The organism is Marinomonas ostreistagni, from assembly GCF_016461785.1.
Lineage (GTDB): Bacteria > Pseudomonadota > Gammaproteobacteria > Pseudomonadales > Marinomonadaceae > Marinomonas > Marinomonas ostreistagni_A.
Window position 1 is genome coordinate 57,672 of sequence record NZ_JAEMUH010000007.1, and the last position, 55,448, is coordinate 113,119.

General features: G+C 46.2%; 68 protein-coding genes and 1 tRNA gene (2 of these 69 cut by a window edge). 20 read left to right on the forward strand and 49 right to left on the reverse strand.

Annotation, left to right across the window (positions count from 1 at the left end):
- From JHD44_RS08585 to JHD44_RS08695, 23 genes are all read right to left on the reverse strand, one after another.
- On the reverse strand, positions 1-465 hold the 5' portion of the coding sequence (locus tag JHD44_RS08585; protein ID WP_199462350.1) for a DUF4376 domain-containing protein. Its footprint begins 108 nt before the window's first position; only the first 465 of its 573 coding nucleotides appear in the window; the start codon lies at positions 463-465; its stop codon lies beyond the left edge, outside the window.
- A 2-nt stretch (positions 466-467) separates the two neighbouring features.
- Positions 468-2,489: a phage tail protein gene (locus JHD44_RS08590; RefSeq protein ID WP_199462351.1), complete on the reverse strand. Its 2,022-nt coding sequence runs from the start codon at positions 2,487-2,489 to the stop codon at positions 468-470.
- Positions 2,482-3,096: a phage tail protein I gene (locus tag JHD44_RS08595; RefSeq protein WP_199462352.1), complete on the reverse strand. Its 615-nt coding sequence runs from the start codon at positions 3,094-3,096 to the stop codon at positions 2,482-2,484. Before JHD44_RS08595 ends, JHD44_RS08590 begins: the two co-directional genes overlap by 8 nt.
- The gene (locus JHD44_RS08600) at positions 3,093-4,079 is read right to left on the reverse strand and encodes a baseplate assembly protein (protein ID WP_199462353.1); all 987 of its coding nucleotides are present in this window, start codon (positions 4,077-4,079) and stop codon (positions 3,093-3,095) included. Before JHD44_RS08600 ends, JHD44_RS08595 begins: the two co-directional genes overlap by 4 nt.
- A gap of 1 nt (position 4,080) precedes the next feature.
- Positions 4,081-4,413, reverse strand: coding sequence for a GPW/gp25 family protein (locus JHD44_RS08605; RefSeq protein ID WP_199462354.1), 333 nt, complete (start codon positions 4,411-4,413; stop codon positions 4,081-4,083).
- A 2-nt stretch (positions 4,414-4,415) separates the two neighbouring features.
- On the reverse strand, positions 4,416-4,703 hold the full coding sequence (locus JHD44_RS08610) for a PAAR domain-containing protein (RefSeq protein ID WP_199462355.1): 288 nt from the start codon (positions 4,701-4,703) through the stop codon (positions 4,416-4,418).
- Positions 4,678-5,193, reverse strand: coding sequence for a hypothetical protein (locus JHD44_RS08615; protein WP_199462356.1), 516 nt, complete (start codon positions 5,191-5,193; stop codon positions 4,678-4,680). The genes JHD44_RS08610 and JHD44_RS08615 overlap by 26 nt, the downstream gene beginning before the upstream one ends.
- A 2-nt stretch (positions 5,194-5,195) precedes the next feature.
- Entirely contained in the window at positions 5,196-5,771 is a 576-nt protein-coding gene (locus JHD44_RS08620) for a phage baseplate assembly protein V (protein ID WP_199462357.1), read from the reverse strand.
- Entirely contained in the window at positions 5,768-6,292 is a 525-nt protein-coding gene (locus JHD44_RS08625) for a hypothetical protein (RefSeq protein WP_199462358.1), read from the reverse strand. The genes JHD44_RS08620 and JHD44_RS08625 overlap by 4 nt, the downstream gene beginning before the upstream one ends.
- Positions 6,289-6,822 (reverse strand): hypothetical protein, encoded by a 534-nt coding sequence (locus tag JHD44_RS08630; protein ID WP_199462359.1) that lies wholly within the window; start codon positions 6,820-6,822, stop codon positions 6,289-6,291. The genes JHD44_RS08625 and JHD44_RS08630 overlap by 4 nt, the downstream gene beginning before the upstream one ends.
- Complete coding sequence (locus tag JHD44_RS08635) at positions 6,809-7,120, reverse strand: hypothetical protein (protein ID WP_199462360.1); 312 nt, start codon at positions 7,118-7,120, stop codon at positions 6,809-6,811. The genes JHD44_RS08630 and JHD44_RS08635 overlap by 14 nt, the downstream gene beginning before the upstream one ends.
- Positions 7,113-7,340 carry a hypothetical protein gene (locus tag JHD44_RS08640; RefSeq protein ID WP_199462361.1) on the reverse strand — a complete coding sequence of 76 codons (228 nt, stop codon included), beginning with the start codon at positions 7,338-7,340 and terminating at the stop codon, positions 7,113-7,115. Before JHD44_RS08640 ends, JHD44_RS08635 begins: the two co-directional genes overlap by 8 nt.
- Before the next feature lie 84 nt (positions 7,341-7,424).
- Entirely contained in the window at positions 7,425-8,459 is a 1,035-nt protein-coding gene (locus JHD44_RS08645) for a major capsid protein (protein ID WP_199462362.1), read from the reverse strand.
- A gap of 64 nt (positions 8,460-8,523) precedes the next feature.
- Entirely contained in the window at positions 8,524-8,877 is a 354-nt protein-coding gene (locus JHD44_RS08650; RefSeq protein WP_199462363.1) for a head decoration protein, read from the reverse strand.
- 36 nt (positions 8,878-8,913) lie between these two features.
- Entirely contained in the window at positions 8,914-10,206 is a 1,293-nt protein-coding gene (locus tag JHD44_RS08655; protein ID WP_199462364.1) for a S49 family peptidase, read from the reverse strand.
- Between the two features lie 2 nt (positions 10,207-10,208).
- Positions 10,209-11,768: a phage portal protein gene (locus tag JHD44_RS08660; RefSeq protein WP_233401932.1), complete on the reverse strand. Its 1,560-nt coding sequence runs from the start codon at positions 11,766-11,768 to the stop codon at positions 10,209-10,211.
- Positions 11,765-11,965 (reverse strand): gpW family head-tail joining protein, encoded by a 201-nt coding sequence (gene gpW, locus JHD44_RS08665; RefSeq protein ID WP_199462365.1) that lies wholly within the window; start codon positions 11,963-11,965, stop codon positions 11,765-11,767. The genes JHD44_RS08660 and gpW overlap by 4 nt, the downstream gene beginning before the upstream one ends.
- A 2-nt stretch (positions 11,966-11,967) precedes the next feature.
- The gene (locus JHD44_RS08670; protein WP_199462366.1) at positions 11,968-13,950 is read right to left on the reverse strand and encodes a phage terminase large subunit family protein; all 1,983 of its coding nucleotides are present in this window, start codon (positions 13,948-13,950) and stop codon (positions 11,968-11,970) included.
- On the reverse strand, positions 13,901-14,452 hold the full coding sequence (locus tag JHD44_RS08675) for a terminase small subunit (protein WP_199462367.1): 552 nt from the start codon (positions 14,450-14,452) through the stop codon (positions 13,901-13,903). The genes JHD44_RS08670 and JHD44_RS08675 overlap by 50 nt, the downstream gene beginning before the upstream one ends.
- Positions 14,453-14,591: 139 nt before the next feature.
- The gene (locus tag JHD44_RS08680; RefSeq protein ID WP_199462368.1) at positions 14,592-14,753 is read right to left on the reverse strand and encodes a hypothetical protein; all 162 of its coding nucleotides are present in this window, start codon (positions 14,751-14,753) and stop codon (positions 14,592-14,594) included.
- On the reverse strand, positions 14,750-15,262 hold the full coding sequence (locus JHD44_RS08685; RefSeq protein WP_199462369.1) for a hypothetical protein: 513 nt from the start codon (positions 15,260-15,262) through the stop codon (positions 14,750-14,752). Before JHD44_RS08685 ends, JHD44_RS08680 begins: the two co-directional genes overlap by 4 nt.
- Entirely contained in the window at positions 15,259-15,549 is a 291-nt protein-coding gene (locus tag JHD44_RS08690; RefSeq protein WP_199462370.1) for a phage holin family protein, read from the reverse strand. Before JHD44_RS08690 ends, JHD44_RS08685 begins: the two co-directional genes overlap by 4 nt.
- Before the next feature lie 145 nt (positions 15,550-15,694).
- A tRNA-Tyr gene (locus tag JHD44_RS08695) sits at positions 15,695-15,780 on the reverse strand.
- 250 nt (positions 15,781-16,030) lie between these two features.
- Between JHD44_RS08695 and JHD44_RS08700 the strand changes: the two genes are divergently transcribed.
- Positions 16,031-16,831, forward strand: a complete 801-nt coding sequence (locus JHD44_RS08700; protein WP_199462371.1) for a hypothetical protein — start codon at positions 16,031-16,033, stop codon at positions 16,829-16,831.
- A 45-nt stretch (positions 16,832-16,876) separates the two neighbouring features.
- Here the strand turns inward: JHD44_RS08700 and JHD44_RS08705 are convergent, their stop codons facing one another.
- Positions 16,877-17,113 (reverse strand): hypothetical protein, encoded by a 237-nt coding sequence (locus JHD44_RS08705; RefSeq protein ID WP_199462372.1) that lies wholly within the window; start codon positions 17,111-17,113, stop codon positions 16,877-16,879.
- A 466-nt stretch (positions 17,114-17,579) separates the two neighbouring features.
- Here JHD44_RS08705 and JHD44_RS08710 point away from each other — a divergent pair, with 466 nt between their 5' ends.
- Complete coding sequence (locus JHD44_RS08710) at positions 17,580-18,047, forward strand: hypothetical protein (protein ID WP_199462373.1); 468 nt, start codon at positions 17,580-17,582, stop codon at positions 18,045-18,047.
- Here JHD44_RS08710 and JHD44_RS19095 read toward each other — a convergent pair.
- From JHD44_RS19095 to JHD44_RS08770, 12 genes are all read right to left on the reverse strand, one after another.
- Positions 18,044-19,030 carry a tyrosine-type recombinase/integrase gene (locus JHD44_RS19095; protein WP_199462374.1) on the reverse strand — a complete coding sequence of 329 codons (987 nt, stop codon included), beginning with the start codon at positions 19,028-19,030 and terminating at the stop codon, positions 18,044-18,046. The two genes, JHD44_RS08710 and JHD44_RS19095, sit on opposite strands and share 4 nt — an antisense overlap.
- 154 nt (positions 19,031-19,184) lie before the next feature.
- Entirely contained in the window at positions 19,185-19,700 is a 516-nt protein-coding gene (locus JHD44_RS08720; RefSeq protein ID WP_199462375.1) for a hypothetical protein, read from the reverse strand.
- A gap of 74 nt (positions 19,701-19,774) precedes the next feature.
- On the reverse strand, positions 19,775-20,179 hold the full coding sequence (locus JHD44_RS08725) for a hypothetical protein (RefSeq protein ID WP_199462376.1): 405 nt from the start codon (positions 20,177-20,179) through the stop codon (positions 19,775-19,777).
- Between the two features lie 56 nt (positions 20,180-20,235).
- Positions 20,236-21,105, reverse strand: coding sequence for an exonuclease domain-containing protein (locus JHD44_RS08730; RefSeq protein WP_199462377.1), 870 nt, complete (start codon positions 21,103-21,105; stop codon positions 20,236-20,238).
- Between the two features lie 10 nt (positions 21,106-21,115).
- Complete coding sequence (locus JHD44_RS08735) at positions 21,116-21,481, reverse strand: hypothetical protein (RefSeq protein ID WP_199462378.1); 366 nt, start codon at positions 21,479-21,481, stop codon at positions 21,116-21,118.
- Positions 21,482-21,493: 12 nt separating this feature from the next.
- Positions 21,494-21,802, reverse strand: a complete 309-nt coding sequence (locus JHD44_RS08740) for a hypothetical protein (protein WP_199462379.1) — start codon at positions 21,800-21,802, stop codon at positions 21,494-21,496.
- A complete protein-coding gene (locus tag JHD44_RS08745) occupies positions 21,795-22,130 on the reverse strand; it encodes a hypothetical protein (protein WP_199462380.1) in 336 nt (111 codons plus the stop codon). Before JHD44_RS08745 ends, JHD44_RS08740 begins: the two co-directional genes overlap by 8 nt.
- A gap of 3 nt (positions 22,131-22,133) precedes the next feature.
- Complete coding sequence (locus JHD44_RS08750) at positions 22,134-22,820, reverse strand: replication protein P (protein ID WP_199462381.1); 687 nt, start codon at positions 22,818-22,820, stop codon at positions 22,134-22,136.
- Complete coding sequence (locus JHD44_RS08755) at positions 22,820-23,683, reverse strand: helix-turn-helix domain-containing protein (RefSeq protein WP_199462382.1); 864 nt, start codon at positions 23,681-23,683, stop codon at positions 22,820-22,822. Before JHD44_RS08755 ends, JHD44_RS08750 begins: the two co-directional genes overlap by 1 nt.
- Positions 23,680-25,338 (reverse strand): DNA cytosine methyltransferase, encoded by a 1,659-nt coding sequence (locus JHD44_RS08760; RefSeq protein WP_325097068.1) that lies wholly within the window; start codon positions 25,336-25,338, stop codon positions 23,680-23,682. The genes JHD44_RS08755 and JHD44_RS08760 overlap by 4 nt, the downstream gene beginning before the upstream one ends.
- Entirely contained in the window at positions 25,335-25,628 is a 294-nt protein-coding gene (locus JHD44_RS08765; RefSeq protein ID WP_115467924.1) for a hypothetical protein, read from the reverse strand. Before JHD44_RS08765 ends, JHD44_RS08760 begins: the two co-directional genes overlap by 4 nt.
- A gap of 327 nt (positions 25,629-25,955) precedes the next feature.
- On the reverse strand, positions 25,956-26,198 hold the full coding sequence (locus JHD44_RS08770) for a hypothetical protein (RefSeq protein ID WP_199462383.1): 243 nt from the start codon (positions 26,196-26,198) through the stop codon (positions 25,956-25,958).
- Between the two features lie 299 nt (positions 26,199-26,497).
- Between JHD44_RS08770 and JHD44_RS08775 the strand changes: the two genes are divergently transcribed.
- The 3 genes from JHD44_RS08775 to JHD44_RS08785 are packed head-to-tail and all read left to right on the forward strand — an operon-like array spanning position 26,498 to position 28,634.
- Positions 26,498-27,250, forward strand: a complete 753-nt coding sequence (locus JHD44_RS08775; protein ID WP_199462384.1) for a helix-turn-helix domain-containing protein — start codon at positions 26,498-26,500, stop codon at positions 27,248-27,250.
- Positions 27,251-27,276: 26 nt separating this feature from the next.
- Positions 27,277-27,744 carry a DUF6932 family protein gene (locus JHD44_RS08780; protein ID WP_199462385.1) on the forward strand — a complete coding sequence of 156 codons (468 nt, stop codon included), beginning with the start codon at positions 27,277-27,279 and terminating at the stop codon, positions 27,742-27,744.
- A complete protein-coding gene (locus JHD44_RS08785) occupies positions 27,741-28,634 on the forward strand; it encodes a hypothetical protein (protein WP_199462386.1) in 894 nt (297 codons plus the stop codon). Before JHD44_RS08780 ends, JHD44_RS08785 begins: the two co-directional genes overlap by 4 nt.
- A 1-nt stretch (position 28,635) precedes the next feature.
- Here JHD44_RS08785 and JHD44_RS08790 read toward each other — a convergent pair whose 3' ends face one another.
- Positions 28,636-28,782: a hypothetical protein gene (locus JHD44_RS08790; protein ID WP_199462387.1), complete on the reverse strand. Its 147-nt coding sequence runs from the start codon at positions 28,780-28,782 to the stop codon at positions 28,636-28,638.
- Positions 28,783-29,016: 234 nt separating this feature from the next.
- Between JHD44_RS08790 and JHD44_RS19215 the strand changes: the two genes are divergently transcribed.
- The 10 genes from JHD44_RS19215 to JHD44_RS08840 all read left to right on the forward strand — a co-directional run bounded on the left by JHD44_RS19215 (position 29,017) and on the right by JHD44_RS08840 (position 33,951).
- On the forward strand, positions 29,017-29,325 hold the full coding sequence (locus JHD44_RS19215; RefSeq protein WP_199462388.1) for a helix-turn-helix domain-containing protein: 309 nt from the start codon (positions 29,017-29,019) through the stop codon (positions 29,323-29,325).
- Positions 29,326-29,558: 233 nt separating this feature from the next.
- A complete protein-coding gene (locus tag JHD44_RS08800; protein ID WP_199462389.1) occupies positions 29,559-29,927 on the forward strand; it encodes a hypothetical protein in 369 nt (122 codons plus the stop codon).
- 10 nt (positions 29,928-29,937) lie between these two features.
- Positions 29,938-30,141, forward strand: a complete 204-nt coding sequence (locus JHD44_RS19220) for a carbon storage regulator (RefSeq protein ID WP_199462390.1) — start codon at positions 29,938-29,940, stop codon at positions 30,139-30,141.
- Positions 30,138-30,470, forward strand: a complete 333-nt coding sequence (locus tag JHD44_RS08810; RefSeq protein ID WP_199462391.1) for a hypothetical protein — start codon at positions 30,138-30,140, stop codon at positions 30,468-30,470. The genes JHD44_RS19220 and JHD44_RS08810 overlap by 4 nt, the downstream gene beginning before the upstream one ends.
- An 11-nt stretch (positions 30,471-30,481) precedes the next feature.
- The gene (locus tag JHD44_RS08815; RefSeq protein WP_199462392.1) at positions 30,482-31,234 is read left to right on the forward strand and encodes a hypothetical protein; all 753 of its coding nucleotides are present in this window, start codon (positions 30,482-30,484) and stop codon (positions 31,232-31,234) included.
- On the forward strand, positions 31,234-32,388 hold the full coding sequence (rdgC, locus tag JHD44_RS08820; protein ID WP_325097069.1) for a recombination-associated protein RdgC: 1,155 nt from the start codon (positions 31,234-31,236) through the stop codon (positions 32,386-32,388). Before JHD44_RS08815 ends, rdgC begins: the two co-directional genes overlap by 1 nt.
- On the forward strand, positions 32,385-32,615 hold the full coding sequence (locus JHD44_RS08825; RefSeq protein ID WP_199462393.1) for a hypothetical protein: 231 nt from the start codon (positions 32,385-32,387) through the stop codon (positions 32,613-32,615). The genes rdgC and JHD44_RS08825 overlap by 4 nt, the downstream gene beginning before the upstream one ends.
- 10 nt (positions 32,616-32,625) lie before the next feature.
- Positions 32,626-33,108 (forward strand): hypothetical protein, encoded by a 483-nt coding sequence (locus tag JHD44_RS08830; RefSeq protein WP_199462394.1) that lies wholly within the window; start codon positions 32,626-32,628, stop codon positions 33,106-33,108.
- A gap of 43 nt (positions 33,109-33,151) precedes the next feature.
- A complete protein-coding gene (locus JHD44_RS08835; RefSeq protein WP_199462395.1) occupies positions 33,152-33,697 on the forward strand; it encodes a hypothetical protein in 546 nt (181 codons plus the stop codon).
- Positions 33,694-33,951 carry a helix-turn-helix transcriptional regulator gene (locus JHD44_RS08840; protein WP_199462396.1) on the forward strand — a complete coding sequence of 86 codons (258 nt, stop codon included), beginning with the start codon at positions 33,694-33,696 and terminating at the stop codon, positions 33,949-33,951. Before JHD44_RS08835 ends, JHD44_RS08840 begins: the two co-directional genes overlap by 4 nt.
- Here the strand turns inward: JHD44_RS08840 and JHD44_RS08845 are convergent.
- Positions 33,926-35,134 carry a tyrosine-type recombinase/integrase gene (locus JHD44_RS08845; protein ID WP_199462397.1) on the reverse strand — a complete coding sequence of 403 codons (1,209 nt, stop codon included), beginning with the start codon at positions 35,132-35,134 and terminating at the stop codon, positions 33,926-33,928. The genes JHD44_RS08840 and JHD44_RS08845 overlap by 26 nt on opposite strands.
- A 466-nt stretch (positions 35,135-35,600) precedes the next feature.
- On the reverse strand, positions 35,601-36,236 hold the full coding sequence (locus tag JHD44_RS08850; RefSeq protein ID WP_199462398.1) for a riboflavin synthase subunit alpha: 636 nt from the start codon (positions 36,234-36,236) through the stop codon (positions 35,601-35,603).
- A gap of 203 nt (positions 36,237-36,439) precedes the next feature.
- On the opposite strand from JHD44_RS08850, the gene JHD44_RS08855 reads away from it, so the two are divergent.
- A complete protein-coding gene (locus JHD44_RS08855; RefSeq protein ID WP_199462399.1) occupies positions 36,440-37,354 on the forward strand; it encodes a TraB/GumN family protein in 915 nt (304 codons plus the stop codon).
- Positions 37,355-37,417: 63 nt separating this feature from the next.
- Here JHD44_RS08855 and glgC read toward each other — a convergent pair whose 3' ends face one another.
- Positions 37,418-38,671 carry a glucose-1-phosphate adenylyltransferase gene (gene glgC / locus JHD44_RS08860; protein ID WP_199462400.1) on the reverse strand — a complete coding sequence of 418 codons (1,254 nt, stop codon included), beginning with the start codon at positions 38,669-38,671 and terminating at the stop codon, positions 37,418-37,420.
- Between the two features lie 98 nt (positions 38,672-38,769).
- Here glgC and glgA point away from each other — a divergent pair, with 98 nt between their 5' ends.
- The gene (gene glgA / locus JHD44_RS08865; protein ID WP_199462401.1) at positions 38,770-40,203 is read left to right on the forward strand and encodes a glycogen synthase GlgA; all 1,434 of its coding nucleotides are present in this window, start codon (positions 38,770-38,772) and stop codon (positions 40,201-40,203) included.
- A 73-nt stretch (positions 40,204-40,276) separates the two neighbouring features.
- On the opposite strand, the gene JHD44_RS08870 is transcribed toward glgA, so the two are convergent.
- Together JHD44_RS08870 and mrcB are read right to left on the reverse strand one after the other, a co-directional pair.
- A complete protein-coding gene (locus JHD44_RS08870) occupies positions 40,277-41,083 on the reverse strand; it encodes a substrate-binding periplasmic protein (RefSeq protein ID WP_199462402.1) in 807 nt (268 codons plus the stop codon).
- Positions 41,084-41,250: 167 nt separating this feature from the next.
- Positions 41,251-43,440, reverse strand: a complete 2,190-nt coding sequence (mrcB, locus tag JHD44_RS08875; protein WP_325097070.1) for a penicillin-binding protein 1B — start codon at positions 43,438-43,440, stop codon at positions 41,251-41,253.
- Positions 43,441-43,659: 219 nt separating this feature from the next.
- Here mrcB and JHD44_RS08880 point away from each other — a divergent pair, with 219 nt between their 5' ends.
- Both JHD44_RS08880 and JHD44_RS08885 read left to right on the forward strand, forming a co-directional pair.
- On the forward strand, positions 43,660-44,001 hold the full coding sequence (locus JHD44_RS08880) for a Rieske (2Fe-2S) protein (protein WP_199462404.1): 342 nt from the start codon (positions 43,660-43,662) through the stop codon (positions 43,999-44,001).
- A 43-nt stretch (positions 44,002-44,044) separates the two neighbouring features.
- Positions 44,045-44,494, forward strand: coding sequence for a MarR family winged helix-turn-helix transcriptional regulator (locus JHD44_RS08885; protein ID WP_199462405.1), 450 nt, complete (start codon positions 44,045-44,047; stop codon positions 44,492-44,494).
- Here the strand turns inward: JHD44_RS08885 and JHD44_RS08890 are convergent.
- Together JHD44_RS08890 and JHD44_RS08895 are read right to left on the reverse strand one after the other, a co-directional pair.
- On the reverse strand, positions 44,484-45,119 hold the full coding sequence (locus tag JHD44_RS08890) for an HD domain-containing protein (protein WP_325097073.1): 636 nt from the start codon (positions 45,117-45,119) through the stop codon (positions 44,484-44,486). The two genes, JHD44_RS08885 and JHD44_RS08890, sit on opposite strands and share 11 nt — an antisense overlap.
- 10 nt (positions 45,120-45,129) lie before the next feature.
- On the reverse strand, positions 45,130-48,237 hold the full coding sequence (locus JHD44_RS08895; protein WP_199462406.1) for an EAL domain-containing protein: 3,108 nt from the start codon (positions 48,235-48,237) through the stop codon (positions 45,130-45,132).
- Between the two features lie 446 nt (positions 48,238-48,683).
- Between JHD44_RS08895 and JHD44_RS08900 the strand changes: the two genes are divergently transcribed.
- On the forward strand, positions 48,684-50,849 hold the full coding sequence (locus tag JHD44_RS08900) for an EAL domain-containing protein (RefSeq protein ID WP_199462407.1): 2,166 nt from the start codon (positions 48,684-48,686) through the stop codon (positions 50,847-50,849).
- Between the two features lie 53 nt (positions 50,850-50,902).
- Here JHD44_RS08900 and JHD44_RS08905 read toward each other — a convergent pair whose 3' ends face one another.
- The 5 genes from JHD44_RS08905 to ectA form a co-directional block, all read right to left on the reverse strand.
- Positions 50,903-52,345, reverse strand: a complete 1,443-nt coding sequence (locus JHD44_RS08905) for an aspartate kinase (RefSeq protein ID WP_199462408.1) — start codon at positions 52,343-52,345, stop codon at positions 50,903-50,905.
- A 108-nt stretch (positions 52,346-52,453) separates the two neighbouring features.
- Positions 52,454-53,383 (reverse strand): ectoine hydroxylase, encoded by a 930-nt coding sequence (thpD, locus tag JHD44_RS08910; protein ID WP_199462409.1) that lies wholly within the window; start codon positions 53,381-53,383, stop codon positions 52,454-52,456.
- 25 nt (positions 53,384-53,408) lie between these two features.
- Positions 53,409-53,798 carry an ectoine synthase gene (locus tag JHD44_RS08915; protein WP_133563026.1) on the reverse strand — a complete coding sequence of 130 codons (390 nt, stop codon included), beginning with the start codon at positions 53,796-53,798 and terminating at the stop codon, positions 53,409-53,411.
- Between the two features lie 66 nt (positions 53,799-53,864).
- Positions 53,865-55,175 carry a diaminobutyrate--2-oxoglutarate transaminase gene (gene ectB / locus JHD44_RS08920; protein ID WP_199462410.1) on the reverse strand — a complete coding sequence of 437 codons (1,311 nt, stop codon included), beginning with the start codon at positions 55,173-55,175 and terminating at the stop codon, positions 53,865-53,867.
- A 59-nt stretch (positions 55,176-55,234) separates the two neighbouring features.
- Positions 55,235-55,448, reverse strand: partial view of a diaminobutyrate acetyltransferase gene (gene ectA, locus JHD44_RS08925; RefSeq protein ID WP_199462411.1) — the 3' end only. 275 nt of this gene lie beyond the right edge of the window; only the last 214 of its 489 coding nucleotides appear in the window; its start codon lies off the right edge, out of view; the stop codon is at positions 55,235-55,237.

Genomic DNA, 55,448 nt, shown 5'->3' on the forward strand with positions numbered 1-55,448 from the left:
ACCCTCAGCATTGAAAAGTTTATCAACATGCTGGGCAACAGCCGTGGCGATCGGGGCAAACGTTTCAGCCGTGACAGTTTGCCACCCATTCGCCCCTTTGAATCGAGTTGAGCTAATCAGGCCATTGAGTAACGATGAATAGGCATTACTGATTCGGTTCTGATCATTGATCGCGGTATTGATTGGTACACCTGCCAACTCAATACCCGCTGTTTCTTTGCGGTAGCGGATGAGGGCAAGCTTTTCAAGCAATGCGGCACGCAATGAGTTGGCATTTGTTGCCGATTTTACTGCAGAGTCGGCAATAGCCAACTCTTCATCTAGAACCAGTTCACCGACAATTTTTGCAGATCGAACCAGTACATATAAATCACCGTAAGCAACTATATCCAACCCATCGATGTTGTGCTCATACTCAATATCACCGTTTGTTAAATGGCTTATTTTCACTTTGTACAACAGCATATCTAGTCCGTCCCATATTTAGCAAACTTATCGTCGGATCTACCAAGCGACCAAAGGTTTTGACCATCAAAACAAACACCAATTACACCTTGCGTATGCCCTGACGAAAATGTTCTTTGAATTGATTCACCCAAGCCATTGTGAACATAAATAGTTCCGAATCCGGCTGCACAACTGAAGAGGTTTTTACCATCCCAAGCAATACCTCCCCCACCGCTATGAGCCGTAAATGGCGTACTTAATGAGAATCTTAGATTGCTTGAAAACCCTTGATATACCCTGATTTTGTATTCATTAAGCGACAGTACGGCGATATCACCGTTAATAACTTCAATCGAGTAAATAGTTGTTCCAGAAATATTAAGATCAACAGAATCCACAAGCGTAAGACTATAGCCAGAAACAGTATATTTCCTCACCATCCCACTAGTTGTACACGTGTAAACAAACTCTCCATCAAAGCAACAAGCATAGGAAGCGGGCACACTTGCAACGTCAAGATATTGACCTGTTGAACTAAAAAACTTCATTCCATTATTTGCGTCCGCTGCGATAAAGAGGTCACTACTTAACCACGCCATTTCCTCCAAGCCGCTGGCCCCTGTTATTGTTCTTAGAGAAAGAACAGTACCATTTGGCAAATAGTAAAATGAGTCTTTGGTAGTAAGGCTTATTGAATCACTCCACGCACTTACACCAAGTAATACGCCACGGTATCGAATACGCACATAGTATGTAGTAGATATTTGTAGGAATCCTTTAGGAACATTAATCCCCACTAAACTCGATGAGTTATTTAGGCTTTCCCAGACAACGTTTGTAAAATCTGCGTCTGTGGCAATTTGATAATCAGTATCTTGGTGAGTGTCCGCATTCGCTGGATAAGTCGTAAATGATGAGGCTGCTAAGCTAGGGTTCTCAGCCACGTCGATTGCTAAATTTTGAGGCGACGTAATTTGCGGCTTTGCAACAACTTGAGCCCCCATTGCAATTTGAAATGAATTTGAGCCGTCATTGCGCTCAACCGTTAATATCACACCATCGTCAGTCGATGCTTCAGATGGGATATCTAGTGTAATGACATTCCCCGACACCGTCGCAGTACCGACGCTTGCCGACACGGCGTAATTTGAAAACGCATCGTAGTCTGTGATCGTGTAATTGTTGGATGTCCCAACGTAAACCAGGTCTGGGCCATCCAACGACACACGAGCCAGTGAGACGGTTCCAACTTCTTCATTATTCACGAATTGCACTTTGTCCCCTTCATTTAACGGGGCATTGAATTGCATGTTTGATCCGCCCACCGGGGACCATTCGTCATCGGGAATGCGAAGCCCGTTTACATAGACAGCCAGACCATTTGTGATGGTTTTCGTCAATGCAAATATTGTCTGATTCGCAACGGCTACACGTTGCTCGGTCACTGAGTTAATACGAAACTGAACACCTTCGGTCGCATCAAATAGCTCGTAATCTCCCTCTTCATTACTTGCCTTGCGTACCAGCTGACCAACAACACCACCTGGTGGCAGTATGTAAGGACGCAGTTCGTCAACATCAGCCTTCGTAGCATGAACGAGATAATCGTAGATCGTTGCAGTCACATTTGTAGCATTACCAATAACTGTGATGAGATTGAACTTCATCTCAACAATTGTTGCAGCTCCAAATGCTGGCAAATAATCGCTGTAAGCCTCTGCGTTGGCATAGCTATATAGGATTTCTGTTTCAGTATCTGGATCAATGGCAAATACACCGATTTCACGAATAAAGAAGCCTTCCACTAAGTTTTCATTAGTTAGTAGCACTTCTAATTGTGATGTCCCGTCACCCAAAAGCTCGAAATCAGTTATATCAAGTGATTTTTTCTCTGAAACCATGGCTGTTAGTGGATCGATATCAGCTGGCATTTCACCATCACCAAGACCCACTCGTGAGAAGTCTAATTTCACACCCGTTTGGGCTTTTGCTTGCAGGTCACGCCCTGCTGCGGTCATTTGTAATCCGGGGAAGTTAGCCATCTAACATCGCTCCAATTGAGTAACTTGTGCTGCAGTGCACAGCAGTTAAGAAAAGAGGTTGTTGCGGGTCAACGATCGCACGGACTTCATGCCGCACGTTTGTTTCCGTTAATGCGTGGATCGCGGTACCAAATAATGGTGTTTGCTCACCCTTCTTTTTGACCTGCAGTGAGAAAAAGTTTGAGCGCGCGGCCTTGGCACTGTTGACCATTCGCACCAGTCGATCAAAGTGTGCTTTGCTTTTGATACGGCCATCGCCTTCGACTCTCAGACGAAACGAGTGCGGCGGCGCTTCAAAAGCTCGGTGCTGGTCAAGGTCCGCGATATCAAGTATCCAGCGGGCAATCTCAAGAATTGCTCCTTTCGTGCCTTTGCGGCGGTGGTAGTCCGCCGACTGAGCAATCATGTCGCGCTTTTCTTGCTCTGTGAGTTCGTCGTGCCAGCCCTCTACACTCAGCGCCCACGCCAGCCACGCGAGGTGCGTTTCTGGGCAGGTTTGTGGATTCCACAGTGTTCCGATCGGCACCGGTACATCACTGATGCGTGACATGGACGCTTCTAAATCACGTTCATATTGCGTGCTGTTTGGTGGTAGTAATGAACTCATTCAGCCACCCCGCCATATTGCAGATCAATGCCAGTGCAATACGCGGCCTGACGTTTGCCAATAATGATATTGGCGGTCGGCGCGTGAAGCTCAACTCGCTGTACTCCCGTTTGATGAAGCGCAGCATAGATGCCTGACAAGGTAATGTCGTAACCCAGACGATGAGCACCCGAGACATAAGCATTTAATGCTGCAGTCGCGTTGGCGATCGCTTCTTCGGCGCCCAAATCCGCGTAGCAATACAGCGTGGCCGACACATCAAACTCAACGATCTGCGCCGATCGTACAAATACAGAGTCTGTCACCGGTGTTTTATCATCCAGAGTGGCTTCGATCTCATCGCACAGCGTTTGATCTACTTCGCCCGTTCCTGTGTGAGCCAGTAGCGTAAGTGCCACATCACCAGGCTGAGGATCAGTAAGCCCCGCATCGTATGTGGGAACCAGAGCAATGATACCCGCAGGTAAATAAGGCGCAGCTTCGGCTGGAATCGCCACATAATCAAAACGCGGCACATCCACAGATACGCTTTTAATCTCGCCCGAGGCATTGAGCGCATGGGCGATGTATTCGTTGATTGGCCCCGCCACTGCAGCGGTTTCAAATGCAAGCTGAGTGCGGCGGCGCAATGAATCATCACTTTCCAGCACTTCCTCTACGATCGGGCGAGCCTCTAAATCAGCTTCGACCACCACGGCACGCTCTATGTTGAAATTGGCGGCCAAGTTATCGAGATCAGCCCCAACAGCGTATGGAAGCATTACTGCACGGGCGTCGTCGTTGATTTGCTGACGTATGGTGAATTCACGATACGCAGCGACTTCGAGCAAGACCCAAGCGGGGTCGCTTTCCGCTAGATTCTCGTAGGTTTCATCGCGCGCTAAAAAATCCGCTTTGATTTCGTCAAAGATGGTCTGAAAATCCAGCGCCCGCACGACGTGAGGCGCGGGCAACTGCGTAAAATCAATCGCGTCCAGTGACATGCTATACCTCTAAATTTTCAATCGTGACCTGTTCACCAGTGGGTACATATCGCCCAACAAGATTGATCGTCAAAGCGCCCTGCTCATAGCGATGCAGGCTAACTTGCTCTAATTCGTAGCGCGGCTCCCATTGATCTAATGCCTCAGCCACGGCTTGATATATCAATGCCTGAGTGACTGGGTTAATCGGCTGATCAATAAGATTAAACAATCGTGATCCATACGTGCGATTCATTACACGGGAGCCGATTGGGGTGGTAAGTAATCGACGAATGCTTTGTTTAAGGTGTTCAAAGCCATCTAGCTCTTTGCCCGTTGTTTCGTTCATGCCCATGATTAATCCCCTGCAAAGACGTTGGCAGAGCCTGCGGATACCACATCGCCACAGTTGATCGGGTCACCGATACGGGCGAGCTCTAATCCTTCGCAGTAAACAGACGATGAGCCCATTTGTACGGTACCGAAGTGACAGGACGGCCCGACACAATGCACTGCAAAGGCATCGGTTTGGCGAAGTGCCGGGATACCATTCACAAAAACGGTGCTGGCTCCCATAACACTTGGCACCGGTGCATAGCCACCGTGGCCCGTGGAGGTTTTACCCATTTGCGCTACGGATAGCATCGACATACTCCAGTAGTTTTAATTTGCCCGGCGTCCAGTCGTGTTCGACTGTCATATCCAGCGTGGTGGAATACTCAGTGCCCGACGATGTTGTCGCGGCCACTGTCAGTGAATAGGTAAACGTCCTAAGCGTGCTCGGGCGAAATTCGACGATCTCAGAGCCCATAGGCACGTCGTGCCAAAAATCCGCGAAAACTGACTCACCATCCTGCAGGTAATGAACAAATTCAATCGGAAAGAAGCCAGCAAGCGAAGGCGCCGTGATTCGCACACCATCTTCATCGGCTGTGATCGTTAGAATGCCTTGCGGGTAAGCGGGGCTGATCGAGTAGCTGTAATCAATAACACTGCCTGTCTCTTCGTCATCAGCAATCAGTTTCACAACTGCGCTAACGTTTTGAGTGAGCTCGTTGTATTCAAACAGAATGCCCTCTGGTTCCTCTTCATCAAAGTTCCATGCTGGGCTTGAGCTTTTTGAAAAGTTAAACATATCTAATTCAACTCAATTCGCGCACCGTTCACTTTTACACCCGCTTCATCAAGCGTGATTGTGCTAGATCCGTGGGTAAGCTTAAGCTGTGAAGAGTCCATCAAGATCGATGCGGTACCACCGTATTCGACATTGACTTTGTCGGCGTTCATTTCGACGGTGGCTTTATCTGCAAAGGTGGCTTTGATCTCGTCTTTGCTAACTGTGACGTTTTGCTGATCGACGATGATCTCGTACTTCTGGTTTTCGCTGTCGTAGCGCAGCTTGGAGCCGTCCGTAAACTCAGTAACGTCGATTAACTCGCTGGTTTCTTCTGGCACGATGTCATTGCTGTACAGCATGCCAACGATCGCGGCTTGAGTCAGATCGCCCGCGTGGGATGCGAGTACCACTTGCTGGCCAACGCGAAGCGGTCGCCAGCGGATGAAATTGCCGCCAATTTCCGCAGGCCATGGAAGCCAAGCGGTCAGCGTTTCGCCGTGAATGCAGCGTAGTTTGCGTGTTTCGTAGTCCAATTCATGAATGTTGGCGATGATGATCACAGCGGCGATTGCTTGTTCAATCTCGCGTGTGTTCATAGCTCAAGACTCTGATCAATTGGCTGGTAATCGTCGATATGCTCAGGGCCAACATCTGGCACCCACGATGCCAGCACTTCACCTGGTGGCGTTTGTTCCTCTGGCAGTTCGCCCAAATACACATCATCAATCTGCACTTGCACTTCCCATACTGCGTGGCTATTTAGCTCATCAAAGCTGCTGTCTTCCATCGTTTGGATGGGCGCAGCGTCACCCCCTTCGATCTTGGCACCGCTGAACAAGCGGGCAACGCGCACTGCTAGCTCACGCACCTCGCGTACTGGCTTTTTACCTCGGCTTTCAGGGTAAAAAACAAGAATAGAAAAGGTCACATTTACTTTATCGATGCCTTCATAGACATTGCCGCCGTCGCTAAAATCAACGCTTTCTAGCTCGACAACGCACTCTTTGCCGCGGACTTTGCTTGCGTTTAGCTCATCATGAACAGCGCTGAACACGTTCAACGCTTCAATTTTGCTAATGACAGCGCTATAAAGGCCATCAATCGTCGTGGTCTTCATAACTTCGCTGCCTTCTTGGCCATGCGGCCTTTTATATCTGTTTCAAAATGGTGTCTAAAAAGCTCGACGATATCGTCGTAAATCTGGCGACGAATGGCTGCGTCCGCATCCCTTTGAATCGGCATTTTTACTTCAACAAGCGAGTTTCTGTTCTTGTTTCTGCGGCGCCAGGCGGACTTCTTGCCACTGGGCATTTTTGCAATAAACGCTTTTTCAAAGCGCTGACTACGAAACACCACGCCGTTGCTCACTTGCTTCATTCGCCCTTTGAGCGAGCTAACAGGCAAGTCATTTAAACCGACAAACAACGAAAACTTACCGTCGCGGCGCTTTAACACGATGCGACGGCGCATGGCTTTAGTGTTTTTGGTTTCAAGCTCTTTAGACAGCACTTTAAGTACATGTCGCTGCACCGCTTTCGCAGTGCGTTGATGGGCACGATGAGCGACGGCATTAATCTCTTTTTGAGTCAGCTCAATGGCCCCTAGACTCGGCACCAATTGAGCCGTATCAATATCAATCTGAATCATAAATGCGGCTCACATAGATTTCTGTCCAACCGTAGATATCCGTTTCGGGATCACGATCGACACGGAATTTACGACCGTTAATCTCAAGCTCGTGCTCAGTGGTGACCCACTCAATACCCTTACCGCCAAGCTTGGCTTCGTTGGCATTGATCGTCACATCACCGGACATTAGGTCGAGAAATGAATCGTTAACATCCACCTCAATTGGGGTGACATTACCTTCCACATCCGTTGCGGTGCCCGCTAAGCCGAAATGCTCGACAACTAAGTCATCGAGCAACGCAAACGGATCACTCACTTGCTTTCGTTGGCTCGATCGCCACGCCTGCTTTCAATGCCATCGCGGCATGTTCGCCTAAGTCTTGCGGCTCTGGCGAAGCGATGAACTCGACGCGCTTTTTATCTTTGCCCTGAGTGCGGAATGTTTTGGTGACGATCAGCTTTTTAGTTGCAGTTTTAGCTGGCACTTTGTTTTGATCGTCTTGCTGATCTTCAGCAGGTTTTTGTGCAGTTGCCATGGTTTAGGCTCCTAAAATGGTAATAAGCGGAAACAAAAAGGGCGCTCAATGCGCCCTCTTTTGTGGTTTTAATTTGGCTAGTGGTTACACTGGACCGTCGACTTCGATGTACACCCATTCATTGGCATCAGGCATGATTGGCAGTGGAGATGACTGCTGAGTCATGTATTCCATTGACGGATCATCTTCTTCGATAATTTTCGGGTAACGCTTAGATTTCACCATGCCATTTTTCATCGCTTTGATGTCTTTGATCGCACCGTATGCGAACAAGCCATCGTAGTTGTAAGGGCCGATCGCCAAGCCTTCAGCTGGGAAGTAAAGCTGCTCGTTACCATCTTCGTCTTCATACTTGCCGTTGTAGACATAGATTTCGTATTCGCCCAAGAAACCTTTGTATTGCACGCCCTCATCTTTCTTTTGCTGAGGGGAGAAGGTAATGGACGCCTCACCATTGGACTTGGTTTTATCCATCAGATCTTTAACTTGATCAAAGCGGCGAAGATTTGCGAATGCCGTCTTGCCCATAAAGAACGTATCCGGTAGGCCGCTAGACAGCTCAATGTATTCTTCCAACTCCGACATGATGTCGTAATCTGCTGGCAACTGAGACCAGCGCGCCGCCCCGATTAACTTGATTGTGTTCGCTTCGTCACGCCCATAATCAAGCTCAAACGCACCGTGTAGCTCACTCTCAGCCACTTCACACTTACCTGTTACGATCAAATCAGCACACATTTTTTCTTCTGCGCGATCAATCGCCTTGTGCTGGTCCTCGTTAATGATCATCACCGTCGCATTGTAACGCTGCTCAGGAGTGAGTGGCGTCCCCAGATCTTCACCAAAAATACGCTCTGCATAATCTTCTGGGTCGATTTCGGTTTTTTCTTTGATGTAAGGCGGTGTCACAAGGCGTGTACTCATACCGTCTTGATGACGAACCTTGCCAGCCACCTTAGGCGACACAAACACCGCTTTACGCTTGTTTGAGGTCATTTTATCAATAGCGACTTGAGATTTATCGCTGTAACGCTCACGTGCAAAAAGCACGCGGCGGAAGAATGTGGTGTGCGGCTGGAAGACTTTCTTCGCTGCAATCAGCTCACGAGATGTATACATAGCTTTCCCCTACCGAGTTAACGGCATAAAAATTGATTCGTAAATTGAACGGATTGGGTGAGTGTTAGCGCACGACTGAGTGGCTAATAGGCGTACCAGCGAATGCGGCGGCTTTTTGAACTGCGGTCATGCCATCCGGCCAATTGATCGCGGCTTCATTGAAGTAACCGCCTTTGATCACTTCTTTTTGAGCTGCACCAGCGGTGGTATCAATTGCCATGGCAGATAAGAACAGCGCTTTTTCTGCACCACCCGAGCCTGCTGGGTCCCATACCACGATTTGAGAATCTGCTGTGCGTAATGCAAGCGGGGTAAGTTTCGGACACGTTACACCGCTGGCTACCTGACCATTTGCAAACGTAGTCGGTTCACTGCCTGCAGTCGTTGGGATATTTTGCTTCTGATAAACTTCAGTCACGTTTGTCTCTCCTAAATAGAGTTAGTAAATGACCGATTAGGTCGCTGTGGTGTAGGCGTAAGCCGCTGTTAACTTGCTCACCCCATCATCTGCCGATGCAGATTCGTCCACATCATCAGTGATATTCGGGTTGCCTTCTTGCTTCATCAGCTGATCAAGCTTTTCAGCATGAGCCTGTTGGCTGGTTGCATCTGGTGCTTGGGCTTGTGGAGCCATAGCAAGGGCCGCTTGCGCCGCCTCGACACTCATATCCGTGTCGTATGCAAAGTGCTCTGCTAGCTTTTCGCGGCCCGCTGCGGCTTCACATTTCATGATGCCTTTGATTCGGTCTTTTTCGCTCATTTGCGGTGCATCAGCGCTTGGCTGTGCCGCCGGGACCGTTGGCACTGCATTGTCTGTTACTTTTTCAGCTGACATGGTCACTCCTGAAATATTGGTTTTAGGTTGGTTGAGGAAATCGGCAAAGATGGCGATCGCCTCATTACCGTTAACAAGTTGATCAGCAAAGCCGACATCGATGGCCTCTTGGCCGCGATAGGTTTTGGCTTCGGTTGCCAGCACCGCTTCGACTGATAAGCCAGTATGAGTTGAAACCAGCGCGGCGAACTCTTGGCGAAGCGAGTCTGATTTCTCTTGGAACGCTGCTAAGACTTCTGCACTGAGGTCTTCGTATGGATTGCCATCGACTTTATGGGCACCGGAATGAATCAGTGTGACTTTGACACCGTTTTCTTTTAGAAGCCCTTCGTAAGACTGGTGAGCCATCACCACACCAACGGAGCCCATCACAGCGCTTTGTGTGATTAGACGACGATCTGCTGCACTGGCAATCGCCATGCCTGCACTACACGCCATATCATCAGCAACCGCCCAGAGTGGCTTGCCGCTATCTTGCGCTAGTACTCGGATCGTTTGGGCTGCGTCGAAACAGCCCGCCACCTCACCGCCTGGTGTGTCCATATCAAGCAAGATGCCTTTGACTTCTGAGTCATCAATCGCCGCTTGAACACGAGCAATGACGCCGTCATAGCCCGTCATGCCAGAGTAAGGCTGAACATGACCAAATTTATGGACCAATGTGCCAGACACTGGAACCAGTGCGACCCCTTCAATGACTTGATAAGGTCGCTGGCGATCGCGTGAATTCATAAAGCTAGATGCTTCGATGTGCATCTTCTCGCCTGTCATTACCTCGCCTTGCGCGTCCACTAACTGTGTGACACCTAAGCGAGTCGATAACGCTGAAAAGAAGGTGCGAGCATAGCCAGGATCAAGCAACAAAGGCTTATCCAGCGCGCGGCTCGCGATGTGTTTTAAATTGGCTGACATGGTTATGCGGCCTCTTGAGGTATGTTTTCTGGTGCAAAGCTATCTGCTTGAATCCAACTCGGTTTTGGCAAACCCGCTTCGGCACGTTCTTTTTGCTCGCGTAGCTGCTGCGCAAAGATTTCTTGGTAATCCTCTCCCATCAAGGCCAGCTCTTTTTCGTAAGTCGATAAACCAGACTCAATACGAAGCACGGCCTCTTTGACTTCTTTCAAGCCATCGATCGCTAGGCGACCTGTTCCGATCCATTCGCAGTTGGTCCATGCGGCCATGCCTTGGTAGATATCCATGCGTGCGCCGCGCGGCAGTTTCACTTCACCGCGAGCCACGAGCTCTTCAAACACAAGGCGAAAAATCTGGGTAGCCAGTCGCGCAGCAATGACCTTGCGACGACCCATAAAGTATCGCCAGCCCTCCAAGATCGAAGCGCGAGCAGATGAGTAAGAGCTTTGCTTGTAGTCACGAGCGAGCTGCTCATAAGGGACATTTAAACCAGCGGACAACCAACGCAAAACACTAGACTCAAGATCCACATAGCCGTTGTCGACATTGCCACTAGAGTGGAAATTCAAGCTTTCATTGGGCAGCAGGTGCGGAATGCGTGTACCACCAAGCTTCAAGTTGACGCCTGAGTGGTAGTCGGCAATTTTCCCAAGCATCGCACCTAGCATCTTGCTGTCTGTATCACCACCTAGCAGTGCAAAGGCGTCTTCTGAACCCATTTCTGTTTCGATCGTGGCGGCAAACATAGCGTTTACGATCGCGTTTTGCAGTTTGGTCTTTTGCATCTTAGGCAGCATTTGCATCTGCTCAAGTACACTTAAGAACTGGTTAGCTCCTCGGCTTTGACCATCGCCAGTTGGTTCAAAAACGTGAATAAAGCGCAAACGACCATGGCGAGTGAATTTCGGGATACGCTGCCAAGAGAAGTCCATGCCATCGCCATAAAGAAGCGAGCTGGTATTTTTGACGTGATATGCGATCGCTGCACCGTGGCGGTTTTGTTCGACACCACCGCGAATACGGTCAGTATCCATACCACTTGGTGAACTTACGCGATTTGGGTTAATGACCTTAATACCAGTATTTAGCGGCGAATTGCTACGCTCGTAAAATGGTACCGCCATCACTTCACCCAATCGGGTGTGGGTGGCCACCGCCTCGCGGATGATCATGGTAAAGGTTCGTTTACGCTCGACATCCAGCCAACAGCTGGGATCATCGCTGATCTCTGTCCAGATCTGCTCAATATCACGGGAAAACGAGATCGCGTCTTGCTCGTTAATGCCAAGGCGCTGCCAACGAGGCTTGTAGCTCAAGCGGAACAAATGACCCACGATGTTATCAACGTGAAGCTGTACGGCATTGGATGCAAAGGCGTTATTACGCACTAGGTCTTCAGCACGACCATTGCCCAAATCGAGATTTGGCAATATCGCGGCGTCCGCCATAAGTGACCGCGGATTCCAGTCGCGCAACTGACCGTTCATGCCATGGCCCGCACCCTCATAAGCCGAAGCTTTGAAGGGGCGACCGGAGCTATCTAAGATTTGGATTTCACTCATAGATACACACCCATTGGCCGACGGCGTTGCCCCGCTTGCTCTGCTTTCATCTGGTTTAGATAGGCTTGCAGCTGGGATACATTAGCCTGAGTAAACTCAAGCGTTTTACCGCCACGGCTAATCTTGGCGACCGCTTTACCAATTTGTAATTGGTGCAGTGCTTGTTCAGCTTCTGCAATGCGCTCTTGTAACGTCATGGTTAGCCTCGGTTCATGCTGGCCGCGATATCACGCAAGCTTCGGCTTGGTTTTTCGGGCTGCTTGGTTTCTTCTGGTTCCGCGTCTTCGGTATCTGGTTTGGTCTTATACAAAGAAAGATCGATACCGTTACGGGCTTGTAAGTGTCGGATCGCAGCAAGGTTATAAACGGCCAAATCCCACGGCTCGTTTCGTTTCTTGTTCGCATCCCATACGATCGTTGGTCGCCCTTTGATGTATTTAAGGGTTCGTTTCTCGTTGGTTAGCTGGTCAAAGTATTGCTGCGGGTATTCGTCCGTCATTGGCCAGTGCCACATACCTGGTGCGTGTGGCACTTCGCTTTCAATGGTTTGAATCAAACGGGAATACAGGGTTTCTTTTGCGGTATCCGTACCGATAATGCCTAGGAAGACGCCATGTTCATTACGCTTCTTCGGCATGGTTATGACTGGCTTACCAGACGTGCTGGCACCTTTGATCGCGACAAATCGACGCGGTCCGTATCGTTTACAGAACTTGTAAACCTGATCGGTAAAGTGACCGCCGGAGTCAATCATTGCTATACGAGGCTCTATCAATGAACCGTTTGGCGTCTTGAACGAGCGAGTCAGTCTCTTGTGCAACTGCTCCCATATCCATGGCTGACTCTGATCTCCTGGCAAGATGTCATAGCTGATGCTGTAACGCTCTTCGCCTTCTAGCCATGCAACAGTTTCAATTTCCAGACGGTCGCCTTGGGAGTCAACCGCCTGAGTAATGATGCAATCGTCAAATGGCACTTCAGCTGGGTAGTATTCGCGACGACGATGTAAGACAACTGGATCAAGTCCGCCTTGGTCTTCAATCCAGACTTCGCCAAGCGTGGTATTGACGAATGTTTTTAGACCTTCACGCGTGCCTTTATAGCGAATCCAGTCACTAATGATTCGGGACCATGCTGAGTCATGCGAATACGCTGACCAGCAGTGGAATGATATCGAACGCGGCGCCTCAACGACTTCACCATGCTCATCAAAGTAGATAATGCCGTCGTAGGTTTTGAGGCCTTCTTCACTAGCCCAGAAACCTTGCTCATCAGCGGCTAGGTAATCTTTGTAATAAAAACGCTCTTGGCATGACTGGCACACATAGTGCGCCGATCTCGCTTGATCTTCGATTGAGCCTTCTTTGTCATAAGAAAGCCCGTATCCTACTTTTTTTCCCTCTGCCCACATCAATACTTGATGTGTTTTACAGTGTGGGCACGGCACATAGCGGCGCATGTAGTACAGCGCTTTACTGGCCGCTTCATGGATCAAACACGGCCATTCGTCACTAACGTGCTCCGCTGGCGTACTGCCTCGAATAGATTTTCGGAACACTGAGCCTTCAAGACGCTTATCACCAAGTGATAAGGATGTACCCTCTTTTTCGATGTCTTTGTCGAATTTGGACAGCTCGTCATAGATGGCAACGTCGACCGATATCTCACGAAAGTTTTTAGCCGCTTTACCGCCTCGTAAGTAGAGTTGGTTTTGGGTTTCAAAGACTTTCGACTCAATAGTGTTGTTCGAGTGTTTTTGGTCTAGCCAGGGAAAGATTGAACGCACTGGCTTCACATCGCGGATCATTGGGGCAATGTGTTTTTTACTAAATGAATCTCGGGCGCCGTCATCCGGTTGCCAAAGTGCGATGTTTCGGCCTTTGTGTTCAATGAAGTAGCCGATCGCGGCGACGATTAATTTGGTGTAGCCAACTCGGGCTGACTTTTCCCAGTTGATCTCTTCAATATCTGGGTGCCCCATCGCGTTTAGGATCGCGACTTGATACGGGCGGGTTTTCCATTTGCCTTTGATGTAACTTGACTCAGCTGAAAGGTAAAAGTGCTGGTCAGCCCATTCAACGGCAGTTAAAGGCTCTTTAACTTGAAGGAAGCTAAGCGCTCGGCTTATGGCTTCACTTAATTTTGTCCTCTGCTGCGGAGATAAGATCAGCGATTGTGTCATCTAATCTTTCTCCGAGCGTCGCGGCAATGTTGCAGACCTTGGCAGTTTCCTTCTGGATTTGCTCAATCACATGGGATGGCAGGTCATGGTTTTGCCGCTTTATATTCAATGGCAGTGTTTCAAGGATGGCGACCTGCTCCGATACGATCGAAGCAAGCACCGACGTGACGATCTCGACAGGCATTGAGCGCGCTTCGAGAATGTCGTTTTTGATAGTGAGCTGGCGGACTTCCTGCTTTAGCTTCTCAGCCTTTAAAAGGTCGCCTTCTAGTTGGTCTAATTGCGCATTTTTGGTGGCTTTTTTGGTACCCGGCTTTTGCTGGTTTTGGAGTGCATTGTCGACACGGTTTTGCACCACATCCGAGACAGCATAGAAATTCTCGCGACCCCGCTTTTCACGCGGCTCGACGCCCCATTTGTCAAACGCCTGCGGACTGATTCCGAGGCTTGCTACGAGGGTGGATTTATTGACGAGCCCAAGCTCTTTTTTAGACTTCGACATACCAAATACACCAACTTCGACAACTTGACTAAACAACAACCTCGAAATCGAAAAATTTCATAAATACTGAGAATCCGCGAGTACGCTACCCGTAACGCTCAGAACCCCCAGAAGGACCCGCTTTTACTGAGAGTGACCACTAACCAAACAGGCCCATTACCCATGCCGCCAATGCTGATGTCACAGGCTCAGGCAGTGCCACACCAGTAGCGGCAGTAACAGCCAAACCGATAACGGTTGTAGCTAACTTGTTCTTAGCCGCAACTTCGACCGCTTTCTTTGTTTGTTCTTTGATACTCATTTGAATTGCTCCTGATCTAACCCGTACAACTCAAACGGGAAATTATGAATGAACTCGCTCACCGTGCCTGCACCGTGAACTGTGTTGTAATGATCTTTCCAATACTGCGCTAAAGCCTTGATATCATTGGCTTTAGGTAATGACTTTGGTACACGCCGATAATGCAAACGGCACATCAAAGTCGCGTATTTCAGATTAAAAATCAGCTCATCAGCTGGCGGAACGCCGTGGATCTGCGCACTATCATGAGCCTCGCAGGACATAACAGAGAACAGAGCTTCCTGCGTCTGCGGTCGATACTCTAGGTAGTTACACCAAATATCATCATGTGTTGCTGGCTCCATTTGATAGATGCCAAGCGCTGGACCACCACCTAATTGCTGGATGTATTCACCACGAGATTCCTGCATGATCGTACCGATCAGCAACCGCTCAGACGCCTCACTCCACATATCGAAATGCTTAAGCGTGGGCACGACAACAAGGTCGCGTAATTGCTCAATATTCATGGCAACCTCTTGAATCTACTCGTGTAAAAGCTGATAGCCTCATCACCCATCAAACCCGCCATACCAGCCATAAAGCCGATCATTGGCCCAGACATCCCCATCTCAGTTCCTAAGAAATAAGTAAGCATGCCAAGGAAACCGCCAGTGATAACGGTGATAAGTAATTGAATAATCGAGAAATCTTTAATCTTTTGCTTAATCTGCCGGAGATACTTCACAGCGCCTCCAAGAACGCCCACCAAGACGAACGCAGCAATCTGAATCAGTTCATCTGGTAAGAATTTCATACGGGCGATCCAGTCCAGAAATGAAAAGCCCCGCGATTGCGAGGCTTAGAAAATAATGTAGAGGACGGGACTCGAACCCGCACGACCGCACCGAATAAACGGCTTGTTCTGCCTTAATGCCATAAATATGGCCTACCCTACAAGCTGGTGGGGTGGGTGAGACTTGAACTCACAGCGCTTTCGCGTCGGGTTTACAGCCCGATGGGGTTAAACCAATTTTCCTACCACCCCAAAACGACAAAACCCAGCGCTTGGCTGGGTTCTGGTGATTTGTTTGCCGCGAACACAAAAATCACAGCATGAACAAACTGTAACCGCTAACTTCCCCTTTTTCCACCCTTGCGCGCGCGATATGTGAATTCTATGGTCTTAATAGAACTAGGCAAAAACGACACGCAAAGCCGCACTACAAAAGGCATTGGCATCAAATCAATATGCTACACTGTGACGGTATCGTGACGGAAATTTAAGGAAAAATACTATGGAAGTTAAAGACTATATTGGAAAGATTGAGCTGCACCTTGCAAGCTTAAACTCTCATCAACTTATATATGCAGCCCTTGATTGCCGATTGGCGATCGAGCGCTTCGTGTACAACCGACTAGAATTTCACTCAGAGAGACACAGCGCAAAACTACTATTCAAAAACTGGCAACCACATAGTGCGATGAGAACCCTCACACTACTGGAGCCGGATGCTAATAAATCTTTTACATTACATATGAAAGAAGAAAGCGAACGAGGAGAAAAAGAAGGGTTTAAGCTGATAGGAAGCCACGAAGGAATTGATGACGCGATACTTAATAAAAAATATCATTCTCTTGGAAGCTATTTACATCTAAGAAAGGACATGGATTCAGAGAAATTGAGGACACTAATAAACGAATGTCTCGATGAGCTAAAACGACTTGTAATAAAGAAGTTTGAATGTAATCTCGCAAATATAGTTAAAGCTGATTGCTTGGCATGTGGTCAAGAAATACATATCAATGAGAAGTCTATTCCAAATTTAAAAGAAATTTGGTGCACAGACCCAAATTGCAATACCAAGCATTTTGTAAAGGATTTTTCACAAGAAAAGAAACTGGCTCTAATTCTCGACGCAACGGTATTCAAATGTGCTTCCTGTAGCGCCGAAAACCTAATCCTCAACACTAAAGTGAAGGAAGGATTTTCATTCAAATGCACTGAATGCCATAGTAAAAATGAAATCATAAGAAAAGTATGGGAATATGGCGTAAGAGAAACACAGCAAACTGCGCTACCAAGAGCAAAGCCTTAAACAGAAAACAATAAGCGGCGCCCTGCTGCACGCCGCTTATATCAACTAGCTACGAAACGCCACCGACCGAACACACCGCCACAAGAACTGGGCAAACTCTCCCAATCCATGCAACGTCAAAATATGCTCGACAGGATCGTCCGCAATCCAACTACAAAGTTGAACAAATATATAAACTGCGTATTGGAAAAACTCAATGCCAAATACCTGAACGATATCCAACATCACCAACATACAGACGAAAAAGTACGACACCCAATCAGGCGTTAGAGTTTGAAGCATGAAATGCCCTCATATTACTGCTAATGAGGACCTAAGGCGGCAAACAACGCTCATGTGTTAGATTTTGTTTACATGAAACGCAGCTATACATTAAAATGACTTTGTCACAAGTTTCTAACGGCCACCTTCGGCCAAGTAACTTTAAAGAGCCCTTGGGACGGCAATCCCAATGGGCTTTTTTATTTTCTTATCATCACGCCTCCTACTTACCAACAAAATACGAACGCATTTTACCACGTCTGAGCAAGCTGTTCCGCTGTTTTAATGCTTTTTGCCAACTTGACCTTAGAAATCTTATAGTAAGCCTTACGCGCTACCCTTAGAGAAGATCAATCGCCTCTGCCAATACCACAACCACCTCTACCATTAGCGGTCAAGCACAACTCACAGCCAACCAACCAACCATTGATGCGACAACTTGAAAGAGGTTAGAATCTTCGATGCAATTTACATAAGGGATATATAAATGAAAGTGTATTTTTTAGGGGTTACTGTAGCCTTTTTATTAAGTGGCTGCGCTTCTGGTTTACAAGTTGACAAAATCAGCCCTATAGATACAGAAGACAAAACCATCTCGTTGATGAACGATACTCGTTGGAACATTCAAATTCGACGGGCTTTGCTTAAGGAAGGCTTCAACGTTAAACGTTTCTCCACGGTTAAAGAGCTTTCTGTTGTCACAGAGCAATACAAAGAAACTTATAATCTAGCCGAAGCAACTTATGGCCTAACGGTTAGCCCAGGTCCTGTTGTTGACTGGTGTTTAGGAGGTAGCGCTGAAAAGTTTAGTAAGTTCTCTCTAGAGCTAACAGACTTACGCACTAATCAACCTGTTTTATTTGTTGAACAGGGCGGCTGGACAGATACTTGCCTCGGGATGTTTGGCAATTTATTCCCAGATCTAGCTAAAGCCATCAATGAGAACTGGAATTAATTTACCAGCTCACTAATTCCTCCCACGGCCTTAATCATTTCCGGCCATGCATAGCGGCTTTGATAACGCCCTTCCAAATCCGACTGCGCGTGGTTAAGCAGCATTTCAGCGACACGGCTATCGACGCCGCTTTCCTGCCAGTAGTCGCGGGCGAGTTTCCGCATATCATGGGAAGTAAACTTAACGCCCATTTCAGCAGACAACTTGCGGTACCATCCTGCGATCGTGGATGTATGAGTGGGCTTATCGCCCGATTGAGAGAAAACGAACTTACCACGGCGCTTGGCCTTGGCTTCGCGGAGCAATTCGACCACTGCAGGTGCGATCGGCACCTTATGCTCTACCCCCGTTTTCGTATTCGCTGCTGGGATATACCAAACCGCGTCATCGAGGGAAATATGGGACCACTCCACCAGACTTGTTTCTAAAATACGAGTCGCGTGGCACAACTGCATCATAAAGAACAACCGCCGCCAAAACTGGCTATCTTGAATACACTGTGCCAACTCAGGCAATTGATACGGTTTAAGGCGCCCTGATCGCGCAACCTCCTTATCTTGCGTAAAGTCACGCCAGCCAACACCCATCAGCGGGTCACGAGCGATCAAGCCCAACTTACCCGCCAACGAACACGCCCGCTTCAACACCCCCCAAACCTTATGAAGAGTCGAAACCGCAAGCGTCTCCTGCTTGGGCATATATACCCGCTTATAGAAATCCGTCTTAGAAAGCGACTTAATCGCCACATCGCCCAACGGCCCCATCAAATGGTTATAAATACAACTCTGAGCCGACGCCACATAACCATCACTAAACGACTTATCCGCCTCGATGTGATCCGCAAACCACAACAACAGCCCCTGCACATCCGTGATCTGCTCAACTTTAACCGTCGAGCGCTCACCCGCCATCAACTCCGAACGAATCGCACTCAACCGCTTAAACAGATCTGCCGCCTTCAGTGCTGGCCACTTACCAAGCACCGTGCGCAGCTTCTTCTTGCCCTGGTAACGAACATCGTAAAACGTGCCCCCGGTGCGCCTCGTATTGGCACGAAACTCAACACGGCGAGCATCAAACAGCCACTCCTTATCACCCGCTGCCAACGTAGCCTTGATCAGCGTGTCCGTAATGCGCTTAGCCATTCACAGCAACGCCACGGTTTTTCAGCTCAACCTCTAGGCGTCGAATAAAAGCCGATCTGCCAGCAGAAACATGCTTCTCAAAGCCATTAACAGAAACAGCCTTATGCGGCGCCTTCATGCGCAACTTGGCCGCAAACTCTGGCAAGTGCATAACGATCGATGCATTAGAAGGGGAAACACCGCGCTCATCTTTGTTGCCGTCCGCTAGCACCGCCGCGAACAAGCACAACTTTTGAGTGCGCGTTAGATCTGAGAACAGATAATCAAGGCCCGTATCAGAATGCGTCAAAAGCTCCACTTCTCGGATCATCTTCGCATTCGAGTTACCACCACCTTGGAAGTCAGGTACCTGCCCAGTCTCCAACATATCGCAGATCTTGCCCGCATTCGACTGACCATGCCAGCCAGCATCCTCCGACGAACTAATCAGGTAATTAACGTGATGATTGATAACAGCCCATGAACGGGCGCCCAAAGATCCAGCTTTGTGGCGATTGATCCAGCGCATTGTGATACTCCTCGTCTCACGACGATGATGGGTTAGCATTGAAAAGCGCGCTCAGCGAACACGCTTTGCAATGTTTACCAGAACCTAACTTCTCGTAATGGCGGCGGATTCGGAACCGCAGGCCTACGGATCAGCAGCAGCTCAATGTCACGAAGGCTTTCATCTGCCCTATGTAAAACACAGTGGTAATAGTCCTCAACAAATTCATGCGTAAAATGGACCCGACCAATATCACGGGATGCATACCCTCCCCCAGCACGACCATAAAACTGATCTTTGGTAATCACACGAACATCAGAGATATCGCGTTTTTTTAAATCCTTGCGCAGCGATTCCGCCTCACCACAACCAAGACACAAGATCACATCGCCAGACCGAACTAAATCAAGCATTCGACTGGTGCGACCCGATCGACGAGCGCCGTTACTCATCACACTAAACATCCCACGCAATGCACCACCAATTCCATAAATATCCATAACCACCCCGCTATTTCCCAACAGTGAAAGAAGGCTGACCGAAGCCAGCCGGTTAATTAAATACGTGCTTCGCCCTCTGGGCCCTGATCGGGACCGACTTCATCTAGCAGCCGCAAAGTATCGAATTGCTTACGAGCGGCCTTATACAAGAAAGTCTCAATCTCTGTATTGTTTTTCTGAATCGACAATGAACGACCAGACTCATCCCCTTTGATTCGCTCAGTCTTCACGGCAATCTCCTTGGCTACCTTTGGCAGCAACTCTTCCAGCTTCCAGCCGTTCGGATTGTCACGACTCATCAACACATTTGCCGCTGGGCGCTCCAAATGAAGCGTATAACCCACCAACTCCCCAAGGGTTTCTTGGATATCGCTCATGGCAGTATGGGCGTATTGCTTCTCAGATTTTGGCAGACCAAGACCCGCCCAAGCCGTTTGACGCAGTAGGTCAATGCTAGACACATCGATCGTGCGGTAGTGAAAGAACCCTTTAAGGGATGGCATTTGCGCATCGATGTACGACACATCAAAACCAATGCTATTGCCAAACATCACGGCACCTGTTTTTGCCTTGCGATCGTAAATAGACACACCAAAGTGCATCAGCGTTTCAATGGCAAATAGCTCAGCATCTTCGACATCAGAAAACACCCCCAAGTGCTCGCCAGACTGGTTGCGCAGTTGGTCGATCAACCCCGACTTGGTATGCGCCTCAAGCGCCCATGGATCCATACGCTCTAAAAAGGATTCATTCCAAATACCGACCGAGAACGAAAACTCTTTATTAAGATTTTCATCACACACCACAAACGCCATTTCAAGGATTGGGTAATACGCCGCACCGTGAACACGCTCACCCGATGGCAACGTCTCGTAACCGTTCAAACCACCCGTTTCTAAATCAACACCCACTAATTGCAGACTCATCAGCACTCTCCTAAAACGAAAAACTCATACCGTTGCCAAGCTCAAAAACATGCTCATCTTTAGCCGTGGCCAGCACTTCTTTGATCTTCTTGTAACAAGCGTCCTTATCCGTTTCGTAAAGGCGATCAAGCTCATCCCAACACGCCACCAACGCCGCCCAGCGCTCCGATCGGCTAGCCATTTCAGAAATACGAAAGCGAAACTCAGGGACAGCTTTCATCAGACGATAGCAACGACCAAAATCACTTGTATCGCGAGGGTAGTCGCTGAAACTGTCTTCTGCTTCGATGCCTGTCATCTGGGACACAATCGCCTTGGAAGACGTGCCTGTATCACCGCTCAATAACCACTTAACTAATCGCTCGTTTAATTCCATCTCACTCTCCCATCACTTCAATAATTGCCATAAACCGCCGCAGCTTTGACACTTGGCACGCTTGGCACCTGAGCGGGTTTGTTTTAGTTCGCCATTGCACTTGCCGCATTTCACATCAGCAACACGCTTAACCATTTGTTTATTGATCGCTTCGATTCGGGCCGATCTATCTTCTTTTGGCAGCAGGCCAAGAGCTTGGGCTACTTGTCTGTATTCCTTACTGATCCACTTGCCGTCTGGCTCAAGATGGAGGCCATCCCCAATCATGTCGCCCAGCTTCACTAGCTGCCTATGCAAATGGGCATTGGCTGCTTTATCCATGCCTCATTCCCTCACGCCAGCTGATGTTCGCAATCTCGCGGTCGATCTCTTCTAACTCGATCTTCAGATCACACCACTTATCAGTGTTTCTTGAATCACATGAGCGTTTTAAATCCGCCTTCAGGCGCTTTTCTTTCGCAGCCAGATCCTCAAGTTTCTTATGATCTGCTGCGGTTTTAATTCCCGACTGCATTAGTCCATTCGCTTGCTGATAAACTTCGGCAAGCCCTGCACCATGCTTACCGTTCACAATCGCATCGATCTTGTCGTATCGCTTTTGGACATCCTTGCGGTAAAACTGCAAAGCCTTAAGTGTTACAGATTCCATCCTCTACCCCTTGCCCAGCATTGCTTTCAGTGCGCCGATGTTCGCGCGGCCTAGTTGTTTCAGCTCAGCTTTCTCGTTCTCAGTGAGCTTCTTCTGTTCAATCAGTTGCGGTTTATTCACTTCGATCTGCTCACCGGCAACCACCTTGGCGGCGATTTCCATGTAAGCCTTGCGGTAGGCGTTTTGGCCTGCTTGGGTGTCCGATCGGCGCAGCTTATGCCAAGACACACGCTTGCCAGCGGCGTACACAGCGGGGTGAGTTGGTCGCCAGTTCACAATGTCGTGACTGTGATCCACTGCCTCGCGGTAGGCTTCGTCCACGCTTGGCAAGCCGTGGCACCACATGATGAACTCAGCCACCACAGGCCATTTCGTGTATTTATCTTCCGTGGCGTAGCGTTTCGCACGAGCGGTACCCATGCGCAACATCTCGCCCGTGATCTGCGCTTTCAGCAGCTCTCGCACCCACTGGGTTTTGATCTGTCCCTCGATCTCGGGTGATTTCAACGAGGCGCCGTGATTGGTGTAAAACGCCTTCAACGTGCCAAACAGCTTGTCGATCGTTTTAGCCATCGCTGCTTGAGCGTCTTGGCTTGGATCCTGTGCTGGGCGCGGTTGCTCATGGACCACAGGACGGTTAACAGGGAAATTGCTTTGCTGGGTCGGTAATAATTCGCTTACGTTTTGCATCAGAAGCCCTCCGGATCAAACACATCATTCCAATCAATCGCACCGCCTGGCTTAGCCTGCTGGCGGATCGTTGGCAGTTGTTCATCGTTCCAGCGCTCGTTGTTGATCCAAGTCGTTGGCATTGGCTGGAATTGTTTCTGGTCGGCAGGTGCCGCGGCGTAGAGATCCCCCCAGCGCTGCGCTTGGTCGATAATCAATTGAATTTTCGCGACCGCTTGCTCACGATCGTTCGGCAATGGGATTTTTAACCACTTCGCCTCCGATGCCTTGCGGTTGTCTTTGCGCTGGTAAGCATTCCAGAACAACTCGAACGAATGGGCTAACAACTCGCGTTTGGCCTTGGCATTGAATTTTTGATCAACCACCACCGGAGCGGTTTCGTTCGATTCGGCCGAATCGGACAAATGATCTTTAGGTTCATTGACTGATTCATTGACTGGTTCAAGAGAGTGACTGGTTCTGGGTGCAGATGCTGCACCACCCCCTAGTGCAGCATCTGCACCACCTAGTGCAGCATCTGCACCACCTAATGCAACAGATTCACCAGGTAACAAATATCCAATCAATGAGCCTTTATCGTTATAAACAGGCTTCAAAAGGTGGAAATTAAGCAGGTAAACGTTTGAAGAGTTCCCCTTCTCACCTTTACGAAGCGTCTTAGACAGCACACCAGTTTCAATCAGCGCATTGATATGACCAACCACCGCACGGCGGCTGATTTCACACTGATCAGCAATGTATTGATAACTAGGCCAACATTCGCCCTGATCGCTGGCATTATCCGCCAGCTTCAACAGAACAAGTTTACGCAGAGGGTTACCAACCTTGGTCTTCATGGCCTTAACCATAAGCTCCATGCTCATTGCACACCCCCTACGCTCAACGCCGCAGCCATAGGCTTAACCCAAATAGGCGCGTTGTCTAAAAGGAATGTCTCGCCCTGACGTGCAAGCAGGATCGTCGTGCCCATCACCTCAGCGATCGCACGCGAAGCCGAAGGCGGTACCGCATTACCGATACGTTCACGCCATGCCTCATCGTTTAAGCCATCAAGCTCCAAGTATTCTTCTGGCTCGATCAGTGATTGCAAAGCGGCAAGCTCAAGAGTTGTAAATGGTCGATGCCAAGTGCCATCAAGTGACTCAATCACCGCATGACATTTATCCGTAGCTTTTGGAAGGCGTGGATCAGCAACAGACCAGCGGCCATTGTCGTGACACGCAGCGGCAGACACAGCACCTGAGAAACCATCCCAAGGCAAAACACCGTAATGACCACCACCATAGTAGCTATCACCCTTCTTGCGGTTCATATTCGGACGGGGATCGGCCACAGCAAAAGCGCCCTGACCTGTTGTGCTTCCCGCGATAACCGTACCCGCTGCACGATCAAAAGCCGTAACAGAATACTTACTAGCAAACCCGTTCCCTCGAGGATCAGCCACCGCAAAGCGACCGCCACCTACAGCAGATTGAGACGTTACAACACCGCTAGACTTGTCCCATGGAATAATTCCGTAGGCGCCGTAATTACCCATCTTAGTAGGACGCGGATCAGCTACCGAAAACGCACCGTTACCCGGTTTCGATTTACCCGCCACAGTGCCCATAGGCTCTGACCAATCATTCACACCCATATAACCATTACGATGATCGGGCATAATTAAAAAGTCGCGTAAGTGGCCGTTTTCAATCGCCAAACGCTCAAGGGATCGCCAATCTTTACCCGCCTCAACAAATGCTAAGCGCACCCATGTTTTCCATTGCAAACGTGGAACTCGGTGCATCGGGCCAGCAGTCTCGTCACCAGGTAACGGCATACGCTCCAAAACAGAGCCAACACTTTGCAAACCTTTCATGGCTGGCTGGTAAAGGAATGGTGGCACCTTCTCGATATGGCGAGCCACTAAAAGGAAACGCTTGCGAGACTGCGCAAGGCCACCGATCTCACCACAATCGTGAGTCGTTTCGGCCACTGCATAACCCGCGTGAGATAACACTTGGTTGATCTGATCCAACAAATGACGACCGCGAGAGGCCAAGCGAGGCACATTTTCAAACACGATCAAATCAACTGGATCGTCTTTCCAAGCCTCAACCATCAACCAAACACAGCGAAGGGTCAGCTCATTAAGCGCCTGATACTTAGGCGTGACAGCTTTCTTTTGAGAAAGTAAACCGCTCGCCCCCTTACAAGGCGAGCTGATAAATACAACATTAGGGGTGCGATTTTGAGCCGCAGCACGAACGTCTGCAGGAGTGGCTTCTTTCCACTCTTTTGGTGGCTCCACACCGTGAAATCGTGTGTACTGGTCACGGGTGAATAAATCCATCACCGTGCCATCCGTGCCCGTCAGCGTTTTAAAATCGCGGATCGCAGCGGGTGCAACATCGATGCCGCCAAGACATTCAAAACGTGCTTCAACATTGCCAACGCGAGGGTTAGCCATATTGAAACCTTTTGCACCGGCACCAAGGCCACAGCAAAAATGAAAGTGAGTAATCGTATCTTTGATCACGCCCACACCTCCATCGCTGTGCCTTTGAAGCTTGGATTTTGGCAGGCGTAAACGTGGCTCTTGGACTTGCGGCCATTAAAAAACGGCGCGATCCAGCCTTCGCGCTGTAACTCAGCGATGGCTAAACGTACTTTTTCGATTGGAAGTTGAGATAGTTCAGAAAGCTCCTGCTCATCAAGCAAGAAGCGTGGCGAATCGCCAAAGATAGGAACGTAAAGTTGAATGGTATCGCGAACAGCCTGAGCATAAGAACTCAAACGATCGTCAACCAATAGGCGTAATTGTGCCATGATGTGACTCCTTTGGAATTTAGAGCCACCCTGCCGAAGTGGTAATTTCGGGATTAGGGTGGACGGTCTGACAGCTGTGTTACCACAACAGGCTCCAAAGGTAGACCTGCCCATCCGAAGATGGCACAGCCGCCCGACCGCCCATAAATTAGACAGGCACAGGCGTGCAGACATAAAAAAACCGCTGTCATGGGCGGTTCGTCTGCCCTTTGGAGAGTTTGTCTGGGTGGTAATCCAGTCCCCTGATTTTGCAGGAGAAATTAAATTATTGCTCATTGCTCTGTACCTGTCAAAAATTAAAACAGATACATCGATTCAGTTAGCATCTTACATTTGATCGGCGTCTTGCCTTTCGATGTTTCTTAGTTGTCCGAATCGCTGGTCGATGTCTTTCACCAGCTTACAAAGTTCTGGGTCGTCCCAATCTATGATTTCACGCTTTGCTAAAAAAGCCCCCGAAGGGGCGCAATGGCTGTCGTTCACAAAAAGGGTAACACCTGAATGCGGGTCAGTCGTTCCACTATCAAGACAACCGTCATGGCCGCACTTACTAAAGTGTGATAGCTTCACAAGGACATCCCCCAATACTCTGCTCGGGCGCTTCACAGCGTGCCGACTAAGAGCCATCTAACGATGGTTGTTTACAGCGGATTACCTAAAACAGTAATTCTATACAAAACAATGATTGTATAAACCGCTCAATGTTTTCTAAATTTAACACCTAGAGTAACAATAAGTAAACATCCAACGTTCATGAAATTGATGAAATTTACTCTATACACAAAATCTTGTGTATTACACATGCCGTGTATGAGCTAGATCAAAAGTTTACGCCCACACATTTACCCAAACGAGGCTGACACCACTATATGCCGACAATCGAACCTTTAGAAAAAGAGGTGAAAGAAAGCACCGCTGGAGCATGTTCACTGGCCATGCAGCGTATTATCAACGCATCGCGCTATGAACGTAGCGAGATAGCAGAATACATCGGTCTTTCCAATGTTGCTCTTGATCGTCGTATGCGTGGCAGCGTGTCATTCTCGCTTGAAGAGGCTGTCATGATCTGTCGCCTGGTAGAAATACCAATCGGTGATGCGTTGAAGCTTGGTGAAATGAGCCAAGAAGAGTTTGAGAACGCTTGGATCTACCAATGGAGACGCCAGAACATAGCCAAACACGTGGCCAATCTTGAGGTTGAGAAAGGCCTGAACCACACTCAAATAGCTGAAATCTGCGGCTACAGCAAAAGCTGGCTAAGCAACATCCTCAGCGGTAAAGGCAAATTGACAGGCCGCATCGCTCGCGTTATCGAAAAACGCCTAGAACTTCCAGAAGATTTTCTTGATCGTAAGCCGCTAACACCACCCAAAGCCGCACAGATCGACGGCTCATTACTGGCTAAGACAGCTGCACAGCTAGTGGCCACCGTGCGCGGTGAAGGTTTCGAGATCGACAGCGACCTACTCAATATTTATGTGACTTCAATTGTCCAGCTGTACAACGCCCGCATAGCAACACGAGGCGGTTACGATCCTGAGACCGATGCAGCGCAGTTCCAAGCGGTTTATGACCAACTGGTGCTCTCTTTAAAAATGAAAGATGGCCTTTGGAAGTATTAATTTAAAAGTTAAAAGAAAGGGAATTCATGTCAGAAAAAGAAACCTTTGATCCGCTATACAGTGGCGGATTTCATGTCAAAACGCTTGAGGAAATCAAGAAAGAATTGGTGGATAATTTCCCTAACTCAGAAACCCGCCTTGAGCTTTATAATAAATTCGTATCTTTTGTTGACCTTCTCATCAATAAATTACACTTTAAGCCCGATGCAATTTGGCTAGATGGATCATATACTACAGTTAAAGAAGATCCTGCCGATATTGACCTACTTGTTGTTTATGACGCAGAACAAGTGAATAGTATGAGCCAAAGTGACATTGATGAATTCGGTAAGCTTCAGGCCACCCGCGCCTTCTCTCAGATATATAGTTGCGATGCATACTTTACCCCAAGTCAAGATGTAAACAATCTATCTTACTGGCGTGGATGGTTCGGTTTTGACAGAAAAGACAATGTTAAAGGTATTGTTAAACTAACCATGGAGGAGTCTGTATGAGCACGCTTAGTAGACTCAACGGCGCACAAAGAGAACTAGCTAGGCTTGAAAAGCTATCTAATGGTAGCTTTGCAGACACTATTGCCATGCTTTCTTTCAAGCAACATGTAGAGGATCTACAGACCCAGGCACTTGCTGAGTTTAAAGATACTGACCTTCAATTCATTGATTTCAGACTAAGTGCTCCGCACCTTTCTGATGGCTCTGCACCGCTATCACTTGTAGCTAAGCTCACTAGCGCAACCAAAAAGCTTATACTTGAAACAGTATTACAGACAATTGATTTAGCTAAACATAAAAAAGGCTTATTCTCTGAACTTGAACGAGGCCTAGACCTACGTCTAAATGCAATCCAGCCCGGCTCATCGAAGCTCATTATCTCTGCAAAGGCCACCCCGGATCTCTTAGATCATAATGCTGCAACCAGCGCCCTTGAATCGATTTTCAGTCACATCGGCTCAGCCGATGAAATTAGCAAGCTTGGCTCGGGGCCTGCTCACGCTCTACTTGATATATTCAAAGCATCAGCACAAGAAAAAGCAGACCTTGAAATTGTATGGCGTACGCCACTAGGCAAAACCCGCCACTGGAATGCAAGTAAAGATAGTCTAAGGGGTTTTATCAAAACCTTGAGCAAGATAGAAGACAGTCCAGCGGATCCAAAAGAGATTTTCGGCGCGATTTCTTTGATTTCGGAGAAGAAAATTGAACTAAAGGATGTATCTGGAGAAAAGGTAAGCATATTCATTGATGCTGACAAGGTTTCTGAGATTAAAAGATTAAGGCTAGGCGAGCACGCAAAACTAATTTGCTCGGCTCGTAAGAAAAGGTCGAAATCAAAACCTTACAAAATCGAACTTAAATTAGAAAGCATCTCAAGCATCGAATAACCTATGACGCCTCGCCTATATCAGAAACTAAATAGGCACTAAGCTCATCAATCCGAATCTCATACCACAACACCATGCCGACCTTGCCGTCGGCTTTGGCCGCTTCCATTAGCACTTTCAAGCGCGCAATTTCCTTTAACACATCCATCTTTCCACCTACCATGGCGAATACAACCGCCAAGAAATGATGCAGAGCACATTACTTAAGTGCAAGCTAATTTGTAAAACTCTACACGATTAGCGTAAATGTCTACACGAAATGGAGTGAATGTGACATTTACACTACCCGATAACTTTTCTTCACTTAATTCAAATGGTTATATACACGCCTTACTAATATTCTCTATTGCATATATCTAAACTAGCAGACCCCATATACTCCATGCCTAAATCGTTCGGCCTACGCCTAAGAGCCGCACGGAATGCCAAAAACCTCTCACGGAAAGAGCTTGCAGAAATGATTCGATTCTCGGCTCATACAGTCAAAGCTTGGGAACTAGGTCGTCATCAGCCCACCAAAACTATTGTCAAGAAATTAGAAAATGTCCTGCAGTGCTCATTGGCTCCTTGTGACTTAAATCAAATTGACGCCACTCTTGCCCAACTACGCGAAGCACTTCTCACCCTCCCCTCAGAAAAGCGAAACGCAGCCCTTTTAGCACTAGAAAACCTAGCAAAATCCTATCGTTAGACTTCATTTACTTCGAATCATATCACTTATCGTAAACCATTACTGTACATATATACAGTAGTTTTGTTTTAGATTTCTTTGTCTTTTTTGTTGACGAAATATTACTCTTGGAGTAATTTTTAAAAAACAACGTAATTCAGGCAAGAGGCCGAATCATGCAAGACGCATTCAACATCACGTTTTACCCTTCTAATACTGCCCAGCTCGGCGCATACAAGACCGGCATTTTAGCCATGGTTGCCGAGGGCTTAACCAAACACCAGATAGCAGACAGCATCTTTCGATCTGTCCCAACAGTCGCCTTTCATCAAGTAGAAGCTCGCCAGTACTACGGCGCACGCACCTTGACCCAAGCCGTTGCTCGCGCAATAGCCTGTGGCGATATCCAGTTTCGTATCGATTCAGTCACCGAAAAAACACCAGCTCACAGCCGCCTTGCAGCCCTCGGCTTCATCACGCTTGCGCTGTTCACCACTGCAATCGATACGCCTTATGCATTCGACGCTGATCTTGATCTAGCGCGACACCACACCACCCGTGCCACACGCACGGTTAAAGTTCGCGGCAACCGCCGTGAGCAAACCGACTTCATCATTGGATAGGAGAAAAGTAATGCACAACGGATTAATCCTAAGTCGCACAAAGGACGAAGGCATCACCATCAAAGTGCCACCTTCGACAACAGAAACCACCGTGCACGTAACCACGCTGTCATGCACACATTCACGTACGCGCCTGCACATCGCAGCACCGCGCGACACCAGCATCGTCCGTGACGAGTTATTGAAAATCTCAAAGGAAGGAGACGCCGCATGAGCGAAGTAAAAACATTCAGCCAAACGCTTTACCCAGGCAAAGCACTGATCGTGCTAAACGGTGAACACAACCCATTGTTTCGTCTAGCCCACGTTAGTCACGAACTGACTCAGCATGGCAACAGCTACACAGTGGAAATCAGCTCCGTGAACGCAGGCAAGCACCGCCGCACCCGCCTGCAGGGTGAAACCATGCAGCTTGGGCAGATGCTGATTCGATTCGAGCCAAGCACCAACCACCCTAAAGCCGCGAAACTGGTGTTTGTGGAGAAGCCAAGCTCTTTCCACGTACTGCCAGACGCAGACCTTAAAAAAGCCGTAGGAATGTAAGGAGACAGACCATGACAACTGAAAACCAAGAATTCACACCAATGACGAACCCAGCAACGGACACTGCACAGGATATGTTTACAACTGTCCTACATGAACGCCTAGCCTCTGGAGCGCTAGAGCAAGCGATCACTAAGCGAGTTGATAAGCTGATTGAGGAAACCGCAGACGATCTATTTCGCTCATACGGCGAAGTCGGCAAGGCACTAAAAGAAAAGCTTTCGGCTTCCATCATGCCGCAGATTGAGAGCCTTGAAGACCTGCCTGTTTACCATGATTTCGTTATGAACCGTTTGAAGCTGGCGGCACAGAATTTTTACGACACCCGCCTAGCTGATGTTGTCGATGCCGAGCTAAAGGAAATCATGACCGAGCTGCCAGAGGAAATCACCATGTCGTGGCTGGTTAAACAGGTCGTTAAAAGTGCTCGCTCATACGATGAAGAGCCAGAAGGCGAAATCACGCTAATTATCGAAGATATGTTTGATTGGACAGATACAAGCAAGAAAGTCTACATCAGCAAAGAAGAAAGCGCTGATCGCCGCGCCTGCGATCTTGAGCTTCATCTCAGCTTAGATAAAGAGTCTGGCAAATGGAAAATTCTTGGCATTCGATCGGACGGCGAAACAGAACCAAGACTTTGCGCTGGCCCACTCTACAGCTTTGAAAAAATGCTTTTCAACGTCTACGCAATGAAAGGCCTAATCGACCTGGATCAAGGCTCTGATGCTGATGATTACGAAACTAGCTGGAGCGAATACTAATGTGGCCTAAAACTCTACAAATATTCCAGCTCAAAGAAGCCGCTGCCATCGACTTTGCGACGATCGAGCAGGCTTTAAAAGACCACCCGCTACGCGAGTGCGGCGCAAATGATGAGTTCACATTCGGCTCGTTGCCGCTTGCTCGCAACTCGGAGTGCTGGGCGATCGTAAGCAACGACTGCATGATGATCCGCTTCGGCAAAGAAGAGAAAGTGTTGCCCTCTTCTGTCGTGCGTGAAGCGCTAGACACCAAGATCGCAGAGATCGAAGTAGTAGAAGGCCGCAAAGTGGGCCGCAAGGAAAAAGCCGACATCAAAGAAGAGCTTATCTTTACTCTGCGCCCTAAAGCATTCGCCAAGCGCACAGACGTATGGCTAATGATCGATAAGAAAGCAGGCCTTTTGGTGCTCAACACCACCAACGCAGGCATGACCGAGCAGTCATTCAAACATCTGCAAACCATGCTTGGATCATTCCCAATGGTACCACTGCAGGCGCAAGTATCACCGGCGGGCATCATGACCGACTGGCTAATGAAAAACGATCTGCCAGCCAACCTAGAAACAGGCGCTGAGTGTGAAGTAGTGGACCACAGCGAAGACAAAGCCAAAGCGCGCTTTAAAAACCTTGAGCCACTAAGCGAAGACGTGACACGCCACCTAGAGCAAGGCATGCAAGTGAAGTCCCTGGCACTGCGTTACACCGACAAACTGTCATTCGTGCTTAACGATGACCTGACGCTTAAAAGCATCAAGTGGGACGACACCCTAAAAGAAGCAGCTTTCAACGACTCCCAAGGCGGCGCGATGTCCGACATGGACGCAAACTTTGCACTGGCATCACTCACCATCCGCGAACTCTTCACCGAGCACATGGCGAAATGGTTTGAGATTGAAATGGATATTTCTGACAAAGCTACAGAATACGATGCCACTGAAAACGAAGAGCTTTACTTTGATCCGCTTTACCAAGAGGCCAAGAAATTCGTTATTGAGTCTCGCAATGCATCCACGGCAAACCTGCAAAGGCGCCTACAAATTGGATACAACCGAGCATCTCACTTGATCGCAGAAATGGAGCAAAAAGGCGTGGTAGGCCCCATGAGCTATAACGGCTTAAGAGAAGTACTGATAGGAAAGGAGCAAGCGGCATGAGCACTTTGAACCTAAATCAATACAACTGGAACCGCACCATGATTGCTGGCCACGACGGTTACAGCAACCCTATCCATGTTGGCGAACTGGTATCAGCGCTTGAGGGCAATCAGTTTTCACTCGAAGCCGCTGCCGCCACGATCCGCCAGCAAGCAAAACAGATCGCAGAGCTAGAAGCAGGACTTAACCACGCCCTAGCCCGTTTAAATGAAAAGACCGCAGCATAAGGAGGAAGCCATGGCAGTAAGAAACAAAAAAACAAACGCAGAGCTGGCGACTGAGGTGCCAGCGTTGATTGAGCAAGGACTTGGTCTTTTCGAAGCATCCCGCGCACTCCACGTGGGCATGCCCCGTTTTAAGGACATTGCAACGAAACAACAGATTGAAGAACTTAAGAAAAATGGTGCGAAGCGAATTGAGGAGATCAAAGCAGAGTCTGAAAAACGCATAAAAGCAGCTTTATCCGAAGCAGTAAAACTTGGCTACGGGCTGACAAAAGCCAGGAAGCACAGCGGTGCAGTTAGCGAAAAGTTTTACGATCTGGCAACTCCTGAACAGATTGAGGCATTCAAACGGAACAGCAAGAAAGCCACGGGAAAAAGTACAGAAATACCTGTGCGTCAAGAGGGAATTATCGTAATCACTGACCAATCCATCGCGCGAGCGGTCATGCAAGACATCATCGCCAACCACCCAGCGATCGGGAGGCACCATGTCTGAAGCATTAGACGTTAGCAGTTGAAGCACTGAAGGGAGAGAAAGAATGACACTACAACGCGACTTAGAGCTTTGGCAACAAACGGGCAACAGCACCTACGCGCGCAACATCGCCAACCACTTAGTGAACGTGCTCGACCAGGGCAAATACCAACACATCGAAAAGATCAAAGATGTGACCGTTGGCCACGGATCAGGCGCACCGATTAAAAGCGGCCTGCTTTGGGCAGTGATCGACAACACAAAAGCCAAGAACGAAGTGCTACATGAAGAAAATGAGCTGCTAAAAGCAGAGGTCGAACGCCAGAAAGCCTCATTCAATAGTTTGATGGCTGGGAAAGTGTATGGACTGCTAGGGCATATCGAAAAAGGCGCCGCTGATGGAGTAGAGGAATTCGTGAACACCATGATCGGCGCGCTTGAGAGCGGCTTTGTTGAAGAGGGGCCAATCACACTAGCTGAGATCTACCTGTTTATGCAATGCCACATCAAAGACAACTATGGCCGTGAAACTGAATCATTAAAAACCAAATGGGGCAAAGAAGTAGCGGAACTATGCGCGATCGGAATGAAAGAAGGAGAGAGAGCATGAGCGAGCAAACACTAACAACAGCACCAAGCATGGTCGATGTATTCGCAGCAGCAGGCGCACCGACTAAGTTTTTTAACGGTAGTCAGCTACAAAAACGCTATGGCATTAGTTCATCAACTTTTCACCGTTGGCGTCAAAACGATTGCCCACACAAATTGCCAGAGCCGCGCTTTGGTGAAGGCAAGAGTGCGCGGTGGGCGTTAGAAGACATCGTCGAATGGGAAAACGCTAAGAAACAAGCTCACGTAGCTTAATCATCCATGCTGCGTATAGCTCTCTTTGCTCATCCAAATAATCGTAGTAGTCATAAGTCTGCCACATGGCAGGCAGAGCATGACCCAAAGCAATCTCTGCTATGTGAGGCGGCGCAAGTTGCGACCAACGCGACCGCGCCGTCGAGCGCAGATCATGTATTGTCCAGTGATCTACCTCTTGGGCCAATCGCCGCTTGATCCATTGATTAATGTTGAGGTTAATGCCTAGATGACTTCGATCCGATGTCGGCTCATCCACTCCCCTTTTTGGAAACATATATTTGTAATGCGGCGGGCTCATCATCAAGCCCTGTTTTATAAGCTCGGCCATTTCTGGAAGGATTGGTCGCTTTAGAGGCTTACCTGTTTTAGCACCGGTCTTATGGTTCTCCGGGGGAATGGTCCACACATTGTTATGCAAATCAAAGTGTGACTTTTCAGCCAAGCGCAACTCACCAACACGACCACCCCACATTAGCAGCAACTGCAGCATCACTGTATTTCTGGGCGACAGATTGCTCTTCAATATGGCTTGCCATACTAACTTCAACTCACGGTCGTCCAGGCTACGCACCCCAACCTTTCGCTTGATACGTAGATCAAACTTAGCTGATATGTCTGAAACAGGGTTAACGGTAACTCGACGCATACGAATGCCCCAAGCATACATCTGACTCACAGCACTCAATAAACGCTCAGAGATAGACGGTACAGTCAAAGCCAATGCCTCAAACAGCGCTACCCAATGATGAGTTAAAACGGCATCCGCAGAAAGCTTGCCCACTTTTGGAAAGACATGCAGGCTCATAGAGGCAAGAACTTGATCCGCACTCTTTTTGTGATGCGATGCAAACTTATTGTGGTAATCAGTGTAAAGCTGCTCAACAGTATTCTCAGGGGCATCCCCTAAACGCTGATATAACAATGCCTGCTTTGGGTCCCTACCTTCGGCCAGATCAGCACGCAGATCAGCATGAATTTCACGGGCCCGCTTTAGAGATATGCCAGGATAAGGCCCAATGTCCAAACGACGTTGCTTGCCATCAAAACGGTATCGATACTGAAAAACCAGCTTACCTTTCGCCGACGCACGCACCCCCAGACCGTCCCGATCCGAGAACACCTCGACACCATCACGCTCACGGCCATCATTCGCCTTGAGCCACGCATTAGAAATCGCCATCACACGCCTGTAATTTTATTTGTAATTAAGTTACGAAAAAACGAGTACAAAAAATCCATGTACTCACATGTGTACTTAAACGTGATGATAGCTAATGATTATCAACGGGACAAACAAATATAATAAAAAGGCTGCAAGCTAGGCGTTATAAGGAATTAAGAGCATTAACGGGAAGGAATAAAAGAAGGGAAAAATGATCAGTTATAGATGTGCGCGATAATACTAAAATTTCGGATGTGCTTAAGATTGTTCGACACTATAAACTCACACTTAAAAAGCGATTTGATATTAAGTAACTGTTGATAAGTCCACTACGGGGTGGGCAGAGCCTAATCTAGCGCTCAAACCAAGTAATAAATGACTTATAAACAGAACCTCAGGGTAAAATATGGCGCGCATTCTACCGAAATTAGGGAGTAGACTCCATTTATTTCCGTAGCCGCACACCATATCCTCGATTTTTACGTTAGGGCAACACAATCCCACGTTGCTTTAGAACACGCTCTACTGTATCGACAGTAGCTTGAGTATGTGCATCGATTTCCAGATTGACCAAATCCCCTGGCTGTAGAATACCAAACGTCGTCAAACGCAATGTTTCAGGAATCAGAGAGACTTCAATCCAGTCATCACCAATCGCACTGATGGTCAGACTAGCGCCATTGAGCCCCACATAACCTTTATCAAACAAGTAACGTCGTGCATCAACATCTGGATTATCTAGGTCCACGGCAAATCGGATGTGATAGCTTTCATCAATACGCTCAATGTGATCAACAGTCACCGTCGTCATAATATGACCAGACATAACGTGACCACCTACCTCATCGCCCATTCTAGCGGCTCGCTCAAAGTTCACTGCTACACCCGGCTTTAAGCGACCAATGTTGGTTAAATTTAAAGTCGTATCAATGACATCAAACGTTAAAATGTCTCCTTCTATTTTAGCTACAGTGAGACAAACTCCGTTAATCGCAACACTGGCACCAAGTTGCTGCTGTAGCATCATACCCTGCGGAAATTTAACTTCGAGAACACGATTACGACCATTCTCTTGACAGGAAACAACTTCCGCCATACCTTGGACTATACCAGTAAACATTTTTGGCCTCTCTATTGAATCTTTTGTAAGGTTGCACTGAATCTACAACGAATAAATGGGCGAGGTGAAGAATTAATATACTAAACCACCTTAAGCCTTATGCAACAAGGCTTTGAGGGAGTTATCAAACTATCTCTACATGGTTTATCCACAAGCTTCGGGGATAATCCTTACCTTATCGTTACATTTCACTAGAACTCTTTATGCGTCCTTTTTTATTAATCTTCAAGCTTAGTCTAACTGTATTTGTCGCCGTTACTGTTGGTTCGGCCAAAGCGGATACAGTTGCCTATCAACCTTTCATGTGGAAAGTCCAGCATCAAGGGGCAACTGTATTTCTTGTGGGTTCTATACATGCACTGACTCCCGACTTCTACCCTCTTCCTGCCGCTTATGAAGAAGCCTTTAAAAGCGCCGACCGCTTAGCGGTAGAACTAGACCCAGAGCAACTAGACCCCAATCAATCTGCTCGCTTAGTTCAATCAAAGATGTGTCTACCGAAAGACGTCACTATTGATCGTTACCTAGATGATACAAGGCTATCTGCACTGAAAGATTTTGCTAAAGCTAACCAGTCCGATTATGAGAGATTGCTGCATATCAGACCATGGATGCTAGTGGAACAATTGACCCAAGCTCAACTTAGAAACTCTGAGTATCAAGCGGAATACGGAATCGACCTACACTTTTTGCAGTTAGCAAAACAAAGAAAACTCCCAATTTTAGAAATCGAAACACTATCCCAGCAAATCAGTGCGATTGCCGACACTCCATTCCAAGCACAACTCGCCATGCTCAAAACCAGCCTAGATCAAATGGAAGATGAAGATTACATGGCTCAAATGACAGCCTATTGGCGCAAGGCTGACCCAGATGGACTATATCAATTTGTCTATCAAGACGTACTCGAAAACCCCAAATTGAAGCCCATGATGGAAGCTCTTCTCGACCACCGTAACCAACGCATGGCGGATGTCATAAGTATTTACTTAGGACAATCACCCAACCACTCTCAAACAACCTTTGTCGTCATCGGAGCATTACATTTGAGTGGTCCACAAAGCGTGATAAAAGAACTTGAGAAAAAAGGGTTTCACCCAATCCAATTGTTCAAATAGCAAAAGCCCTCATAATGAGGGCTTTTAGGTGAGAACGACTACGGATCAATTGGGCACATAAAATCAATCCTGTAAGAGGTCAATCATCTCCTGTGTCACCAGCACTATACCGTCTTCATTCCTGTAGAAACGTTTAGCATCCTCGATTGGATCCTCTCCAATAATAGTATTAGGTGGAATCTTTGTGTCAGAATCCACAACTACATTGGTTAACTGGCAATGCCTACCGATGTCACAACGAGGCAAAACAACGCACTTTTTAACATGCGAGTAAGAATTCACTCGCACATTATTAAATAAAATTGATTGCTCGACTGTCGAACCTGAAACAATGCACCCTGCAGACACTACAGAATTCAAGGCAGTACCTATACGCTCTTCATAATTGTAATTAAATTTTGCTGCTGGGCGCTGGTAGTGAGTCGTTCTTATAGGCCAAGACTCATCATATAAATCCAATTCTGGCACTAACTTAGTAAGGTCCATATTAGACTCCCAATAGGCAGTTAATGTACCCACATCTCGCCAGTATGGTTTTTCGGGATAACTATCATTTGGAATACAGCTGTTAGCAAAATGATGTGCTTTAATTTTTGAACGTCCCACAAAAAGCGGAATTAAATCTTTACCAAAATCATGACTTGAGTCACAGTCTTGAGCATCGTTCATGAGATTCTCTCTCAAGAATTTGGTGCTAAATATGTAGATCCCCATACTCGCGAGAGAAACATTTGGGTTTCCAGGCATAGTGGGCGGGTTAGAGGGTTTTTCTTCAAAGGCGATTATATTGTCGTTTTCATCAACATGCATAATGCCGAATTGGTCGGCTTCTTTAACCGGTACTTCAATGCATGCAACCGTAACATCAGCTTTATTCTCGATGTGCTCTTGCAACATTACACTGTAATCTTGGCGATAAACATGATCTCCAGCCAAGATTAAAATGTACTCACTATTCAGCTCATCAATCATTTTAAAGTTTTGGTACACAGCATCAGCAGTACCGCGATACCAATCCTCTCCAGTTTGCTGCTGTGCTGGCCATAACTCTATGAATTCATTGAAATCAGACCGCAAAAAGTTCCAGCCACGCTGAACATGCTGATTAAGCGTGTGAGAACGATATTGTGTTAACACAGCAATCTTTCTCATCCCTGAGTTGATGCAATTGGATAGTGGAAAATCTATTATTTTATACTTACCTGCAATCGGAACAGCAGGTTTAGAACGATGATTTGTGAGATGTTTCAGTCGTGACCCCCGCCCCCCCGCTAAGATTAGCGAGAGAGTACTCATACGCGCGGCATTTAAATCCATATTTCACCCTTACTTTTTTTTATCCGAGCCTCACACTACATTAGGCATTTATTAGGTATACTCTGGTCATATTACTAAATCAATACGAAAACTAAATTATGAAAGTCCTATTTGCTTCATCTGAAATTCACCCTTTAATTAAAACTGGCGGACTTGCGGATGTTGCAGGCGCACTTCCAATCGCTTTAAAAAAACAAGGTATTGATATCAAGTTAATTATGCCTGCATACAGCGGTATACTTGAAAAGTTACCCCCTATTAAAAATAGCTTAAATTTAGGTAACCCGTTTGCTGTAGGCGACTTAATCCTATTAGAAACTCATTTACCGGATTCTCACGTTCCAATTTATTTAGTTCAATGTCAAAGTCTGTTTGAACGTGACGGCGGACCTTATTTGGATCAAAGTGGCCATGATTTTGCTGATAACGATGTCCGCTTTGCTGCTTTTTCATGGGTTTGCGCTATGATCACGCAATACGGCAACCTAATGGGATGGCAACCAGATTTACTGCATCTAAACGATTGGCAAACAGGCTTTGCCGCTGCCTACTTAGCTTCCTGGCGCCTAGAACATCCACCGATCGTAACAACCGTTCACAACCTACGTTACAATGGCAGCTTTCCATTACATGACTTTGATCGTGTACGTCTATCAAGCGAACTGCTGAGCATTCATGGGATGGAGTTTTATGGACGCTACTCAGCCCTAAAAGCAGGGTTAGTGTTCGCAGATGCAATCACCACTGTAAGCCCAACTTATGCAAATGAAATTTTGACACCGACATACGGTGATGGTTTGGATGGAACGCTTCGAGCAATGAGTCATAAGCTCACCGGAATTCTTAATGGTGTTGATTACAATGAGTGGTCTCCAGCTTGCGATCCATACATCCATACCCATTATGACCTTCATACAATAGACTTTAAGCTTCAAAATAAGCTTGCTCTTCAAAGAGAGAATGGCCTTGATGAAAATGCACAGACGCCTATTTTTGGAGTGGTAAGTCGATTAACAGAGCAAAAAGGACTTGATCTAATTCCCAGCGCTATTGAGCTTGCCTTGGAGCAAGGCGCCATGTTTATTGTTCTTGGTTCTGGAGACAAAAACCTAGAGCAGCAATACCTGACACTACAGGAACGCTTTCCAAAACAGGTAAGTATCCGCATCGGCTATGACGAAGCGTACTCTCATCGCTTACAAGCAGGCATAGACATGCTTCTCATACCTTCACGGTTTGAGCCCTGCGGTCTAACACAACTTTATGCCCTTAAATATGGTACTTTGCCGATTGTGAGGAGTACTGGTGGACTGGCTGACACTGTTTTTGAAGTAGGCCCACATGCAAACGGCTTTGTGTTTGAAAACGCTAATTCGCAAGACTTAAAGGCAGCGATCACTCGTGCCCTTACTGTTTATGCCAACCTTAATGACTGGCGCACAAGGCAAATCCAAGCCATGTCGCAAGATCATAGCTGGGAAAAAGCCACTAACGCTTGGGTCAATCTCTACCAATCCGTTACAAAGAAATAACCAACATTCGAGCTAAATAGCAAAAAGGCTATTATGGGATCCATAATAGCCTTTTAAAGACAAATGAAAGCAGTTAAAGCTTACTAGAACTATTACGCCATTCAGTTAGAGCATCTACCAAAACCTGCTGTGGTACACCCTCATCTACTAACTCTCGAAGCGCTGTAGCAATCTTGCTCTTTACCTCGGGGGTATTACAAGGTGACATTTTTGAAATTGTCAAAAACAACCCTTCACTGCTTACCGATGGATCAACAGGTAAAACAACACCTTCCAGCCCCATGCGCTGCACATAAGCCATCGCAGGGTTTTTCTCGTACAGCACATAATCTGCACGCCCAGCTTCCAGCATAGAAAGCGCTTGCTCTAAACTCGCTACAGTCAGTAAGTTCAATTTCTGCTTGGCATATTCATCAAACTCTTGACCAAAGCTGTTATTAATAACAGTGACTCCCCAACGGCCTTCCAGATCTGGCCAGACACTGTAATTAAAGGGAGCGGACTCTGCTTGCCATACGACACTTTTAGTAAACATCATTGCTGGCGCGAAATATTCCATATAGTCGGCTCTTTCTGAGGTATAAAAAGCCCCCGCCATAAGATCTACTCGGCCACTACGAACTTCTTGCTGAGAACGAGACCAAGGACCGACATACACAGTTTCGATTGGAATATCTATTCGATCACTTAATTGCACCATTAAACTCGCCACAGCACCATGCAATAAATTGCTTTGCTCAACCTGCCAAAGAAAAGGGGGATATTCAGGGTTACCTGTCGCTTTTAGCGAGGAACAAGCGGCAGCCTCTTGAGCCGACGCCGAAGAAGCAAACAACCATAACGAAGAAAAGCAAACTATCGGTGTAAAAAAAGTTTTCACAGTGCCTTTTAAACTCAAAAATCGACCTATTGTAAGCACTTCACCACTCCACCAATTTATCCATACGCGACTAAACAAGAAAACTCATTAGCACGCAACAACGTCAACACAGAAAAGCACATATAACAAGGAAATACAAATTTGTATTTTACCCAAACGTTCAACCTTTAGAATGGCCAGAGACATGAAGTAGAGCTTTTAGGTTGTGTCCCCTCGATAAATGCCAGCTCAACTTTATCATCACAACGATCAGCCGCTAACTCAAACTCGTCTGACGTAACTTGATAGTAATTTGCCCCCGATGGGAGTGCTTTTGGCAACGATTGCTGAGGCAGTAATTTAGCAAAGTCAATCCAAACCCATTGCGCCCCGGAACTACCGGTAATATTCATTGGTGCATTATCATCCTGCCCCAACCAAACCGTACTTAAGTAATCATTTGTTATTGCAACAAACCAGCTGTCGCGCTGATCATTTGTAGTTCCTGTTTTTGCGGCAAAACGCAGCCCAGGAAGCTGGCCTTGAGCCGCTCGAGCTGTGCCTATTTCAGGCGATTTTGTCATACCTGCCAAGGTTACAGATAAAGCCTCTTTCGTATATGGCACCGAACCTGTTTGATCAAATCGTTTCAATACCTTCCCATTTTGATCCATCACCGATAACACTACACCTAATTCAGCAGCACTTCCTGTTGATGCAATCGGCTGATACAGTCTTGCTACTTCAAATGGGGAAAGCTCAATAGAACCCAATGCAACCGCGGGATACATAGTGAACGGGCGTTTCACACCTAAATCTCGAAGCGTTTGCGCTACACGCTCAAAGCCTAACTGACTTGCCAAGTCAATGGTTGCTAAATTGTAGGATTTCGCAAGTGCCTCATACATAGGCACTTTGCCATGACTGACTCTGTCGTAATTCTGTGGCTGCCATATGGCGTTGCCGACTTTGAACTGCTGGGGCTTGTCTTCTAGTTTATCCCACCATGTATAACGGCCCGAAGCGATGGCTGTTAAATAAATCGATGGTTTTACCAATGACCCTATCGGTCTAACGGCACCAAGCGCTCGATTGAAACCACTGTACAATTTATCTGAAGAGCCGACCACAGCTCTAACCTGTCCTGACAGTCGATCTGTCACCACCATGGCGCCCTGTAGGCCAAGCAACCCTTTTTTCTGTTTCTCTAGTTCACTAACACGGTTTTGCATGGCATGAAGCGCAGCCTTCTGAGCCCTAATATCAAGACCTGTGTAGATCTTTAAGTTCTCCGACGCTAAAGAAGACGCATCAAATTCACGCTCCAATTGCATGGCAACCAAATCCAGAAAATCACCGTACACTGATCGTCGTTTACCTTCTGGCGCCACTTTTAGCGGCAGTTTTTTTAGTGCATTCAGGTTACCTTGCGTCAGACGCCCTTGTTGATATAGCAGATCCAATACAACATTACGTCGTTGCATTGCTCTTTCAGGGTTACGACGAGGGTTATACAGTGATGGCCCTTTTACCATGCCAACTAACAAAGCCTGCTCGGCTAAGTTAAGCTCTTTTAATGGACGCCCATAAAAGAATTCACTGGCAGCAGCGAATCCATGCAAAGCACTGCTGCCCTCTTGAGCTAAATATACCTCATTGACATAAGCAGTAATGATTTCTTGCTTGCTGTATCGATACTCTAGCAGCAGCGCCATCAGAACTTCCGTAACTTTTCGAGAATAGGTTCGTTCAGACGATAGAAACATATTTTTGATTAACTGTTGCGTCAATGTAGAGCCACCTTGCCGACGGGCTCCAGATGTAGCATTGACCCACGCCGCACGAGCTATCCCCGTTAACGAGATACCATGATGCGTAAAAAAGTCACGGTCTTCAGTGATGGTTAATATATCAATCAGACTTTGAGGGATTTCCTCATAAACCAAGATATCTCTGTTCTCAGTGTTCCCACCATACAAATACCCAATTTTCTGCGGCTCCAGTACCGCAGTCCGATACCGCTTTCCAGAAATGTCTTGGATATTCAACACACCGCCTGAAAAAGAGAACACTCGCCTAGCAGCGGAGTGATAACCAGTATGATCCATATAATCACGAAGGTTGGCACTTACTTTTGTCTTACTCCGCGCGGCCCAGCCTACTTTTTGACTGTTTTTACCAAAGCGGTATCCGTAATCCAATAACACCTGCTCTAAGTCTTCTTTACGCCATGGCGCTCCATCCTTTAACACCAATGGTGCACTGTATACCTCAGAAGGCACTTGCCATTTCTGTCCTTCAAAACGAGATACGACTTGCTTATCTAACCACCATAGCCAGATACAAAATGGAATACTTGCCAATAAAAGTAATACCACTCCCCACTTAAGAACACGCCTAAAGAATGAAGGCCTTTGTTTACGCTTTGTTTTTCGGGAAGAAGGTTTTTTGGCAGTTTTAGAGGAGGATTTTTTAGTCATAGCGCGGAGTATAAAGCCCTAGAGATCGAACAGCAATTTCACGAAGCGCCCTCAACACTTTCTTTGCAAAACAGATACACTTTACGAGACAATTTCTTATATTTTCAGAGGTAAGCAATGCTGCCATTATCCAAAGAACAAGCTGTTCATTTAAAAGAACTCAACAATAATCAATGCTCACTATTGAAAGTAGGCATCTTGGAAGTGATGGCTATTTGCTACTTAGATACACTGTATATTTATGAGAATACCTGTCCTCATCAAAACAAAGCGCTCATTTGCCCTTCTAGCTCTTGCTTTGACGAAACCTTTTCCTTGATTGAGTGTCAATCACATGGCGCACAATTTTTACCTATGAACGGCTTGTGTGTTGCAGGGCCTTGTATTGGTAAACAACTCGTTGGTTACCATTTGAAACAATTTAAGAACACCTACTATTTGCAGAAAAAACTGAGCTAAGAGACACTTTTAGCATTAAAAAAACAATAGAATTTTACAGCTTATGAATAATTTTGAACGAGATATACAAACAGCATTAATTGGCATCATCTCCGGCCTCAAACATGCAATGAGATACGCGATGAGCTGCAGCGACATCCCTTTGTCGCCTTTGTATTTTATTATTTTAAAGATGATCCACGATTATCCAAACTGCACTCCGATGCTGATTGCTCATCGCTGTGGAAGAGATAAAGGTCAGGTCACTCGTTTGGTTAAGGAGCTCGAAGCACAAGCCATGGTAGAGAGACTACCAAACCCTGAAGATAAGAGAAGCTTTTTCTTACAATTAACAGAACAAGGAAAAGCATGCTTTGGAACGTTAGAACGTTACGATATCGATGCGTTAGAGGCCATGACTCAAGGGTTAACAGATGAGCAACTGCAGCATTTTTTAGATATTGCCAACATTATGAGCGAGAACTTAAGTCAATATCAGAAATCTAGTCCCTGATCTCTAAGGCTAATTGATCCAAGAAGGATCGCATGAATTGAGAGCGGCGCTGTGCTTCCTGACGACCGCTTAATGTTTGAAACGTACTTTCTAAATTCAGGAGCTTTTTGTAAAAATGATCTATTGTATACAACAGATCATTTGGCTCACGCTCTTGGCAAAAAGGGTCAATTAGCTCATACAAACTGCGATTTAAACGGCCACCTACCATCATACACCGAGCAACGCCAATGGCTCCAAGTGCATCGAGACGATCCGCATCCTGTACAATTTTTGCTTCTAACGTTCTCGGTGTGACTTGAGCACTGAAACTGTGTGTGACAATGGCATGTTGAATCGCACTGACTTCTGGAGCAGCAAAACCTAACTCTTTTAGTAGAGGCTCAGCTTCTGAGGCGGAATGAAAAGACGCTTGGGCTCGATTAGGGTCATCTTTAGCGTAGTTAACCAAATCATGTAACCATGCCGCAGTACTGACGATTTTGATGTCCGCATCTTCTTTAATGGCTAAACACTTAGCCTGCTTGACCACTCGCTGTATATGAGAGATGTCATGAGCGCTGTCTTGCGCCATAAAACTCAAAACAAATTCTCTACAAGCCTCTTCTATCTCATTCAAATGCACGCTTTTCCTCTCATTCTTTATCACTGTTCCATTGATAGTACCACTGCGGAACCTGATCTGCAGGCATGGGAGGGGAGATATAAAATCCTTGCCCTAAATGACAACCAAGGGATATCAGTCGAGCTTCATGCTCTGGCGTCTCCACCCCTTCTGCAATCACCTGTAAGGAAAAAGCATCTGCAAAACCTATTACACCTTTAATAATCGCAAAATCGCTAGAATCATCCAACATATCACGGACAAAGCCATGGTCAATTTTTAACATATCTACTGATAACTCTTTTAGATGGCTCAGTGTGGAATAGCCCGTTCCAAAGTCATCAAGCGACATTTTAATCCCCATTTCTTTACAGGCTTCAATCACACCAGAAACGGTCGCCAAGTCCTCAATAGCGCTGGTTTCTAGAATTTCTAACTCAAGCCCTCTGGTAACAGACGGTGGATACTGCTGAATAAGCGTCCTTAACTCAGGAATAAAATCAGGTTGCTGAAGCTGATAACCCGCAAGATTCACACTGACACCTTGGTCGATTCCTTGATCTAACCAAGCCTGCATTTGATTTAAGGCCTCTTGTATTACCCAAAAACCTACTTTTAATTCAAGTGACTGATTAGTCATTGCTGGTAGAAATGAAGCTGGTGGTAGTACCCCTTGCGTCGGATGCTGCCAACGAATCAGTGCCTCAAAACCAATTACATCTCGTGTTTGCATATTGATTTTGGGTTGATAATACAAGCAAAACTGATTTTGATCGTAGGCATCTTGCAGCTCTTCGTAGAATCGATGTTGCTCTACGAGTATATCCTCTTGGCTTGAATCAAATGCCTTAAGTCGATTTCGCCCACTAATTTTGGCCTGATACATGGCTTGATCCGCCTGTCGTATAAGCTGATCCGCCTCAATCATACGCCTCTGAGGGTAGTAGGTTACTCCGATACTGGCGCTAATATGTAAAGTTACACCCGACACTTTAAATGGGTCGGAAAGAGCAACCAGAAGCCTCCTCAGCTTTTCCTCTACCTCACTAGTGTCATCTAGGATTGGAAGCAACAATACGAATTCGTCACCACCAAAACGAGAGACAATAGACTCATCACCTAATGTGGTACGCATACGCTTTGCGACATTGACCAGGAGAAGATCCCCAGTCTCATGCCCAAATGTATCGTTTACTTCTTTAAAGCCATCCAGGTCCAAAAAAGACAGCGCAAACTTGGTTCCATATAAAGCAGAGTTATGGATCTTAATATCTAGTGAGTGCGTTAAATTTGTGCGATTCGGCAACCCCGTTAATGCATCAAAGTAGGCAATGTGCTCAAGTTGCTCTTCATTTTTCTTTTGACGCGTGATATCTGAAAATAGTGAAATGTAGTGACTCACATCCCCCTCAGAATCATTCACAGACACAACGGTTAAATTCTGCGCATAAATACTTCCATCCTTGCGTTTATTCCATATTTCCCCCTCCCAGAATCCAGCACTTAGAATCTGCTGCCACATTTCTTGGTAGAACTCTTTACTTTGGCGACCTGAGTTCAGTATTCGAGGGTTTTGACCCAGTATCTCATTACGCTTATAGCCAGTGATTCTCGAAAACGCAGCATTCACATCCAAAATGCTACCGTTAGGGTTTGTTATAGCAATACCTTCCCGTGCGTTAGCAAACACACTAGCCCACAGCTCCAACTGCTCTTCATTTAGATGACGTTTAGTAATATCAGAATGCGCACCCACTAAAAGAGTCACCTCTCCCAGATCATTACGAAGCGCTTGTATGCGATCTTCTACCCAAATCCAATCTTCATCTCGCACTAGGCGATATGAAAACACCAATGTTCCTTGAAAGCCATTTGCGCGCCATTTACGGAATGTCGCCAAGGTATGCTCTAAATCTTCATAGTGAATAGCGTTTTGCCACCAGTTATGAGTTTTTCGTACGTCCTTAGCGTATTTATGATAGAGCTGAAAACAATTACTGCTGACATAGGTGATCTGATAATGCTCTGGGTCAAGAGAATAGATGACGGCAGGGCTACTGCTTAACAAGCGGTCTAATTGTTGATTGCTTTCACTTAGCATGGCTTGAGCAAGCTTTTCTTTTCGAACTAGCCGCGTGAGGTGTTGATTTTGTCTGTAGGTATGCCAAGAAAGATAAATAAGGGCAAGGACAACAACACAGGTTAATAAAAAGTAAAAGGCGTATTCCTTAAACAAATCAACCCAACTTAGTTGCTTATTCTCATATGGGGATAAGCTCAATTCAGTTAACACCTCCTCCACTGGCATATAACTTAAAGACGGAACAAATCCATATATTCCATATTTTTTAGAGCTTACTCCCCCTGCGGTCAGCGATAGAAGCGCGTTACTAATTGCTCGCGCGACTTCTGATGACACCTTAGCATTCGCCACAAACCCCCATTCCGGGTAAAGGCGAGTGGATACGACAAAAGGATATCCGGAAAGGCTCTGGGCGTTCAGCACCCTAACATCATTCATATTAAGTTGCTTTTGCTCAACAAGACGCTCAATGACTCCGGTACGAACAAAACCTACTTCTTGCTTGCCCTCTAATACAGCTTTAACCACTTGCTCCGGTGTTTCGTACAACACTAGGTCTTGCCTTGCAGGATAAGAGTATCCTAATGATTTCAGCTCATATATTTGAGCAATATAGTTCTCTAGGTAGCTTGGAGATGTCGCCGCTACAGAAGACTGAGAGATGTTTTCAAGTCCAACATTCTTTACTTCACGACGTGTAAAGATCACACCACCCAACAAGCTCGTTGAGGTGTCTTGATAGCCTCGCCTCAACGTAGCTAAATTCCCTCCTAATAACCCTGCACTTCTAAATTGAAGAAAGTGAACTGGGTCCAGAAGGGCAAAGTCAAATGCCCCTTGAGCAACACTTTGATCCAAATGTTCAGCATCAGTAACGGTCAAGTCAAAATCGTAATGTTCAAGTTGTCCTGACATCTCTTCTAAGATGGATTTGTATAATAAGACGGTGGTTACGTCTGCATTGTAAGAGAGTATCGTTAGAGACAGTGTTTCTTTGCTAGCATAGGCACAAGATGACAGGCAAATACACACAACACCGAAAAACCGTAAAAACATTCCTTTATCACCTGAGAATCAATTCAAGCACGTCATACGCTCTATTTATAATTCGATAATTAACCATTCATCGTACTCGCCAGTGTTCCCTAAGAAATACACAAACGCAAGCAATGGACTCACTGTCAACCATTATGCAATAGCCTTATAGATGACATTCATCAAGTATTAAAAAAATCTAATGCGGTATTTTCTTCTCTTATAATCTTTATCCAAGCTTCCTTGCTTGGAACTTAATTGTTGATACTTAAGAAAATTTAGAGAACCATGACCACAAAAACTTAAAACATTAGTATATAAGGCTGTTTTCAAATAAATGCCTTGTTATATTCACATATCAATCTTAAGCTTAGTTCTGCGATGAGCAATTTGTGTTCTTAAGAGCGAATGGAGTCTATTGAATGCTCAAAATGCGAATGTACAAAAGTCGCCCGGCCCTCATATCTGTGAGCATTTTCGCTATCATTTTTTGTATCTGCTTATTTTTTATTGATTTATCTAATACCAATTTCAAACAAAACCAACGCTTATTGCTCAGTGGCATTGCTCGTTCACAAGCAACTGAAATTGAGAGAAGCTTAAATTTATCACTTACTTCAACACAAATTTTAGCCCATCAGATAAGCATTGATTTTGATAAAGTTGATCACTTCGAAAGCTATGCCAAAACAATCATGCAGTCTTTTGACGTTATTGATAGCATTCAATTGGCGCCAAACGGAATCATTCAGTACATTTATCCGCTTGAAGGTAACCAAGCAGCTTTAGGCCTTGATGTTATTAATCATGCTGACTTTGGAGAAGCTGCTCAACTTGCGATAAAAGAGCGTCGAACCATTGTCATTGGTCCTGTAAAACTGGTTCAAGGCAACATAGCGGTTATAAGTCGTACACCAATATTCCTTTCTAAACAGGGTCAAGCCGACCGTTTTTGGGGTTTTGCTTCTGCGATCATCATTCTTTCGCCTTTGCTGGAAAAAACGGGCATTCATCGACTAGAAGAAGAAGGCTATACACTCAAAGTAGAACGAAAGCATGCGGACTCAAATCAAATATTTGAATTTTATCAATCCGATTCCGCTCTTGATCCTAGTGCAACCGTCGAAGCAGACATTACTATCCCCAATGGTAGTTGGACACTCTCTTTATCTCACAACATCAGTAGCAACCTTCGATCAAGAACGACAAATATGGTGTTAGTTTCCCTACTTTTGTCCATTCTATGTGCTTTGGGTTTATATAACGTTCTTATAAGGCCTGTTCGCTTAGAAGAGGAAGTAGAGAAGAAAACCATTGAGCTTAAAGAGCTTGCTTTTAAAGACCCATTAACAGGGCTGCCGAATAGACGCTTTCTTAATGACCATTTCACGGGGGTCATAGAGACTATATTGCAACAAGATGGCTTTGGAGCATTTATTTATTTTGACTTAGATAACTTTAAGTCCATCAATGATTCGATTGGCCATGATGTTGGTGATCAGGTTCTGATTGAGGTCGCTAAAAGATTATCAAGCAGAAAAGATGCTGAGGATATTGTGATGCGTCTAGGTGGAGATGAGTTCGCAATAATTGTTCCTCATGCACCTTCTTTGGAGAGCCTGCAAGAAAAAGCTAAGAATATTCTTCATATTACTCAGCAGCCCATTCATATTGAACACCGAGAATTCAGACAAAGCACTTCCCTAGGCATCACTCTAATTCCAAACCATGGTACACAGGTATACGAATTGATGCAGTTTGCCGACGTTGCTCTTTATGAGGCTAAACGACGCGGCAAAAACCAGTTCGTATTTTTTGATGACTCTATGCGCCAGCATTCATTAGATATGCACAACGAAGAGTTAGCCTTAGCCAAAGCACTTGAAGATGACCAGCTCGTATTGCACTTCCAACCACAGTTTGATTTAACATTAAACAAAGTTGTTGGCGCTGAAGCACTTGTGAGATGGCAACACCCCGAGAAAGGGTTGGTTTTCCCTGATAATTTTATCCCTCTCGCGGAACAGTCCGGACAAATTTTAGCGCTAGGTAACTGCGTTATACGTAAAAGCTTTGAATACCTTGCCCACCGAGAGTCCATTGGACTTTACCCTATTTTATTGCACATCAACTTATCATCATTACAGCTTAGCGATTCGAATCTCGTGCCTTTTGTGGAAAGCATGATAAAAACTTATCAGATACCGGGACATTATATTGGCTTTGAGATCACAGAAACCACCTTGCTTACCGATATTGAGCAAGCAAAGAAAACGCTGGAACACCTGAAGTCTCTTGGCATTTGTATTGCCATCGATGACTTTGGAACTGGCTTTTCATCATTAGGACAGTTGAAAAATTTACCTGTTGATTTGTTAAAAATCGATCGCAGTTTTGTTTGGGACTTAGAACATGATAAAGACGATCGAATGATGGTAGAGGCCATCGTTGCAATGGCCCATAAGCTTGATATTTTGGTCATAGCAGAAGGTATAGAAAGCAAGAGCCAACTCAACATGCTTCGTGCATTTCACTGCGATTTAGGTCAGGGCTACCTCATTAGCCGCCCCATTCCAGAGGCTGAGTTTGATGAATTCTCTGACTCTGTTAGTGTAGACGAAATAACCTCTTAGAAAGGCATAAAAAAAGCCAGCTTATGCTGGCTTTTATGTGAGTCACAACTCTCTTATGATGCTAAACAGATCGCTCTTCCATGATTATGTGATTCAACCAATTCTTTATGTAGGCTACGTATAGCGACTTCATAATCTTCTTCATCTACAACAAACTGCATATCAACCTGACGCATTGACTGGTGCATCGCAATGACGTTGATATTCTGTTCTGAGATCGCTTTTACGGCACTAGCCAACATACCAGTTGTCTTCATGTCAGAACCTATCGCAGAAACAATCGCAACCTTGCGTTGTGTAATTTCCGCTTCAGGAAACTCTTCACCCAACACGCGAATCACCCGTTTTAGGGTTTTCAAGTTTGCAGCAAGGTAATGGGTGATGCTGTTGGCATTGATATCCTTAGCGATAATGTGAGCACCCAATTGATTTAGGACCTTCAATACACCCATATCAAATGAGTCAATTTCACCCGCCATTTCTTGGTCAAACAACTCGACTGCATACACACCACGACTACCAGCGATGATTTCAACACATGGCGCATCGGATACATAATCACCAGTAATGAGCGTGCCGCTGTGTTCAGGCTCGAAGGTATTCTTCACACGCAACGCAATACGACTTTGACGAAGGCCTTTAGCTGCCTTAGGATGAATTGCTTCCATACCTAAATTCGCAAGTTGGTCAGCAACGTCGTAGTTGGTACGACCAATTGGTACGGCCTTATCTTCACCAACCAAACGAGGATCGGCGCTACTTAGGTGGAACTCTTTATGAATAATCGCTTCACGCGCTTGAGTAAGCACAGCGATTCTACTAAATGTCATTTCAGAGTAGCCACGATCAAAGGTTGTCATCAGACCAGTTTCACTGTGAGCGTATCCTGTTGCAATAGGCAGCTGTGTCGCAAGGTCAATGTCTTTGAAGGATTCAACAATACGCTCATCTAATGACATATGAGTGCTGGAATTCCAGCCAGTTAAATCAACAAATACAGCATTTACACCATCACGTTTAAGCAAGCTAGCCATATTCCATGCGCTGTGAGCTTCACCTAAACTTGCCAACATTTCTCGTACCGTCGCTAAATGCTCACCAATCGCAAAATGTCCATGTGAACACAAGCGGCTTAGATCTTCTAAAGCTTCTTGAGCTTGATCAAGGCGAGCACCTAAGAAAGTATTTGCTTCATCAAGAAGCTCGCTCTCTCCAAACAGGTCACGGTTGATATCCAACATTGTTTTACGCACTTCATCAAACGCTTCACGCCAACCGCTTTGATTTCGATCTTTCGCGAAATGCGCGTAAATACCAGCATCACCGGTTTTCTTATGTTCTAGCAGTTTATCGGTAATACCACCGTATGCAGATACAACAAAAATACGCTGATACAGGTCTTCTGTGCCTGCTGGTTTGAAAATTATATTATCTCGTACCGAACGGTAGTCACTCATGGACGTGCCGCCGATTTTATCAACTGTATGTAGTCCCATTTTCTTTCCGAATTTCTTGTAGGGGTAAGGGAACCTCAACCTATTTGTGAGCGCCGCGCGTAGTGTGTCATAAGGAAGCTCAAATATTAAGCATGAATTACATAAATCTTAATTAAATATGACACTTTTCAAGGGTTTTATACTATCTCTCGTACCTATATATTCAGGGCGAGCGGGCACTTTCGCAAAAGGGTTAGTGACTTGGTTACTCACTGCATTGAACACAAAGAATAAATTGGATCGTGGATTCGGTGTAATGTTACCGTTAGAGCCATGCATAGTGTTGCAATCAAACAGCGTAATACGCCCGAGTGGGCCTATTGCGGTTTCAATACCGCCTTCCCTTACCATCTGAATTAATGACTGTTCATCAGGAACCCCAAACTCTTGTTTTTTTAGGGAATGTAAGTGGTGATTTTTTGGTGTTTCACCAACACATGAAATAAAGCTCTTATGTGACCCTGGAATCAACATCAGAGGCCCATTTTGAGCTTCGTTTTTAGTCAACGCAATAGACATACTAAGCGCTCGCATCCTAGGCATACCATCTTCTGTATGCCATGTTTCAAAGTCCGAGTGCCAGAAGAATTCTTTGCCACTGAATCCAGGCTTGTAATTTAAACGACTTTGATGAATGTAGACTTTGTCCCCCAAGAGATATTCTGCAATGGCCACAAGACGTGGATCTTCAGCAAGTTTTGCAAAAACATCACTTAATGTATGCAATGAAAAAACAGATCGCACTGCGCCACTGTTTTGCTCAGTAATACTTTCTTCTCGATTCTTAATAGATGGATCTTCCCGCATTCGCTGCATTTCTTCGATCATCAGTGCAAGCTCTTGCTGCGTAAAGAGATCATCTAAAAATAAGAACCCTTTGCGTTCATACTCTGCAATTTGCGCCGCGGTCAGCGGCGCATTGTCGGATGCTTTAGAGTAAACTACAGGATCTTGGCGAGGTATTCTGACAGGCTTCGAATATATGCGTGAAGGATAACAATCTTCAGTACCATATTTTAAAGTCTGTAACTCAGCCATAATCTTATATCTCCCTCTGTTGCAATTAATCGACTAGTTCGTAAGCACCTTCTTTATTGTGCACTTCTTGACCGGTAACAGGTGGATTGAAAACACAAGCCAGCTTTAGTTCTTTAAATGCACGCAATGTGTGTCGATCATGTTCGTTTAGGTTGTACAAAGTACCAGGCTTAATTGGGTATACTTTGCCATCTTCTCGGCTCTCAATCTCACCCTCACCTTCTATACAAAACACGGATTCAAAGTGGTTCTGGTAATGAAATTGGCATTCCTCACCAGCAAAAATAGTCGTGATATGGAACGAGTAGCCCATATTGTCGCCTTTCAACAACATACGAACGCTTTGCCATTTTCCATCTGGTGATACAACTTTACGTTCCGTTTGTTCGCATTCGTGTAAATCTCTTACAATCATGTGGAATTCCTATTCAATTATACGTGTAAAAAGGGCGCGCTTGCGCCCAACAAATAGTAGGGTTGCTTAAACAGCAATATCGTAGTTTTCGTCGAAGTAGCTTTTCTCTTCAGGCATTTCATCAGTCTTAGCGCACACTTCACGAATGGACTGCTCAACAATGTCTAAACCATGTTTAAGCTGTTCATCTGTAATAGTAAGTGGACATAAGAATTTAACTACCTGGTCATCAGCACCTGATGTCTCAATGATCAAATTCTGTTTAAAACATGCCTTGGTAATTTTGCTTGCCAACTCACCGCTGACACAGTTAATACCACGCATCATACCTCGGCCGCGCACAGTAAAGTTGCCCTCACCTAATTCATTAACAATGGCTTGTAAGCGATCTTCAATATATTGACCTTTGCGACGAACTTCTTTAGCGAAAACATCGTCTTTCCAGAAAGTTTCAATAGCCGCTTTCGCTGTAACAAATGCCAAGTTATTACCACGGAAAGTACCGTTATGCTCACCAGGTTTCCACTGGTCAAGTTCAGGTTTGAACAGAACAATAGCGAAAGGCAAACCGTAGCCAGAAATGGACTTAGAAAGCGTTACGATATCTGGTTTAATGCCAGCTGGTTCAAAGCTAAAGAAAGTACCAGTTCGGCCACAACCTGCTTGAATATCGTCGACAATTAAAAGTACGCCGTGCTTTTTACAAACCGCATCAAGATTTTTCAACCAATCAAGGCTTGCTGCATTGATACCACCTTCACCTTGAACCGTTTCGACTAACACGGCGGCTGGGTGATCAATACCGCTTGAAGAATCAGACAGCACTTTATCCAAGTATTCAGTTGTCTCAATACCATCACCAAGGTAACCGTCATATGGTACTCGGCTCACTCCACCCAATGATGTTCCAGCCACACCTCGATGATGTGAGTTACCCGTTGCTGACAGGGCACCTAAGCTACAGCCATGAAAACCATTGGTAAATGTAATGATGTTCTCACGACCGGTTACATTACGGGCCAATTTCATAGCCGCTTCAATGGCATTAGTACCTGTTGGGCCGGTGAACTGCATAACATATTCAAGATCTCGTGGATCAAGAATGTGATCTTTAAAAGCTTCCAAAAACTCACCTTTAGCCTTGGTATGAAGGTCAAGACCATGAGTGATGCCATCTTCCATGATGTATTCAACAAGCTTTTTCTTTAAGATCGGATTGTTATGGCCGTAATTTAATGTTCCTGCGCCCGCTAGGAAATCCAAATACTGATTGCCCTCTTCGTCGAAAAGATAGCTTCCTTGCGCCTTGTTAAAAATGCGTGGAAATGAACGCGCATAGGACTGTACTTCAGATTCAATTTCTTCAAAAATTTTCATTATTAATTCCTCTTATCTTTATAAATAAATTCGTTATATCTTGGCGGTCTGATGACGACTTAGAATGGACCAATTTTGACCAAGTGTTCTGTTTTGTGTCGACCTTGAAAATGGGCGTCTTCTTCAAAGTGAGTAGAAGATTCAAAAGGGGTATCAAGCGTCTTGGATAGACTACGGAAAAGCCCCCAAGATGCCTCATTGTCAGGAGTGATCGTGGTTTCTATATACTGAACATTTGACAGTGAAGGTCGCTTTAGTAGCTCCAGCACCATC

What these genes read in the sequence shown, in the direction of transcription:
- JHD44_RS08590 (WP_199462351.1), bottom strand. Translation starts at nt 2,489, where the DNA reads ATGGCTAACTTCCCCGGATTACAAATGACCGCAGCAGGGCGTGACCTG.
- JHD44_RS08595 (WP_199462352.1), bottom strand. Translation starts at nt 3,096, where the DNA reads ATGAGTTCATTACTACCACCAAACAGCACGCAATATGAACGTGATTTA.
- JHD44_RS08600 (WP_199462353.1), bottom strand. Translation starts at nt 4,079, where the DNA reads ATGTCACTGGACGCGATTGATTTTACGCAGTTGCCCGCGCCTCACGTC.
- JHD44_RS08605 (WP_199462354.1), bottom strand. Translation starts at nt 4,413, where the DNA reads ATGGGCATGAACGAAACAACGGGCAAAGAGCTAGATGGCTTTGAACAC.
- JHD44_RS08610 (WP_199462355.1), bottom strand. Translation starts at nt 4,703, where the DNA reads ATGCTATCCGTAGCGCAAATGGGTAAAACCTCCACGGGCCACGGTGGC.
- JHD44_RS08615 (WP_199462356.1), bottom strand. Translation starts at nt 5,193, where the DNA reads ATGTTTAACTTTTCAAAAAGCTCAAGCCCAGCATGGAACTTTGATGAA.
- JHD44_RS08620 (WP_199462357.1), bottom strand. Translation starts at nt 5,771, where the DNA reads ATGAACACACGCGAGATTGAACAAGCAATCGCCGCTGTGATCATCATC.
- JHD44_RS08625 (WP_199462358.1), bottom strand. Translation starts at nt 6,292, where the DNA reads ATGAAGACCACGACGATTGATGGCCTTTATAGCGCTGTCATTAGCAAA.
- JHD44_RS08630 (WP_199462359.1), bottom strand. Translation starts at nt 6,822, where the DNA reads ATGATTCAGATTGATATTGATACGGCTCAATTGGTGCCGAGTCTAGGG.
- JHD44_RS08640 (WP_199462361.1), bottom strand. Translation starts at nt 7,340, where the DNA reads ATGGCAACTGCACAAAAACCTGCTGAAGATCAGCAAGACGATCAAAAC.
- JHD44_RS08645 (WP_199462362.1), bottom strand. Translation starts at nt 8,459, where the DNA reads ATGTATACATCTCGTGAGCTGATTGCAGCGAAGAAAGTCTTCCAGCCG.
- JHD44_RS08655 (WP_199462364.1), bottom strand. Translation starts at nt 10,206, where the DNA reads ATGTCAGCCAATTTAAAACACATCGCGAGCCGCGCGCTGGATAAGCCT.
- JHD44_RS08660 (WP_233401932.1), bottom strand. Translation starts at nt 11,768, where the DNA reads ATGAGTGAAATCCAAATCTTAGATAGCTCCGGTCGCCCCTTCAAAGCT.
- gpW (WP_199462365.1), bottom strand. Translation starts at nt 11,965, where the DNA reads ATGACGTTACAAGAGCGCATTGCAGAAGCTGAACAAGCACTGCACCAA.
- JHD44_RS08670 (WP_199462366.1), bottom strand. Translation starts at nt 13,950, where the DNA reads ATGACACAATCGCTGATCTTATCTCCGCAGCAGAGGACAAAATTAAGT.
- JHD44_RS08675 (WP_199462367.1), bottom strand. Translation starts at nt 14,452, where the DNA reads ATGTCGAAGTCTAAAAAAGAGCTTGGGCTCGTCAATAAATCCACCCTC.
- JHD44_RS08680 (WP_199462368.1), bottom strand. Translation starts at nt 14,753, where the DNA reads ATGAGTATCAAAGAACAAACAAAGAAAGCGGTCGAAGTTGCGGCTAAG.
- JHD44_RS08685 (WP_199462369.1), bottom strand. Translation starts at nt 15,262, where the DNA reads ATGAATATTGAGCAATTACGCGACCTTGTTGTCGTGCCCACGCTTAAG.
- JHD44_RS08690 (WP_199462370.1), bottom strand. Translation starts at nt 15,549, where the DNA reads ATGAAATTCTTACCAGATGAACTGATTCAGATTGCTGCGTTCGTCTTG.
- JHD44_RS08700 (WP_199462371.1), top strand. Translation starts at nt 16,031, where the DNA reads ATGGAAGTTAAAGACTATATTGGAAAGATTGAGCTGCACCTTGCAAGC.
- JHD44_RS08705 (WP_199462372.1), bottom strand. Translation starts at nt 17,113, where the DNA reads ATGCTTCAAACTCTAACGCCTGATTGGGTGTCGTACTTTTTCGTCTGT.
- JHD44_RS08710 (WP_199462373.1), top strand. Translation starts at nt 17,580, where the DNA reads ATGAAAGTGTATTTTTTAGGGGTTACTGTAGCCTTTTTATTAAGTGGC.
- JHD44_RS08720 (WP_199462375.1), bottom strand. Translation starts at nt 19,700, where the DNA reads ATGCGCTGGATCAATCGCCACAAAGCTGGATCTTTGGGCGCCCGTTCA.
- JHD44_RS08725 (WP_199462376.1), bottom strand. Translation starts at nt 20,179, where the DNA reads ATGGATATTTATGGAATTGGTGGTGCATTGCGTGGGATGTTTAGTGTG.
- JHD44_RS08730 (WP_199462377.1), bottom strand. Translation starts at nt 21,105, where the DNA reads ATGAGTCTGCAATTAGTGGGTGTTGATTTAGAAACGGGTGGTTTGAAC.
- JHD44_RS08735 (WP_199462378.1), bottom strand. Translation starts at nt 21,481, where the DNA reads ATGGAATTAAACGAGCGATTAGTTAAGTGGTTATTGAGCGGTGATACA.
- JHD44_RS08740 (WP_199462379.1), bottom strand. Translation starts at nt 21,802, where the DNA reads ATGGATAAAGCAGCCAATGCCCATTTGCATAGGCAGCTAGTGAAGCTG.
- JHD44_RS08745 (WP_199462380.1), bottom strand. Translation starts at nt 22,130, where the DNA reads ATGGAATCTGTAACACTTAAGGCTTTGCAGTTTTACCGCAAGGATGTC.
- JHD44_RS08750 (WP_199462381.1), bottom strand. Translation starts at nt 22,820, where the DNA reads ATGCAAAACGTAAGCGAATTATTACCGACCCAGCAAAGCAATTTCCCT.
- JHD44_RS08755 (WP_199462382.1), bottom strand. Translation starts at nt 23,683, where the DNA reads ATGAGCATGGAGCTTATGGTTAAGGCCATGAAGACCAAGGTTGGTAAC.
- JHD44_RS08765 (WP_115467924.1), bottom strand. Translation starts at nt 25,628, where the DNA reads ATGGCACAATTACGCCTATTGGTTGACGATCGTTTGAGTTCTTATGCT.
- JHD44_RS08775 (WP_199462384.1), top strand. Translation starts at nt 26,498, where the DNA reads ATGCCGACAATCGAACCTTTAGAAAAAGAGGTGAAAGAAAGCACCGCT.
- JHD44_RS08780 (WP_199462385.1), top strand. Translation starts at nt 27,277, where the DNA reads ATGTCAGAAAAAGAAACCTTTGATCCGCTATACAGTGGCGGATTTCAT.
- JHD44_RS08785 (WP_199462386.1), top strand. Translation starts at nt 27,741, where the DNA reads ATGAGCACGCTTAGTAGACTCAACGGCGCACAAAGAGAACTAGCTAGG.
- JHD44_RS08790 (WP_199462387.1), bottom strand. Translation starts at nt 28,782, where the DNA reads ATGGATGTGTTAAAGGAAATTGCGCGCTTGAAAGTGCTAATGGAAGCG.
- JHD44_RS19215 (WP_199462388.1), top strand. Translation starts at nt 29,017, where the DNA reads ATGCCTAAATCGTTCGGCCTACGCCTAAGAGCCGCACGGAATGCCAAA.
- JHD44_RS08800 (WP_199462389.1), top strand. Translation starts at nt 29,559, where the DNA reads ATGGTTGCCGAGGGCTTAACCAAACACCAGATAGCAGACAGCATCTTT.
- JHD44_RS19220 (WP_199462390.1), top strand. Translation starts at nt 29,938, where the DNA reads ATGCACAACGGATTAATCCTAAGTCGCACAAAGGACGAAGGCATCACC.
- JHD44_RS08810 (WP_199462391.1), top strand. Translation starts at nt 30,138, where the DNA reads ATGAGCGAAGTAAAAACATTCAGCCAAACGCTTTACCCAGGCAAAGCA.
- JHD44_RS08815 (WP_199462392.1), top strand. Translation starts at nt 30,482, where the DNA reads ATGACAACTGAAAACCAAGAATTCACACCAATGACGAACCCAGCAACG.
- rdgC (WP_325097069.1), top strand. Translation starts at nt 31,234, where the DNA reads ATGTGGCCTAAAACTCTACAAATATTCCAGCTCAAAGAAGCCGCTGCC.
- JHD44_RS08825 (WP_199462393.1), top strand. Translation starts at nt 32,385, where the DNA reads ATGAGCACTTTGAACCTAAATCAATACAACTGGAACCGCACCATGATT.
- JHD44_RS08830 (WP_199462394.1), top strand. Translation starts at nt 32,626, where the DNA reads ATGGCAGTAAGAAACAAAAAAACAAACGCAGAGCTGGCGACTGAGGTG.
- JHD44_RS08835 (WP_199462395.1), top strand. Translation starts at nt 33,152, where the DNA reads ATGACACTACAACGCGACTTAGAGCTTTGGCAACAAACGGGCAACAGC.
- JHD44_RS08840 (WP_199462396.1), top strand. Translation starts at nt 33,694, where the DNA reads ATGAGCGAGCAAACACTAACAACAGCACCAAGCATGGTCGATGTATTC.
- JHD44_RS08845 (WP_199462397.1), bottom strand. Translation starts at nt 35,134, where the DNA reads ATGGCGATTTCTAATGCGTGGCTCAAGGCGAATGATGGCCGTGAGCGT.
- JHD44_RS08850 (WP_199462398.1), bottom strand. Translation starts at nt 36,236, where the DNA reads ATGTTTACTGGTATAGTCCAAGGTATGGCGGAAGTTGTTTCCTGTCAA.
- JHD44_RS08855 (WP_199462399.1), top strand. Translation starts at nt 36,440, where the DNA reads ATGCGTCCTTTTTTATTAATCTTCAAGCTTAGTCTAACTGTATTTGTC.
- glgC (WP_199462400.1), bottom strand. Translation starts at nt 38,671, where the DNA reads ATGGATTTAAATGCCGCGCGTATGAGTACTCTCTCGCTAATCTTAGCG.
- glgA (WP_199462401.1), top strand. Translation starts at nt 38,770, where the DNA reads ATGAAAGTCCTATTTGCTTCATCTGAAATTCACCCTTTAATTAAAACT.
- JHD44_RS08880 (WP_199462404.1), top strand. Translation starts at nt 43,660, where the DNA reads ATGCTGCCATTATCCAAAGAACAAGCTGTTCATTTAAAAGAACTCAAC.
- JHD44_RS08885 (WP_199462405.1), top strand. Translation starts at nt 44,045, where the DNA reads ATGAATAATTTTGAACGAGATATACAAACAGCATTAATTGGCATCATC.
- JHD44_RS08895 (WP_199462406.1), bottom strand. Translation starts at nt 48,237, where the DNA reads ATGTTTTTACGGTTTTTCGGTGTTGTGTGTATTTGCCTGTCATCTTGT.
- JHD44_RS08905 (WP_199462408.1), bottom strand. Translation starts at nt 52,345, where the DNA reads ATGGGACTACATACAGTTGATAAAATCGGCGGCACGTCCATGAGTGAC.
- thpD (WP_199462409.1), bottom strand. Translation starts at nt 53,383, where the DNA reads ATGGCTGAGTTACAGACTTTAAAATATGGTACTGAAGATTGTTATCCT.
- JHD44_RS08915 (WP_133563026.1), bottom strand. Translation starts at nt 53,798, where the DNA reads ATGATTGTAAGAGATTTACACGAATGCGAACAAACGGAACGTAAAGTT.
- ectB (WP_199462410.1), bottom strand. Translation starts at nt 55,175, where the DNA reads ATGAAAATTTTTGAAGAAATTGAATCTGAAGTACAGTCCTATGCGCGT.